At 74.7% G+C, this 57271-nt stretch carries 45 protein-coding genes, 1 pseudogene and 1 riboswitch (2 of these 47 running past the window's edge); of the genes and pseudogenes, 16 read left to right on the top strand and 30 right to left on the bottom strand.

From position 1 onward, the window contains the following. Positions 1–867 carry the 5' portion of a dihydrodipicolinate synthase family protein gene (locus ACIBST_RS28405; RefSeq protein WP_397176005.1) on the bottom strand. 39 nt of this gene lie to the left of the window's left edge, so 867 of the gene's 906 nt are visible here — the first part of the coding sequence; the start codon lies at positions 865–867; its stop codon lies beyond the left edge, outside the window. Between the two features lie 62 nt (positions 868–929). Further along, positions 930–2249 carry an aminopeptidase P family protein gene (locus ACIBST_RS28400; RefSeq protein WP_397176003.1) on the bottom strand — a complete coding sequence of 440 codons (1320 nt, stop codon included), beginning with the start codon at positions 2247–2249 and terminating at the stop codon, positions 930–932. A gap of 205 nt (positions 2250–2454) precedes the next feature. Between ACIBST_RS28400 and ACIBST_RS28395 the strand changes: the two genes are divergently transcribed. Next, on the top strand, positions 2455–2655 hold the full coding sequence (locus tag ACIBST_RS28395; RefSeq protein ID WP_357979852.1) for a hypothetical protein: 201 nt from the start codon (positions 2455–2457) through the stop codon (positions 2653–2655). 88 nt (positions 2656–2743) lie between these two features. Then, positions 2744–3871, top strand: coding sequence for an acyltransferase family protein (locus ACIBST_RS28390; protein ID WP_397176002.1), 1128 nt, complete (start codon positions 2744–2746; stop codon positions 3869–3871). An 89-nt stretch (positions 3872–3960) separates the two neighbouring features. Here the strand turns inward: ACIBST_RS28390 and ACIBST_RS28385 are convergent, their stop codons facing one another. The 16 genes and pseudogenes from ACIBST_RS28385 to ACIBST_RS28310 form a co-directional block, all read right to left on the bottom strand. Next, positions 3961–4920: a TauD/TfdA dioxygenase family protein gene (locus ACIBST_RS28385; protein ID WP_397176000.1), complete on the bottom strand. Its 960-nt coding sequence runs from the start codon at positions 4918–4920 to the stop codon at positions 3961–3963. Positions 4921–5000: 80 nt separating this feature from the next. Next, positions 5001–5123, bottom strand: coding sequence for a putative leader peptide (locus ACIBST_RS28380; RefSeq protein ID WP_397175998.1), 123 nt, complete (start codon positions 5121–5123; stop codon positions 5001–5003). 10 nt (positions 5124–5133) lie between these two features. Further along, on the bottom strand, positions 5134–6597 hold the full coding sequence (locus ACIBST_RS28375) for a hypothetical protein (protein WP_397175996.1): 1464 nt from the start codon (positions 6595–6597) through the stop codon (positions 5134–5136). Then, on the bottom strand, positions 6581–8419 hold the full coding sequence (locus tag ACIBST_RS28370) for a hypothetical protein (RefSeq protein WP_397175994.1): 1839 nt from the start codon (positions 8417–8419) through the stop codon (positions 6581–6583). The genes ACIBST_RS28375 and ACIBST_RS28370 overlap by 17 nt, the downstream gene beginning before the upstream one ends. A gap of 223 nt (positions 8420–8642) precedes the next feature. Next, positions 8643–9899 carry a phenylacetate--CoA ligase family protein gene (locus tag ACIBST_RS28365; protein ID WP_397175992.1) on the bottom strand — a complete coding sequence of 419 codons (1257 nt, stop codon included), beginning with the start codon at positions 9897–9899 and terminating at the stop codon, positions 8643–8645. A gap of 24 nt (positions 9900–9923) precedes the next feature. Further along, the gene (locus tag ACIBST_RS28360) at positions 9924–11246 is read right to left on the bottom strand and encodes an MFS transporter (protein WP_397175991.1); all 1323 of its coding nucleotides are present in this window, start codon (positions 11244–11246) and stop codon (positions 9924–9926) included. Next, complete coding sequence (gene paaI, locus ACIBST_RS28355) at positions 11243–11713, bottom strand: hydroxyphenylacetyl-CoA thioesterase PaaI (protein ID WP_397175989.1); 471 nt, start codon at positions 11711–11713, stop codon at positions 11243–11245. The genes ACIBST_RS28360 and paaI overlap by 4 nt, the downstream gene beginning before the upstream one ends. Further along, positions 11710–12561: an SDR family NAD(P)-dependent oxidoreductase gene (locus ACIBST_RS28350; RefSeq protein WP_397175987.1), complete on the bottom strand. Its 852-nt coding sequence runs from the start codon at positions 12559–12561 to the stop codon at positions 11710–11712. The genes paaI and ACIBST_RS28350 overlap by 4 nt, the downstream gene beginning before the upstream one ends. Further along, positions 12558–13814, bottom strand: coding sequence for an MFS transporter (locus tag ACIBST_RS28345; protein WP_397175985.1), 1257 nt, complete (start codon positions 13812–13814; stop codon positions 12558–12560). Before ACIBST_RS28345 ends, ACIBST_RS28350 begins: the two co-directional genes overlap by 4 nt. Before the next feature lie 2 nt (positions 13815–13816). After that, positions 13817–15046: a phenylacetate--CoA ligase family protein gene (locus tag ACIBST_RS28340; protein WP_397175984.1), complete on the bottom strand. Its 1230-nt coding sequence runs from the start codon at positions 15044–15046 to the stop codon at positions 13817–13819. Between the two features lie 5 nt (positions 15047–15051). Further along, the gene (locus ACIBST_RS28335) at positions 15052–16095 is read right to left on the bottom strand and encodes a RimK family alpha-L-glutamate ligase (RefSeq protein WP_397175982.1); all 1044 of its coding nucleotides are present in this window, start codon (positions 16093–16095) and stop codon (positions 15052–15054) included. Beyond that, positions 16092–17600, bottom strand: a complete 1509-nt coding sequence (locus ACIBST_RS28330) for a KamA family radical SAM protein (protein ID WP_397175980.1) — start codon at positions 17598–17600, stop codon at positions 16092–16094. The genes ACIBST_RS28335 and ACIBST_RS28330 overlap by 4 nt, the downstream gene beginning before the upstream one ends. Further along, positions 17597–19294, bottom strand: a complete 1698-nt coding sequence (locus ACIBST_RS28325; protein WP_397175978.1) for a class I adenylate-forming enzyme family protein — start codon at positions 19292–19294, stop codon at positions 17597–17599. The genes ACIBST_RS28330 and ACIBST_RS28325 overlap by 4 nt, the downstream gene beginning before the upstream one ends. Further along, positions 19287–20614 (bottom strand): annotated as a pseudogene (locus ACIBST_RS28320) (flavin monoamine oxidase family protein). Before ACIBST_RS28320 ends, ACIBST_RS28325 begins: the two are co-directional and overlap by 8 nt. Further along, positions 20611–20829 (bottom strand): phosphopantetheine-binding protein, encoded by a 219-nt coding sequence (locus tag ACIBST_RS28315; protein ID WP_352324385.1) that lies wholly within the window; start codon positions 20827–20829, stop codon positions 20611–20613. Before ACIBST_RS28315 ends, ACIBST_RS28320 begins: the two are co-directional and overlap by 4 nt. A gap of 14 nt (positions 20830–20843) precedes the next feature. Further along, a complete protein-coding gene (locus ACIBST_RS28310) occupies positions 20844–22508 on the bottom strand; it encodes an AMP-binding protein (RefSeq protein WP_397175977.1) in 1665 nt (554 codons plus the stop codon). 214 nt (positions 22509–22722) lie between these two features. On the opposite strand from ACIBST_RS28310, the gene ACIBST_RS28305 reads away from it, so the two are divergent. Further along, positions 22723–26067 (top strand): AfsR/SARP family transcriptional regulator, encoded by a 3345-nt coding sequence (locus tag ACIBST_RS28305; protein WP_397175975.1) that lies wholly within the window; start codon positions 22723–22725, stop codon positions 26065–26067. Between the two features lie 56 nt (positions 26068–26123). On the opposite strand, the gene ACIBST_RS28300 is transcribed toward ACIBST_RS28305, so the two are convergent. After that, a complete protein-coding gene (locus ACIBST_RS28300; protein ID WP_397175973.1) occupies positions 26124–28565 on the bottom strand; it encodes an ATP-binding protein in 2442 nt (813 codons plus the stop codon). A 69-nt stretch (positions 28566–28634) separates the two neighbouring features. Beyond that, positions 28635–29294 (bottom strand): AMP-binding protein, encoded by a 660-nt coding sequence (locus ACIBST_RS28295; protein WP_397175971.1) that lies wholly within the window; start codon positions 29292–29294, stop codon positions 28635–28637. Between the two features lie 167 nt (positions 29295–29461). Here ACIBST_RS28295 and ACIBST_RS28290 point away from each other — a divergent pair, with 167 nt between their 5' ends. The 6 genes from ACIBST_RS28290 (at position 29462) to ACIBST_RS28265 (ending at position 36036) form a co-directional block, all read left to right on the top strand. Then, entirely contained in the window at positions 29462–30514 is a 1053-nt protein-coding gene (locus ACIBST_RS28290; protein WP_397175969.1) for a trypsin-like serine peptidase, read from the top strand. A 125-nt stretch (positions 30515–30639) separates the two neighbouring features. Beyond that, positions 30640–31887: a hypothetical protein gene (locus ACIBST_RS28285; RefSeq protein WP_397175968.1), complete on the top strand. Its 1248-nt coding sequence runs from the start codon at positions 30640–30642 to the stop codon at positions 31885–31887. A 4-nt stretch (positions 31888–31891) separates the two neighbouring features. Then, positions 31892–33502 (top strand): carbamoyltransferase, encoded by a 1611-nt coding sequence (locus ACIBST_RS28280; RefSeq protein ID WP_397175967.1) that lies wholly within the window; start codon positions 31892–31894, stop codon positions 33500–33502. Continuing rightward, positions 33499–34296, top strand: a complete 798-nt coding sequence (locus tag ACIBST_RS28275; RefSeq protein WP_397175966.1) for a hypothetical protein — start codon at positions 33499–33501, stop codon at positions 34294–34296. Before ACIBST_RS28280 ends, ACIBST_RS28275 begins: the two co-directional genes overlap by 4 nt. A 29-nt stretch (positions 34297–34325) precedes the next feature. Further along, positions 34326–35381, top strand: a complete 1056-nt coding sequence (locus tag ACIBST_RS28270) for a GNAT family N-acetyltransferase (protein WP_397175965.1) — start codon at positions 34326–34328, stop codon at positions 35379–35381. 52 nt (positions 35382–35433) lie between these two features. After that, the gene (locus tag ACIBST_RS28265) at positions 35434–36036 is read left to right on the top strand and encodes a class I SAM-dependent methyltransferase (RefSeq protein WP_397175964.1); all 603 of its coding nucleotides are present in this window, start codon (positions 35434–35436) and stop codon (positions 36034–36036) included. A 101-nt stretch (positions 36037–36137) separates the two neighbouring features. Here the strand turns inward: ACIBST_RS28265 and ACIBST_RS28260 are convergent, their stop codons facing one another. Beyond that, entirely contained in the window at positions 36138–36710 is a 573-nt protein-coding gene (locus ACIBST_RS28260) for a carboxymuconolactone decarboxylase family protein (protein ID WP_397175962.1), read from the bottom strand. Between the two features lie 217 nt (positions 36711–36927). Between ACIBST_RS28260 and ACIBST_RS28255 the strand changes: the two genes are divergently transcribed. After that, complete coding sequence (locus ACIBST_RS28255) at positions 36928–38145, top strand: multidrug effflux MFS transporter (protein WP_397175961.1); 1218 nt, start codon at positions 36928–36930, stop codon at positions 38143–38145. Positions 38146–38176: 31 nt separating this feature from the next. Here ACIBST_RS28255 and ACIBST_RS28250 read toward each other — a convergent pair whose 3' ends face one another. Further along, on the bottom strand, positions 38177–39109 hold the full coding sequence (locus tag ACIBST_RS28250; protein ID WP_397175960.1) for a MerR family transcriptional regulator: 933 nt from the start codon (positions 39107–39109) through the stop codon (positions 38177–38179). 82 nt (positions 39110–39191) lie between these two features. Continuing rightward, positions 39192–39278, top strand: a riboswitch (ZMP/ZTP riboswitch). Positions 39279–39300: 22 nt separating this feature from the next. Between ACIBST_RS28250 and ACIBST_RS28245 the strand changes: the two genes are divergently transcribed. After that, positions 39301–40755: a glycine hydroxymethyltransferase gene (locus ACIBST_RS28245; RefSeq protein WP_397175958.1), complete on the top strand. Its 1455-nt coding sequence runs from the start codon at positions 39301–39303 to the stop codon at positions 40753–40755. Between the two features lie 18 nt (positions 40756–40773). On the opposite strand, the gene ACIBST_RS28240 is transcribed toward ACIBST_RS28245, so the two are convergent. Together ACIBST_RS28240 and ACIBST_RS28235 are read right to left on the bottom strand one after the other, a co-directional pair. Further along, on the bottom strand, positions 40774–41277 hold the full coding sequence (locus ACIBST_RS28240) for an NUDIX domain-containing protein (protein ID WP_397175956.1): 504 nt from the start codon (positions 41275–41277) through the stop codon (positions 40774–40776). A gap of 83 nt (positions 41278–41360) precedes the next feature. Further along, a complete protein-coding gene (locus tag ACIBST_RS28235) occupies positions 41361–42692 on the bottom strand; it encodes a hypothetical protein (protein WP_397175954.1) in 1332 nt (443 codons plus the stop codon). Positions 42693–42817: 125 nt separating this feature from the next. Between ACIBST_RS28235 and ACIBST_RS28230 the strand changes: the two genes are divergently transcribed. Then, the gene (locus ACIBST_RS28230) at positions 42818–44296 is read left to right on the top strand and encodes a hypothetical protein (protein ID WP_397175953.1); all 1479 of its coding nucleotides are present in this window, start codon (positions 42818–42820) and stop codon (positions 44294–44296) included. Between the two features lie 97 nt (positions 44297–44393). Further along, complete coding sequence (locus tag ACIBST_RS28225) at positions 44394–45200, top strand: alpha/beta fold hydrolase (RefSeq protein WP_397175951.1); 807 nt, start codon at positions 44394–44396, stop codon at positions 45198–45200. 34 nt (positions 45201–45234) lie between these two features. Here the strand turns inward: ACIBST_RS28225 and ACIBST_RS28220 are convergent, their stop codons facing one another. Further along, positions 45235–45705, bottom strand: a complete 471-nt coding sequence (locus ACIBST_RS28220; RefSeq protein ID WP_397175949.1) for a PPOX class F420-dependent oxidoreductase — start codon at positions 45703–45705, stop codon at positions 45235–45237. A 136-nt stretch (positions 45706–45841) separates the two neighbouring features. Between ACIBST_RS28220 and ACIBST_RS28215 the strand changes: the two genes are divergently transcribed. Both ACIBST_RS28215 and ACIBST_RS28210 read left to right on the top strand, forming a co-directional pair. Next, the gene (locus tag ACIBST_RS28215) at positions 45842–48151 is read left to right on the top strand and encodes a protein kinase (protein WP_397175947.1); all 2310 of its coding nucleotides are present in this window, start codon (positions 45842–45844) and stop codon (positions 48149–48151) included. Positions 48152–48198: 47 nt separating this feature from the next. Continuing rightward, the gene (locus ACIBST_RS28210; protein WP_397176068.1) at positions 48199–49179 is read left to right on the top strand and encodes an endonuclease/exonuclease/phosphatase family protein; all 981 of its coding nucleotides are present in this window, start codon (positions 48199–48201) and stop codon (positions 49177–49179) included. A gap of 100 nt (positions 49180–49279) precedes the next feature. On the opposite strand, the gene ACIBST_RS28205 is transcribed toward ACIBST_RS28210, so the two are convergent. The 5 genes from ACIBST_RS28205 to ACIBST_RS28185 all read right to left on the bottom strand — a co-directional run bounded on the left by ACIBST_RS28205 (position 49280) and on the right by ACIBST_RS28185 (position 55293). Then, positions 49280–50797 carry a glycoside hydrolase family 13 protein gene (locus ACIBST_RS28205; RefSeq protein WP_397175945.1) on the bottom strand — a complete coding sequence of 506 codons (1518 nt, stop codon included), beginning with the start codon at positions 50795–50797 and terminating at the stop codon, positions 49280–49282. A gap of 34 nt (positions 50798–50831) precedes the next feature. Continuing rightward, complete coding sequence (locus ACIBST_RS28200) at positions 50832–51791, bottom strand: carbohydrate ABC transporter permease (protein ID WP_397175943.1); 960 nt, start codon at positions 51789–51791, stop codon at positions 50832–50834. Positions 51792–51793: 2 nt separating this feature from the next. Continuing rightward, positions 51794–52714 (bottom strand): sugar ABC transporter permease, encoded by a 921-nt coding sequence (locus ACIBST_RS28195; RefSeq protein ID WP_352325894.1) that lies wholly within the window; start codon positions 52712–52714, stop codon positions 51794–51796. A 71-nt stretch (positions 52715–52785) separates the two neighbouring features. After that, on the bottom strand, positions 52786–54159 hold the full coding sequence (locus tag ACIBST_RS28190; protein ID WP_397175941.1) for an ABC transporter substrate-binding protein: 1374 nt from the start codon (positions 54157–54159) through the stop codon (positions 52786–52788). 141 nt (positions 54160–54300) lie between these two features. Next, entirely contained in the window at positions 54301–55293 is a 993-nt protein-coding gene (locus tag ACIBST_RS28185) for a LacI family DNA-binding transcriptional regulator (protein ID WP_397175939.1), read from the bottom strand. 235 nt (positions 55294–55528) lie between these two features. On the opposite strand from ACIBST_RS28185, the gene ACIBST_RS28180 reads away from it, so the two are divergent. Further along, a protein-coding gene (locus ACIBST_RS28180; RefSeq protein ID WP_397175938.1) for a discoidin domain-containing protein crosses the window boundary here: on the top strand, positions 55529–57271 show its 5' portion. The gene runs 1827 nt beyond the window's last position; 1743 of the gene's 3570 nt are visible here — the first part of the coding sequence; it begins with the start codon at positions 55529–55531; its stop codon lies off the right edge, out of view.

Below are 57271 nucleotides of genomic sequence, written 5' to 3'. Positions count from 1 at the left end.
GGTGATGCGGGCGACCAGCTCGGGCGCGAGCGGCAGGCGCGGCGGACGGCAGGCGCCGCCCCTGCGCCCGGCCAGGTCCATGGACAGCTTGATCGACTGCACGAACTCGGGCTTGGAGTCCCAGCGCAGCAGCGGGTGCAGGTCGCGGTAGACGCGCAGCGCCTCGGGCAGGTCGGCGGGGTCGCCGGAGGTGGCCAGCCGGTACAGGCGGGTCGTGGACTGCGGGATCATGTTCGGGTACCCGGCGATCCAGCCGACGGCCCCGGCCAGGCCCAGCTCCAGCAGCACGTCGTCGGCCCCGATGAGCAGGTCCAGCTCCGGCGCCAGCTCGGCGATCTCGTAGGCCCTGCGCACGTCCCCGGTGAACTCCTTGACGCCGACGATCAGGCCCTCGTGGTACAGCTCGGCCAGCAGGTCGGGGGTCAGGTCGACCTTGGTGTCGAACGGGTTGTTGTAGGCCACGACCGGCAGCCCGGCCTTGGCGACCTCCCGGTAGTGGGCGACGACGGCCTCGCGCGGGGCCCGGTAGGCGTTCGGCGGCAGCAGCAGCACGGACGTGGCCCCCGCCTCGGCGGCCTGGTCGGCCCACCGGCGGGCCTCCATGGCGCCGTACGCGGCCACGCCCGGCATGACGCCGAACCCGGGCGGCGCGGCCTGGACGGCCGTCTCGACGACGCGGGCCCGCTCCTGCGGCGTGAGCGTCTGGTACTCGCCCAGCGAGCCGTTGGGCGTCACACCGTCACAGCCGCCTTCGGCCAGGAATCGCACGTGCTCGGCGAACCCGTCGTAGTCCACGGAGAGGTCGTCGGCGAAGGGCAGGGCCGTCGCGACGTGGATGCCGCGCCACGGCGTGGCGGAGGTGGTCATGCTGAGGTCTCCTCACATGGGGATATTCGAGAGATTATGCGGTGCAATGTCACAGCGACTACCTACCCGGCGGCCATCCACTTCTCCAGGCCGCCGGCGTCCAGGGGCAGCGCGGCCGACAGCACGTCGGCGCCCTGCTCGGTGACCACCAGGTCGTCCTCGATCCGGACGCCGACCCCGCGCAGCTCCGGCGGGACGGTGAGGTCGTGCGGGTGGAAGTACAGGCCGGGCTCCACGGTGAGCGCCATGCCGGGGGCCATGACGGCGTCCTGGTAGGACTCCTGGCTCGCCCGGCCGCAGTCGTGCACGTCCAGGCCGAGGTGGTGGCCGACGCCGCAGACCAGGTAGCGGCGGTGGTGCTGGCCGGCGTCGGACAGGGCCTCGTCCACCGAGACCGGCAGCAGGCCCCAGTCGGCCAGGCCGTGCGCGACGACCTCCATGGCGGCGTGGTGGAAGTCGCTGAAGCGGCGGCCGGGTGCGACCGCGGCGAGCGCGGCCCGGTGGGCGCGCTCGACCAGGTCGTGCACCTGCCGCTGGGCCGGGGTGAAGCGGCCGGAGACGGGGAAGGTGCGGGTGACGTCGGCGGTGTAGCAGCTCTCCGCCTCGACGCCGAGGTCGAGCAGGAGCAGCTCGCCGGGGGTCACCGGGCCGTCGCAGCGCACCCAGTGCAGGGTGGGCGCGTGCGGGCCGGAGCCGACGATGGAGGGGTAGCCGGGGCCGTTGCCGTAGGCGCGGGCGTACCGGTCGAAGGTGCCCTGGAGCCACCGCTCGCCGCGTCCGGCCACGGCCGCGGGGATCTCGCGGACGACGGCGGCGAAGCCCTCGACGGTGCGGTCCACCGCCTCGCGCAGCTGGCCGAGCTCCCAGTCGTCCTTGTGCATGCGCAGCTCGGCCAGGACCCGGGCGGCCTCCTGGTCCTCGGTCACGTCCGCGGTCAGCTCGGCCAGCGGCCGGACCCGCACCCCGAGCGCCTTCGCCCAGTCGTCCAGGCCGGGCGCGGCGCCCACCCACAGCTCGCCGTACCTGGAGTCGGTGAAGAACGCCGGGTCGCCGGGGCGGGCGGGCGGCGGCACGTAGAGGGTGGCCTCGGCCCCCGCCAGCACGACGACGGCGTTCTCGATCTGGCAGCCGGTCACCCAGACGAAGTCGCTGGCGGCGCGGAAGTCGTAGGCCATGTCGTTGCTGCGGATCGGGGCCTGCCCCGCGGCCAGCACGACGGTCCGGCCGGGCAGCGCCTCGGCCAGCCGCGCCCGGTGGGCGGCGGCGGCCTCGGCCGCGCCGGGCACGACCCGCGGCGTGCGGTCGGCGCTGCCCCAGCCGGTGTTCATGTACGCGGTGAAAGCGGGGATCTCGGACAGCTTCGGGGGCCTGCCGTCGCGCACCGGGGATCACTCCTTCCATAGGGCTCAGTAATGTGTGGCATTGCACTGAACATTAGGACGGCGGGAAGCCGCCGCCAAGAGGTGACCAGAAAAATCCGCATATCGTGACAAAGGCTCGGCTACTCTGCGGGAGCCACGCGATCAACACGCACACGGAGCCCCCCGCTGCGGAACGAGCACGGCGGGACGAGAGACGGGAAGAACGATGACCTCTTGGATCCTCATCGTCGTCGGCGTGCTGCTGGCCCTGGTCGGCGGGCTCTGGGCGCTCCAGGGACTGGGCGTGGTGGGCGGCAGCGTGATGACCGGCGACGCCACCTGGGCGGTCATCGGTCCGGTGGTGCTGCTGGTGGGCGTCGCCGTCGTGGTGATCGGCCTGCGCCTGCGCCGCTCGCCGTCCCGCTGATCGCGGCGCCCCGGCCCGGGGAGGCGCGAAGCCGGGCGGGTGTCTGGTTACGGGGGCGTTCTGTCGCAAATGGCCTAGAATTCGACAGATGTCCCCCGCCTCCGCCCGGCTGGCCTGGCTGGACGCCCTGCGGGGGCCCGCCGCGCTGGCCGTCACCGCGCACCACGCGGGCTGGTCCTTCGTCCCCGCCGCGTGGGCGGTCGTGGACCGCAGGATCGACCTCGGCACGTGGGGCGTCTTCGTGTTCTTCCTGGTCAGCGGCTACATCATCCCGGCGTCCCTGGAACGGCGCGGCGACCTGCGCGCCTTCTGGACCGGCCGGGCCTTCCGCCTGCTGCCGCTGCTGCTGGCCGCCCTCGGCCTGGCGTTCCTGCTCGCCCTCGCGGGCCTGTTCCCGCTGGATCCGCGCCTCGGCGAGCGTCCCGCGCCGCTGGTCGCGCTCGGCAACCTGACGATGCTCCAGGAACTGCTCAACCTGCCGCCCGTCATCGGCGTGACCTGGACGCTGTCGTACGAGATGGCGTTCTACCTGATCAGCGTGGCGCTGTTCGCGACCGGTCAGGCCCGCAGGTCGGCGGGCATCGCCGTCGCGCTGGCGGCGCTGGCCGTGCCGGCGGGGCTGCTGCTGCCGGGCGCGTCGATCAACGGCGGGGCCGACCTGACCGCCGCGCTGCTCGTCCTCGCGGTCGTGGCGGCGATCGCGGTCACCGTCCTCGGAGACGGCCGGGCCCGTACGGCGGCCGCCGCGGCGGGCGGGCTGCTCGGGCTGGCGCTGGTGGTCCTGGGCAGCCGGGCCGGCACCTGGCAGGGCGTGATCGTCCTGGCCGCCATGTTCGCCGGGACCGCGGTGTACCGCGCCGAGCGGGGCACGATTTCCTGGCGGGCCGCCGGGCTCGCCTGCCTGGCGGTGGTGGCCTGCGGCGTCCCCGCCAAGGACGACCCGGGATGGGCGCCCGCGCTCGTGCTCGCGTTCGCCGTGTTCGGGGTGGGGCTGGCGTTGCGCCACAGGGCGTTCCCGCGCGTCCTGACCCGGCTCGGGGTGATCAGCTTCTCCGTCTACCTGCTGCATCCGCTGCTGCTGCGCCTGCTGCCGAACCTGGTGCTGTACTACCTGGTCCTGATCCCGCTGTGCCTGGTGACGTACCACGTGATCGAGGCCCCGGCCCAGCGGCTCGGCCGCCGGCTGAGCGGGTCGCGGGCCCCCGTCCGGAAGTAGGGACCGACGCCGCGGGCGGGCACCCCCCAGCCCCCGCCCGCGCGTCCGGTGCCGCGAGCGGGTCCCGCTCGCGGAGGTGGCCGCCGCCGTCAGGCGACCACGAGTGACTGGGCCCTGAACTCCCTTCCCGCCACGATCTCCGAGACGAACCCGTCGGGTCCGACGGGCCGGTCGCCGATCAGCGTGACCCGGTGCAGCGTGCGCGGCACGTCGAGGTGGTCGAGGTCGGACGGGGCCAGATGGGCGGTGGCGCGGTTGTCCCAGAAGGCGACGCTGCCCGGCCGCCAGCGGAAGCGCACGGTGTACTCGGGCCGGGTGAGCTGCTCGTACAGCAGGTCGAGGAGGCGGCGGCTCTCCACGGCCGACAGGCCCACGATGTGGTCGGTGAACCCGGGGTTGACGAACAACGCCCGCTCACCGGTCTCCGGATGCACCCGCACCACCGGGTGCACGGAGATGAGCAGGTTGTCGTTGACGCGCTTGACCAGCTTGCCGTCCTCGTCGGCGGCCTGGTAGCCGGCCAGGAAGCGGTGTTCGGCGCGCAGGCCGTCCACCAGGTCGCGCAGCGGCGCGGACAGGCCCTCGTAGGCGGCCACCAGGTTCGTCCACTGGGTGTCGCCGCCGAACTCCGGCACGGTCTCGGCCCGCAGGATCGAGGCGGCGGGCGGGTTGACGGCGGCGGTGACGTCGGTGTGCCAGCCGGAGAAGTAGGAGTAGCGCCTCCTCTGGTAGAGCTCGCGGTAGTTGACGCCGTAACGCTTCTCGTACCGGCGGGGGTCGATGGTCAGGATCTGCGGGAACTCCTCGGGCGGCGCGTCCTCGTGCGGGTGGGCGTGGGTCAGCTCGCCGAACTGGCGGGCGAAGGCGATCTGCGCGGCGTGGTCGAGCTCCTGCCCGCGGAAGAACACGACTTTGTACGCGAGCAGCGCCTGGCGGATCTCCTCGACCACGGACGGATCGAGCGGGTGGGCCAGATCGACGCCGGTGATCTCGGCGCCGATGTGCCCGGCGACGCGCCGGACGGTGAGCACGCTGGTGGGGGTCGACATGGTTCGGCCACTCCTCTGAGCTTCGGGGAAGGTCTGGGGGAAGGACGCTCGGGCGTCCGAGGAGAGCGGGGACCCGGAGGTCACCGCACGGCACAGAGCGCGCTCGCCTGCCGCCGGAGATCGACGTGGAGGCGGGCCACCAGAAGGCTCTTCACACCCCTGATCCTGCGCGAAATTCCCCACAAAAGCAATAGGTAATGCATGAAAGACGGATCAGCTCCTGCCGGGGCCGCCGTCCGTCACCGTGACCCGGCCCGAGTACGCCGAGGTGCCGTCCGGGTTGAGCTGGAGGATCGGGATCTCCTTGGTCTGGCGGGCGCCGCCCTCGACGATCCTGATCGGGCCGCTGGCGCCCTCGACCGACACCGTGCCGCTGGTCAGCATGTTCGCCATGTCCTGCGGCGAGGGCACGTCCGGCTCGCGGGCGAACGCCTTGGCCGTCTCCAGGGCCACGAACATGGCGTCGTGGTGCATGATCGCCATGCCGTCGTCGAGACTCTCGTGCGGGAACATGCGCCGGAAGCTGTCGGGGTCGTCCCCCTCGAACCTGGCCCGGATCGCCGTGAGCACCCCGCCGCCGGGCAGCGCGAGGCTCGCCGGGTGGGCCAGGGCCGTGTAGAAGAGCCGGATCCGGGTGTCCCCCCACATGCCGAGGTCGACCTTGCGGTTCATCTCGCTGGCGTCGTCGCCGGTGACCACGGTGACGCCGGGCCGGACGCACCGCTCGCGCTGGCTGAGCGCCTGCATCAGCGCGGGCAGCTGCTCGCTGCGCCCGGCGTACAGGACGGTGTTCGCGCCGGAGTTGCAGACGCGCTCGGCGATGACGTCGAGCACGGTGCCGGAGAACCTGGTCGAGGAGTCGAAGGACAGCTCCATAACGCGTTCCCGGCCGGCCAGCGAGCCGGTGTAGAACCGGGCGAGGGTCTTGACGTAGCTGTCGGCCGGGTTGAGGTCCTTGATCACGACCGCCTTGAGCCCGGGGTTGACCTTCCTGGCGTGCACCACCCCGGCCTGGGCCTGCTCGCTGTTCAGGGCCGCGACGCGGGCCAGGCCGGGGAAGCCGGTGAGCTCGTCGGAGGTGATGACCGCCGAGACCATGGCGTACCGGCTCGCGCTCAGGCTCGCGACCGTCCCGCGGGTCGCGCCGGTGCTGGCGCCGAGCCCGGTCACGGCCACGATGTGCTCCTCCGCGGTCCGGTCCCGGACGGCCTCGACCGTCGGCTCCCAGTCCTGCGGCCCGTCGCTGGCCACCAGCACCCGCACGTACGGCGGCGAGGACGGCTGCCGGTTGCGCCACACCTGCGCCAGGTGGACGCCCTCCAGTCCGTGCCTGATGCTCTCCCGGTTCAGGGCGATGTCGGTGAGTGAGCCGGTCATCGGGAACATCGCGACGACGGTCACGTAGTCGTCCGGGTGCTCCTTCTCCACCGCGGCGTTCTCGGCGGCGATGCGGCTCATGACCGGGGCCAGGTCGGGCCCGAAGGCGTCGCTGTCGTCGGTGAGTCGCGCCGTCCTGACGTAGAGCCCGAGGACGACGACGGCCGCCACGACGAGCGCCCCCGCCAGCGCCCTGCGCAGCAGGACGCGGTTGCGGCGGCCCGCCGCCCACTTCGCGCCGACCTCCGCCGGCGCCGGATCGCCCGCCCCGGCCGTGCCGAGGTCACCGTCGTCGCTCATACCTGTCGGCCTCCCGTAGCAAGATCGCCGGACTGGTGGTGGACCGCCTGGCCAGGTCCCGCAGCCCGCGCGCGACCTGCTCGGCCCGGCTCCCTGACGGGTCGAGCAGCGGGTCGAGCCAGAACCAGCGGTCCACGACCAGGGCCCTGACCACGACGAGCCAGTCCCCGCGCTCATGCGGGGCGGCGGTCGCCACCAGGGAGTCGTACAGCTCGTCCAGGGGGGTGACCAGCGGCAGCCGGTTGGGGGCGGCGGTCACCTCGTTGAAGCCGGCCAGCCATTCCGGCAGCCGGCTGCGGCCGTCCTCGCGCACGTCGAGCCGGTCGAAGAGCCGGTGCAGGCGCCCGGCCACGTGGGCGAGATGGCCCTCGGGGTCGTCCGGGCCGACGCGGGCCAGGCGGTGGTGCAGGCTGCGCGGGTTCTCCTCGCCTCCGGGGCCGAGGTGGAAGCGTTCCAGGTCGTCGTGCACGTCGTCCCAGCGGCCGGTGACGGCGAGCCGGTGCAGCAGCAGCCGCCGCAGCCACGGATGGATCACGGTGACCTGGGGGCCGGGCGCCCCCTCGTAGCGGCCGTGCGGGTCCCGCTCCTCCGGACGGCGGTCGAGCCAGAGCAGGTCGGCCAGCTCGTTGCGCAGGTTCGGCGTCCGGCCGGCCCGCTTGAGCAGGGCGCTCTCGGCGTCGTCCACGTTCCTGGCCGCCGCCCAGTCGGTGAGCTCGTCGAGGTGGGCCAGGTGCAGCCGGTCGGGCCAGCGCAGCAGGTCCTCGCGGCACACGACGGCGCGGAAGGCGTCGTCGTCCTGGGCCGTGGCGGCGAGCCTGCCCAGGCGCCGGGTCACGGCCGGATGGCCGCCGGTCAGCTCCCGGACGGCCGAGGCGTAGGCGCGCGACCTGTCGGCCTCCAGCGGCGGCATCAGCACGGGGTACCACCACGGCTGCTCCCGGGCGTCGTAGCCGGCCCGCCAGTCGCGGTAGCTCGCCTCCGCCAGCGTGGGCGGGTGGGCCGCGCCGGGCACGACCGTGCCGGGACGCGCCCACGAGCCCCCCATCGGCAGCCACTCCCTCGACTCGGCCACCACCAGCAGCGGGTCGGCGCCCTTGGCCGGGCCGAGCGCCCTGAGCAGCGCGCGGCCCGCCGCGGTCTCGGCACCCTCCAGCAGCAGCAGGCAGCTCCTGGCGTGGCGGTGGCTCTTGGACCAGGAGTCGGCGAGGTCGGCGACCAGGGCCCGGCACAGGATCGCCCCGGCGGACCCGGACGGGTCGCCGCCGTGGCCGTCCCGCCGTCTGGCCAGGTCGATCACGTTGCCGTTGGCCATCTGGGCGGCCAGCCACGTCCTGCCCTTGTCGTTGAGCAGCCTGACCACGCGGCGGCGCTGGCCCCGCGCGGCGTACTGGAGCACCGAGGTGAGCGCGGCCAGCGGCTCGGCCCCCGGGATGCGGCCGAGCAGGTCGCGCAGCAGGGACAGGGCGTCGGACAGCCGCTCGGGGTCGCCGCCGTCCACGAGGTCGTCCAGTTCGCCGGCCAGCTCGTTGTCGGAGCGGTCCCGCGGGTCCAGGGCCAGCACGTGCAGCGCGAAGACCACCCGGGGCAGCCGGACGCTGGAGGTCTCCATCAGGTCGTGGGCGATGCGCTCGACGGTCTTGACCACCGGCGCGTCGCGCAGCCCCGGCAGCCGGAAATCCACCCGCACCCGGGGCGACTCGGGCCTGGTGACGCTCCTCCAGACGCGGGTGATGCACACCTCGCGGTCGGTGCCGTCGGGGCCGAGCAGCACGATGACCGGGAGCCGGTCGCCGCTCCCGAGCGGGAGGCACTCCTTCGTCACCAGGCGAAGGTGAGCGTCGTTGAACGAATCCGCCATCGCAGCAACCTGCCGGGTCGTCGTCGCCGGTGCGTGCCCGAATGAGCCCGGGTGGGCCTGGAACGATTTCGCAGTGAGCATCGCCCCGCGGACGCTCGTTTCCATCATAGAAACGAAGCAGCGGACGTCGCGGAAAAACCCGGATGAATCCGGAGCCTCCGGCCGGGGCCGGAGGCTCCGGCCGGGGTCAGGGGTGCGGGCGCTCGTCCACCACCTGCAACACCTTCCCGGTACGCGGGTGCGTCACCAGCTCCGACGGCCGCACCCATTCGACGGTCAGGGGGTGCACCAGCCCCTCGGCCACGGACTTCGGGTAGAGCGGCTTGGCCGCGTACACGGCGTCCACGAGCCGCCGGGTCAGGCCGGGCGGCGGCTCCTGCGTGCAGGCCAGCCGGAGCAGCAGGCCGTCCTTGCCGTCCCAGCGGCGCTGGACCATCTGCATCGCCGACATCGCCCGGTCCGGGTCGGCGGCGACCAGCACGGCCCGGACGGCCTCGCTGGACATCGCCACCGTCTCCACCCTGGCCCCCTCCGACGTCCTGCCGACCAGCCGGAAGGCCCGGCATTCCGCGTCGGTCCACTCCCCCAGGTCGCCGACCGGGTAGCGGATGACCGGCATCAGCGTCCTGAACAGGTTGGTGACGACCACCCGCCCGCGCACGCCAGGCGTGGTGACCGGGTCGCCGGTCACCTCGTCGATCAGCTCCACCAGGGTGCGGTCGGGGAACGCCTCGTGCACCCGCACGTCCGCGCCCGCCACGGGGCCGCCGATCAGCCCGGCGTCCACGGAGGCGTAGCCGAGCGAGGCGATCACCGCGCCGGGGAAGGCCTTGGCGAGCTGCGGACGCAGGTCGTCGAAGAGCAGGTCGCCGGCGAACAGCAGCAGCTCCACGGTGTCCGCGCCGCGCCCGCGCGCGATCACCGCCTCGGCCACCTTGCCGAGCTTCATCGGCGGCCCCGCCAGCACGTGCACGCCGAACAGCTCGATCAGGTCGGCGATGTAGCCGTCCTCGGCGTGGCAGGCGATGGGCAGGCGCACGTTCTCCACGGGGGCGTTGTGCAGGGCGTGCTCGATGTAGAGGAAGCCGCCGTACATCTCGCCGGCGGAGAACAGGTTCGCCACCCGGTGGCCGGGCCGCAGCCCGGCCCGCACCATGCCGGCGCCGAACGCGGTCACCGAGTCGGCGTGCTCGGAGCGCGTCCAGGGGGAGAACTTGGGCGCTCCGGTGGTGCCGCCGGAGGCGTAGACGCCGGCGTCGGTCAGGGGGCCGGTCAGCAGCCTGTTGTCCGGGTAGGTGTTGGCGGCCCAGAAGGCGTTCTGGTCGATGATCGGCAGCGCGGTGAGGTCGGCCACGCCGTCGGGCAGGTCGCGGTAGAGCTCGGCGTAGAACGGCGAGTGCCGGCGGGCGAAGCCGATCAGGTCACGCAGGGACTTGGCGGGCATGTGTCACTCCTTGGTCGTCGATGCTCAGATCCGGCTGCTTGCGAGGCTGGGGACCCGCGCCAGCACCCGGCGGCGGTAGAACCACCAGTTGGTGGCCAGGAAGACGGCGTAGGCGCCGATGAACACCTGGAGGGCGGGCGCGACGGAACCCGACCCGGCCAGCGAGACGGCGAAGCCCCTGGGGATGAGGAACCCGCCGAACGCGCCGACCGCGGAGGCGATGCCGATGGCCGCCGCGGCCTCGCGCCTGGCCCGCAGCCGCACGTCCGGCGACCCGTGCCCGGCCTGCGCGGTGAAGATGGCCGGGATCATCCGGTACGTGGACCCGTTCCCCGCCCCCGAGGCGACGAACAGCAGCAGGAACGCGCCCAGGAAGAGCGGGAAGCTGTGCCGTCCGAGCGCGGCCAGCGCGGCCACGGCCCCGGCGGCCATGGCGACGAACGACCACGAGGTGACCCTGGCCCCGCCGTGCCGGTCGGCCAGCCAGCCGCCGGCCGGCCGCGCCAGCGACCCGGCCAGCGGCCCGAGGAAGGCCAGGTACGGCGAGGCGGACTGGGCGAACGCCGACTGGGCGACCAGCGGGAACGCCGCCGAGTAGCCGATGAACGAGCCGAAGGTGCCGATGTACAGGAAGGACATCACCCAGGTGTGCGGACGCAGGAACGCCCTGCCCTGGGTGCCGAAGCCGGTCCTGGCGACGGCCAGGTTGTCCATGAACAGGTACGCGCACAGCGCGGCGGCCACGACGAGCGGCATCCACACCAGCCCGGCGTACGCCAGGCCGCCCGCCGCCACCAGCGGGATCAGCAGTTGCACGACCGCCACGCCCAGGTTCCCGCCGGCCGCGTTCACGCCCAGCGCGAACCCCTTGCGCCGCTCCGGGTAGAAGTAGGAGACGTTGGCCATGGAGGAGGCGAAGTTGCCGCCGCCGAGCCCGGCCGTGGCCGCGGCGGCCAGGAACATCCAGTAGGGTCTGGCCGGATCGGTGACCAGCCAGGCCAGCAGCCCCGTCGGCGCCAGGAGCAGCAGGGCGCTGGCCACGTTCCAGTTGCGCCCGCCGAAGGCCGAGACGGCGAAGGTGTAGGGCAGCCGCAGCGTGCTGCCGACCAGGTTCGGCACCGCGACCAGCCAGAAGAGCTGGTCCACGGTGAACGGGAAGCCCGCCTTCGGCAGCAGGACGACGACGGCGCTCCACAGCAGCCACACCGCGAAGCCGAGATGCTCGACGAAGATGGAGAAGATCAGGTTCCTGGTGGCGACGCGGCGTCCGACGGCCGCCCAGAACCCCGCGTCCTCGGGTTCCCAGTGCTCGATCCAGCGTCCGGTCCGCCGTTTCTGCCCGCTCATGAGGTCTTCCCTTCGCTGGTGGGACGGCCGGCGACCACGACGCCGTGGCCGCGGAACTCGGCGACGATCTCGCCCGCCGGGCGGCGCACGGTGACGTCGTAGACGCCGTGCCTGCCGTGCCTGGCCCGTTCCGTGGCCTCGGCCACCAGCACGTCGCCCGCCGCGGCCGGGCGCAGGAACGTCACCTGGGCGCTGTGGGCCAGCATGACCGGGCCGCGGCTGTTGCAGGCGTGGTCGAAGGCGGCGTCGGCGAGCAGGAACAGGTAGCCGCCGTGGGCGACGCCGTGCCCGTTCACCATGTCCTCGGTGACGCGCATGCGCAGCCGGGCCCGGCCGCCGGCGGCCTCCTCCAGCGCGATGCCGAGCGCCCGGCAGGCCGGGTCGGGGCCGGTCGCGGGGCCGGTCGCGGGGCCGGTCGCGGGGCCGGTCGCGGGGCCGGTCGCGGGGCCGGTCGCGGGGCCGGTCATGGGGTGGCTCCCAGCCAGGTCCTGGCCATGGACTGGACGGCCGAGCCGTCGGGGTCGGCGAGCTTGCCGGCCACGTACTGCGCCACCCAGGGCCCGGTCGGGATGCGGAAGGGCGGGTCGGCGGCGGTCAGCGCGTCCACGATCACGTCGGCCACCTGCCAGGAGGTCTGGCCGGCGCCCTCCCAGCCGGGGCCGCACACCCAGTCGAGGTAGGCGTCGAAGGCCGGGGCGTACGGGCCGGAGGCGGCCCGGATGGTCTTCCGGTTGATGTCCGGAAAAATCCCGAACCGGGTGTCGGAGACGAAGCCGGGCACCACCACGCTCACCCGTACGCCGTGCGCCGCCGCGACCGGCGCCAGGCTCTCCATGAACCCCTCGACCGCCGCCTTGGCCGCCGCGTACGCCTCGTTGAACGGCTGGCCCACGACGCCGTGCACGCTGCCGACCGTCACCAGCCGGCCTCCGGCGGCCCGCAGCAGCGGCATCGCCACCCGGCTGACCTCGATCACGCCGAAGAAGTTGACCTCGAAGTTGGCGCGCAGCGCCTCCGGCGTGGACATCTCCATCGTGGGGTCGAAGTTCGACACGCCCGCGTTGTTGACCAGCGCGTCCAGCCCTCCGTACGTCTCGCGCACGCCCTTCACGCACGCCCGCGCCGAGGCGGGGTCGGTGACGTCGAGCGGGCGGACGTCCAGGGTGACGCCGGCCCGGTCGGCCGCCGCGCGCAGGTCGCCGTCCCGGGCGAGGTCGCGCATGGTGGCCACCACCGTCATGCCGGCCCGCGCGGCGGTCACCGCCGTGGCCAGCCCGATGCCCGACGACGTCCCGGTGATCAGCACGGTCGTCATGACGCGCTCCCCGCCAGGTGCGCCCGCCGCTCGGCCCGGTCCATGCGGGCCTGGATCCCCGAGGCGGGCAGGAACGAGAAGGCGGCCAGCAGCGTGCCGCCGGCCATGACCGCCTGCGCCGCGCCGAGCACGCCCAGCGCGGGCGTCAGCAGCGTGACCGCCGACCCGCCCGCGAGCGCGGCCAGCGGGATCACCCCCCAGGTCGCCGTGCGGAACGCGGCGTGCATGACGCCCTGGTTCTCGGCGGCCATCCGCGACTGCCGGATCGGCGCGCTGCACACGTTGATGCACGACATGAAGAAGCCGTAGCAGCCGAACGTCACGCCGATCACCGGCGCGGCGGGCAGCGCGGGCGCGGCCAGCACGCCGAGGCCGACCAGGCAGTGCAGCAGCAGCGCCCAGGCCATGGTCCGGCCGAGCCCGAGCCGGTCGCTGATCTTCGGGGCGGCCAGCGCGCCGAGCACCGCGCCGACGGCCGCCGCCGACATCGCCGCGCCGAACACCCCCACCGAGACGCCGAGCCCCTGGTAGGCCAGCACCGGCAGGACCGTGACGAAGACCGGCCCGCCCGAGTTGAGCACCACCGCGGCCAGCACCACCCGGCGCAGCACCGGGTCGGCCCAGTTCAGCCGGAAGCCGAGCATCAGCCGCGAGCGCACCGGCACCCGCTCCCCGGTCGTGACGCCCCACGGCTTCATGGCCCGCAGGCACGCCGCCGAGACCAGGTAGCTGGCCGCGTCCACGAGCAGCGAGGCGACGCCGAGCAGGTGGTACAGGCCCGCCGCGATCGACGGCCCGGCCACCTCCGACACCGTGCTGCTGCCCTCCAGCCGCGAGTACGCCCGCACCAGCCGGTCCTGCGGCACGGTCGTGGGCACGGCGACGAGGTAGCCGATGTTGAAGAAGATGGTCGCGCCGCTGATCAGCGCCACGCACACGAACAGCACCGGCGTCGAGAGCACCCCGCACCAGTACGCGACCGGGATGACCCCCACCGCCACCAGCCGGACGAGGTCGCACACGACCATGGTCAGCCGCTTGTCCCACCGGTCCACGAGCACCCCGGCGATCGGCCCGAGCAGCGGGATGCCCAGGTACTGGGCCATGGCCACGATGCCGACCTCCAGCGCGGAGGCGTGCAACACGAAGATCATCAGCGTCGGCACGACGAACACGGTGATCCGGTCGCCGAGCAGGCTCACCGTCTGGCCGCTCCAGTAGAGGCCGAACTCCCTGCCGAGCGACCCCGGCATCCTCACTGTTCCTCCCGCACGACGAAGGAGGAGGTCTTGCCGGTGCGGTCGTTGCCGATCAGCGCGTCCACCGCGCGGACGCGGAAGGAGCCGGGGTCGTGCTGGAAGGCCGTGCTGAGGGTGAAGGTGGCGGCCAGGAGGTCGTGGCGCAGCCGTTCGGCCAGGTCGGGCGGGGTGTCGGGGCCGGTCAGCAGCAGCACGTCCACGCCGGAGACCCGGCCCTGCCTCTCGGTGATCAGGACCTGGGCGCGCAGCACGCCGGGCTCGCGCTCGGCCTGGGCGACGACGTCGTCCACGTGCAGGCCGAGGCCGCGCACCTGGACGACCGAGTCCCGGCGGCCCAGGATGCGCAGCGCCCTGCCGTCCCGGCCGCAGGGGCAGGAGACCAGGCGGCCGGCGTCGCCGGTGCGGTAACGCAGCACCGGGTTGAGCATGTCGGGGTTGAGCGTGGTGAAGTCCAGCAGCTCGTCGGCGTCGATGTGCACGAGCTGGTCGGGCAGCGGGTGGAAGACGTCGGCCGGGCAGTCCGGGGTGTTGGTGGCGGCGACCCAGGTCTCGGTGCTGCCGAACATGCCCCAGCGGCGGGCGTCCGGGGCGACCTCGGCCAGGTCCTCGTCGAGCTGGGGATGCCAGGCCTCGCCCAGCCAGAGCACCTTGCGCAGCGCGGGCAGGCGCAGGCCGGCCGCCCTGGCGTGGGCGAACCACAGCCGCAGCACGCTGGGCGTGCCGCCGAACGCGGTCACCTTGCGGTCGGCGAAGAAGCCGAGCCAGTCGCCGTACTCCTCCTTGCCGACCGAGCCCAGGGCGATGACCCGGCAGCCGGACAGGTCGGCGAAGGCGGCGGCCAGGAAGTGGGCGCCCCACATGCGGCCGGCGCCCCAGGCGTTGACGAAGACGTCGTCCGGTTCCAGCGGCTGCCAATGGCGGTGCACGCCCTCCATGTAGAAGCCGGTGGGGGCGTAGCCGACCTTGGGCGCGCCGGTGCTGCCGCCGCTCTGGAACAGCCAGGTCGCGCCGTGCCCGGCCTTGGGCTCCAGGTGTGCGAGCGCGACGTTGAGGTCGTCCTTGACCAGCGGCGGCAGGGCGGCCAGGTCCTCCAGCGTGAGCACCTTCTCGTGGCCCTCGTAGCGCGGCGCGAGCGCGGGCACGCTCCTCAGCCGCTCCAGCGAGCGCCTCGGGACGTGCAGCAGCGGCTCGGCCGCCGCGGACGTCAGCGAGAACGATTCGGTCATGGGGGTCACCAGCTCTCGGGTTCGTGCGAAGGGTGGTTCTGCGGGAGGCCGGCTTGCGCAAGGCCGGCTTGCGGGAGGCGGTCTTTGAGGAAGCGGGCGTGGCCGTCGCGGTAGGCCGTCCAGCGGGCGCGGGTGACGTCGCGCTGGAGGGTGCGGGCGGGGTCGCCGAGGTCGGGCGCGATCACGCCGTCGGGCTCCAGCTCGGAGAACCAGTAGCGCTCGCCGTCGTGCAGGAAGTCGACGCAGAAGAACGGGATGGGCAGCCGCTCGTAGAAGTACGCCGTGGCCGCCGCCAGCTCGGGCGGGACGGGCGGGAACTCCATCGTGCCGCCCCTGCTGGCGTTGGCGACCGGCGAGCCCGGCTCCGGGATGCGCTTCATGACCGCGATCGGCTCGCCGTCCACGACGTAGACGCGGTAGTCCACCGTGCCGTCGCCCAGGTAGGGCTGGACGACGAGCGTGGTGTCGCCGCCCTGGGCGAGGCTGGCCAGGCCGCGCAGCTCCTCGGAGTCGCGGGCCAGGTTCACCCCGCCGCCGCCGCACCAGCCGGACGGCTTGACCAGGGCCGGGTAGGTGAGACCGGCGATGGCGGCCTCGTACAGGTGCTTGCTGGTGTCCCGGCCGGTGCCGATGCGCAGGGTCGGGATCGGCGGCACGGGCGAGTCGCGCAGCCGCAGGACGGTGGCCAGCTTGTCGTTGGCCACCGGCGACAGGGACGGCGGGAACGGCAGGTAGAAGCCGGCCTCCTCCAGCACGGCGTAGAGGGCGTACTGGTTGAAGACGTCCATGGACTGGTAGGGCAGGGAGTACAGGGCGGTGATGAAGAGCGTGTCCTCGGGGGTGACGGGCTCGTCGTCCACGAAGACGCGGGGGCGGCCGGGCTCCAGGGCGTCCACGGTGACCGAGTCCGGGGAGTTCCTGGTCCAGCGCAGGCCGAGCTCGGCGGCGACCTCCTCGTACAGGTCCCAGAAGAACGGGTGCCACATCGCGGTGGCCCGGGTGGACTCCCGATCGGGGAAGATCCAGCACATACGGCGCAACGAGCTCATGACTCTCCCTTCTGGCTCGCCCACCAGCGGCGGCCGGGCTCGGGCAGGGTGTCGATCGGGTCGTAGAAGGGGAAGCGGCGTTCCGGGCCGGGCGGCTCCAGCCCGATCCCGTGGCTCCTGGTCCAGTACGAGACGCCGCGTTCCCGGTCGTAGGCGGCGGCCTGGTGCACCCAGCGCTTGCCGACGTAGGGCACGTCGCACACGATCCGGGGCGTGGCGTAGCCGGGCAGGTGGCCCATGATGGCCTCCTGGAGGTGCCGTGCCTGGTGCAGCGGGGTGCGCCAGTGCTCGGCGTTGGGGATCAGGTCGCAGACGTAGAAGTAGTAGGGCAGGATCCCGGCCTCGCCGTGCAGGGCGAAGCACAGGTCGAGCAGGTCGTGCGAGGTGGCGTTCACGCCGCGCATGAGCACGCCCTGGTTGCGCACGTCCCGCACGCCGGCCGCGAGCAGGGCCCCGGCCGCCTCGGCGACCAGCGGCGTCACCGAGCGGGCGTGGTTGGCGTGGGTGTGCACGGCCAGGTTCACCCCGCGGGCCCGCGCGACGGCGGCCACCCGGCCCACGCCCTCGACGACGGCCGGCTGGAGCCAGTGCTGCGGCAGCCCGACCAGCGCCTTGGTGGCCAGCCGGATGTCGCGTACGGACTCCAGCTCCAGCAGCCGCAGCAGGAACGCCTCCAGCCGCGGCCACGGCATGTTCGCCAGGTCGCCGCCGGAGACCACCACGTCGCGGACGGCGGGCGTGCGCTTGAGGTAGTCCAGCATCAGCTCCTGCCGGTCCACCGGCCGCAGCGTGAGCCTGGCCTTGACGACCTGCGGGGTGGAGGTGCCGACCAGGTCCATCCGGGTGCAGTGGCCGCAGTACTGCGGGCACGTGGCCAGCAGCTCGGCCAGCACCTTCGTCGGGTAGCGGTGGGTCAGGCCCTCCACCGCCCACATCTCGGCCTCGTGCAGCGAGTCCCGCTCGGCCCGCGGATGGCTCGGCCAGACCGGGTGCCGGTCGGAGGCGACCGGCACCAGGTAGCGGCGGACGGGATTGGCCAGGAACGCCACCGTGAACGCGGCCGGATCGCCGGCCTCGTCCGGCGCCATGACGTTGAGGAGCTGGGGCGTGACCAGCATGGACATGGTGGCGAAGCGGGCCGCGTCGGCGGCCAGGTCGGCGAGGAAGGCGTCCTGGAGCAGGTCGCCGGTGACGGCGCGGAGCTGCGCCGGGTTGCGCACGCAGTGGGCGCGCTGCCATTGGGCGTCGCGCCACTGCGCCTCGGTGACCCCGCGCCACCCCGGCAGCCGCCGCCAGTCGGGCTCGGCGAGCGCCCGCCGCGCGTACACGTAGGGCCGCTCGGCGGCGGTCCCGGACCCGGCGGTGACGGGCTGGGCGGTCCCGGGCCCGGCGACGGCGGGCCGGGCGGTCCCGGTGCCGTCGGCGGGCCGGCGGGACGTGCCGTCGGTGGGCCGGCGGGACGTGCCGTCGGCGGGGTGGCGGGGCGTGTCGTCGTTCGGGCTCATCCGGCGAACAGCGCCGCGTGCCGGGTGCGGAGCTCGCGCTTGAGCACCTTGCCTGTGGGGCCGAGCGGGTAGTCCTGCTCGGTACGCGCCAGGATCACCGCGGCCAGCGTGGCCAGGCCCGCGTCGGCCAGCGCCTTGTTGGCCTTCTCCCTGATCTCCTCGGCGGTGACCGCGGCGGCCTCGGCCTGCGTCCGTACGACGGCGATCGGCACCTGCCCCTCGGGCCCCGGCACGCCGACGACCGAGCAGTCCTGGACGAGGTCCGCGCAGTCGGCGATGAGGACCTCCTCGACGGGCAGGCTGTAGACCGGCCCGGTCGCGGTGTCGATCACGTCCACGGTGCGGTCGAGGTGGTAGAAGTTGCCCTCGGCGTCCCGGCGGGCGACGTCGCCGGTGAGCCAGAAGCCGTTGAGCTCGAAGCTGCCGGTCAGCCTGGCGTCGTTCCAGTAGCCGGGGGTGCGCGACGGGGTGATCACGCCCAGCAGGCCGACCTCGCCGTCGGGCAGCTCCCGGCCGTTCTCGTCGAGCACGGCGGCCTTGATCACCGCGTCCTGGGGCTTGCCCACGCAGCGGTCGGCGCGCGGCGTCTCGGGCGAGGTGACCTGGCCGAACAGCGCCATGCCCATCTCCGAGGAGCCGAGCCCGTCCACGAACTGGGAGCCGGGCAGCGGCTCGCCGGCGGCCTTGCCTTGCGGCAGCAGCCATGACCTGATCAGCCCCGCGGGCCGCTCGCCGAGCTGGACGAGCCGCCGGATGTGGCCGTAGTGGGCGCTGTCGCCGGTGTTGAACCAGGAGTGCACCCGGGCCGCGCCCCTGACCGGCAGCTCGCCGGTGGCCAGCTCGACGAACGTGCGCGGGAACGAGGCCACCATGGTCGGCTGGAACGCCTCCATGACCGGCTCCACCCCGGCCCGCCGCCAGTCCGACATGATCACGGTCGGCAGCCCGAGCAGCACCGCGGTGAGGAAGTAGCTGAGCCCGCCCGCGTGCGTGTGTGGCATGAGCGACATCAGCCGGTCGTACGGCTCCGCCGGGAAACGCACCATCCGGAGCTGTTTGCCGTCCCAGAAGCTGCGATGTCCGAGGATGGTGGACTTGGGGGTGCCGGTGGTGCCGGAGGAGTGGATGAGCGCCACCACGTCGTCCGGCTCGTGCCGGTACGGGTACTGCTCCGGCAGCCCGGCCGACGCCGCGTCGTGGGCCCGCACCTCGGCCGCCAGGGCGACGAACCGGGGCCGCGCCCGCGGCGTGTTGCGGTAGGCGAGCTGCAGCCGGGTCGTGTCGTCGGCGACCACGCCCACCACGCCGACGTGCTCCAGATAACCGGCCATGACGTCGGCCCGCATGGCGTCGTTGACCATCGCCGGGATCGCGCCGAGCGCGGTGAGCGCCAGGAAGTGCAGCAGCGGCTCCAGTCCCTCGGCGACGACGACGCCCACGGGCTCGCCGGGCCGCACGCCGTTGGCGTGGTACCAGGTGGCGTACCGGTCGCGCAGGGCCGCGAGGTCGGTCAGGCTGTGGCCGCGTAACACGACCTGGCCGCGGTGGTCGGCGTGGTGGCTGAAGACGAAGGGCACCGACCGGTTGGGGTTGGCCGCGAGCGCGTGGTCGAGGAAGTTGCCCGCGCCGAGGCCGGGCTCGGTCATGAAGCCCTGCCGTACGGCCAGGGGGGCGATCGGGGTCGGGTCAGTCATGGATGTGCCTCCACGTCGCGTCGATCTCCGCGGCCACCCGGTGTCCTGAGCGGATGGCGCCTTCCATCAGGCCGAAGAACTCGGTGCTCGTCTCGGTGCCGGCCCAGTGCACCCGCTGGTGGGGGGTCGTCAGCCGCGGGCCGAGCCGCAGCCAGTCGCCCGGCCCGAACAGCGCCGCGTAGCAGCCCCGGCTGTGCTCCTCGCTCAGCCAGTCGGTCACGTGGCAGGCGTCCGGGGCGGGCAGCCCGGGGAACAGCCGCGCGACCTGGGCCCGCGCCCGCTCGGCCTGCTCTCGCGCGGGCAGCGCGGCGAACGCCTTGGCCTGCGCGCCGGTCACGAACCCGGTCAGCACGCCCGCCGAGCCGCCCGCGGGCGAGTCGTCCACGGTGGACAGCAGGGGGCCGTCCGCGCTGACCGACCAGCCCGAAAGGCCCTGCTCGCGCCAGAGCGGCGCGGGGTAGACCAGGTGCACCTTCACCGCGCAGCCGGGCGCCGTACGGGGGCCCGAGCGCGGCGCGGGCAGGCCCGGCCGGAACTCCACGGCGTCGGCCCGCACCGGCGGCACGGCGACCACCACCGCGTCCGCCCTGGTGGCGCCGGTCGCGGTGACGACGTCCACGCCGGAGGCGTCCTGGTGGACCGCGCGCACCGGCTCGCCGAGGCGCACCCGGCCGCCGAGCCGGGCGGCCAGGCGCAGGCACACCTGGTGGGCGCCGCCGTCGATCCGGTCCTCCTGCGCGCCGCCCGCGAAGGCGTTCAGGTAGCGCAGGCCGCCGCCCGAGCGCAGGTAGAAGGCCAGGTGCAGGACGGACACGTCCGCCGGGTCGGCGGCCATCATCTCGCCGGCGAACAGCGGGAAGAACAGCCGCGCGTCGGGGTGCGTCAGGTGCTCGGCGGCCCAGTCCGCCGCGGTGGTGGCGTCCAGGCGGGCGGCGTCCGGCGTCAGCCAGGGGGCGTCGGGACGGACGGCGGCGGCCAGCTCCTCCAGCACGTCGAACAGGCCGCCCAGCGCGACCGCCGACAGGGGCGGGAACTGCCGGGTGACGGGCTCGCCGCCGAGCGCGAACCTGGCCGCCCCGGCGACGGGGGCCGGGGTGGTCTTCAGGTCCAGGTCGGCCAGCAGGGCCGTCAGCGCGGTGTGCCGCCCCCCAGGTACGCCGCGCCCGCGTCGGCCCAGCCGCCGGGGGCGACCTCGATGCCGTGCGTACGCCCGCCGACCCGGTCCCTGGCCTCGATCACGGTGACCTCGGCGCCGGACGCGGCCAGGTCGGCGGCGGCGGTGAGCCCCGCGAGACCCGCTCCCACGACGACGACCCTCATGCCAGGCTCGCGATCTTCTTGGCCAGCGCGGCCGGGGTGGGGGCGTCGAGGAAGTCGTCGAAGTCCAGCTCGGCGCCGCAGTCGCGGGCGATCGCGCTGAGGACGCGGGTGGCGAGCAGCGAATCCCCACCCAAGACGAAGAAATCGGAATCATCCGTTATTTCGGGGTTTTCCAGTACCCGCCGGAAGATGTCTGAGACGGCGGTGACGTCCACGTGCATGATCTCCTTCAGTTGGTGGTGTAGCGCCGGTGCGAACCGGCGCGGTCGACCTTTCCGCTGGTGGTGTAGGCCAGTTCGGGCACGACGGTGATCCGGCCGGGCACCAGGTGACCCGGCACCCGCTCCCGCAGGTACTCCCGGACGTCGTCGGCCAGCCCGCCCTCGGCGCCCCGGCCGGGCTGCTGGTCCCCGGCGTCCCGACCGGGTTTCCGGTGCTCGGCGTCCTGGCCGGGGTTCGGGCGGGGGACGACGTATGCGGCGAGGGTGGTGTGTTCGGCGACCGTGACGCCCGCCACCGCCACCGCGCTCACTCCCGGATGGCCGGCGATGTGCGCCTCGACCTCGGCCGGGTCCACCCGGATGCCCCTGATCTTGAGCTCGTGGTCGAGCCGTCCCTCGTGGACGAGCGCCCCGCCGCCCACCACGGTGACCCGGTCCCCGGTGCGGAAGAAGCGCCCGCCGCCCGCCTCGGGGGTGACGAAGCGCGCGGCGGTCGCCTCCGGCAGGCCCAGGTAGCCCAGCGCCAGGGCCGGCCCGCCGACCAGCAACTCGCCCTCCGCACTCACCCGCTGCTCGACGTGCGCAAGCGCCCACCCGATCGGCACCCGCTCCCCCACCGTCGCCCCGGGCGGGTCCGTCGGCGGGTGCTCCGCCGCGAGCTCGTCGGCCAGCGGGCCGTGCAGGTCGATCGCGTGGGTGATGAGCGTGGTCTCCGTGCACCCGTAGGTGTTGAGCAGGCGGACGCCGCCGGTGTCCAGGGCCCGCCAGTCCGCCAGGCGCGACGGGCTGACGGCCTCGCCGCCGATGATCACCAACCGGACGCACGGGGGCAGAGCCGTCCCTTCGTCGGCCAGGTGCCGTACCAGCTCGTGCCAGAACGCCGTGGGCAGGTCCAGCACGCTGATCCGCTCGTCGGCGACCGCGCGCAACATCCGGCGGAACGAGCCCGAGTGCACGCCGTCGTGGAAGACCAGCGCCGCCCCGCCGGTCAGGGCGGGCAGGATCTCCTCCAGGCAGGTGTCCCAGTTCAGCGAGGCGAACTGGAGTACCCGGTCGGCCGGGGTGATGCCGAACAGCTCGCGCAGCGCCCCGGTCACGACGGAGATCGCCCGCCTGGGCGTCACCACGGGCTTGGGCGCGCCGGTCGAACCGGAGGTGAACAGGACGTACGCGGGCGCATCCCCCGCGACGACCGACAGCTCCCCCACCGGGCCGCCGTCGAGGAAACCGTCGGAGCCGCCGTCGAAGAGGCCGTGGGGACCGCCGTCGAAGGAGCCGTCGGAGCTGCTGTCAGGGGCGCTGTGATCGGGCGGCTCGATCACTCGCACGCCGTCCGGGGCCCATGCGTCCGGGCCGGAGGCGACCAGCGTGCGGCAGCCGGCCGCCGCCAGCATCGCCTGCCGGCGGGCCCGCGGGTGCGCCGGGTCGACGGGCACGTACGCGCCTCCGGCCGCCAGCGTGCCGAGCAGCGCGGCCACCGTCCCCGGCGTGCGGGATGCCGGCACGCCCACCGCCCCGGGATCGGGCCCGAGCCGCCGGGCGACGGCGCGGACCCAGGCGGCCAGCTCGGCGTAGGTGACGGTGCGACCGTCGTGGACCAGGGCCGGACGGCCCGGATGGAGCCCGGCCGTGCGGGCGAACTCATGGAGAACGTCGTGGTGCGGTTCGGACAACGCTGCCTCTTCCCCGGGGCGACGCGACGGGGCCGGCCGCGCGTCGGCGCGTCTGTCAGCCCGTGTCAAGCGAATGTGGAGCGAACCCAAGCGAGATCGCGTTCAGAGTGCAGCAGGGCGCTGCACGGGGGCTTGATGGCGTCAGGATTTCGGCTGTACTGCCTGTCATGTCTCCTGTATGGCGGCCTGCGACGTGGCAAAGGGGAAATGCGATATGTCAGACGAAACAGCACGGGCGGGTCTGGCGGACGTACTGAAGATCGGGCTCCTGGGGGCGGTGCGCGCATGGCGGGGGCGCCAGGAGATCCCGCTCGGGCCGCCCCGGCAGCGAGCGGCGCTGGCCCTGCTCGCGCTGGACGCGGGCCGGCTCGTCTCGGTGAACCGGCTGATCGAGGGCCTGTGGGGCGAACGGCCTCCGGCCGGAGCGCGCAACCTGGTGCAGGGGTACGTCTCCCGGCTGCGCCCCCTGCTGGCCGCGGCCGGCGTCACCATCGCCTACCGCCCGCGCGGCTACCAGCTCGGGCTGGACCCCGGGCAGGTGGACGTGCACGAGTTCCGCGCGGCGGTCACCCGGGCGCGCGCCGGGGAGACGGCCGAGCGGCAGGCCACCGGGCTGCGCCGCGCCCTGACCCTGTGGCGCGGCGAGCCGCTGACCGGCGTCTCCGGCGGCGAGCTGCTGGACCGGCTGCGCGACGCGCTCGCCGAGGAACGCCTCGGAGCCGTCGAGGAGTGCCTGGACGCCGAGGTCCGGGCGGGCCGCGCGGCCGTGCTGGTCCCGGAGCTGATCGCGCTGGTCGCCGAGCACCCGTTCCGCGAGGGGCTGGTCGGCCTGCTCATGCTCGCGCTGTGCCGGGCCGGGCGTCGGGTGGACGCGCTGGAGCGGTACGAGCGCACCCGCCGTCGCCTCACCGAGGAGCTGGGCCTCGATCCCGGCCCCGAACTGCGACAACTGCATCAGCGCATCCTGCGCGGGAACGTTCCGCCGATCAGGCGGGCCGATTCCCGGGAAACGGTGCCGCCCGCGCAACTGCCGCCCGGCCCAGGCCAGTTCACCGGCCGTACGGCCCAGCTCCGGCTCCTCGACCTCCTCGCGACGCCCGGCGACCCGCCCACGACCGACGGCGCGCCGGCCGCCGCAGGCCCGGCTGCCGGCGACCCGGACGCCGGCGGGACGGACGCCGGTGGGACGGACGCCGGTGGGACGGCGATCTCGGTGCTGACCGGCGCGGGCGGGTCCGGCAAGACGGCCCTGGCCCTGCACTGGGCCCACCGCAACCGCCACCGCTTCCCCGACGGCCAGCTCTACGTGGACCTGCGCGGGCACTCGGCCGAGCGTCCGCTGCTGCCGATCGAGGCGCTCGGCCGGTTCCTGCGCGCGCTGGGCCTGCCCGCCGAGCGCGTGCCCGGCACGGTGGAGGAGGCCAGCGCGGCCTACCGCAGCCTGCTGGCCGACCGGCGGGTGCTGGTGGTGCTGGACAACGCGGGCAGCGAGGAGCAGGTCCGCCCGCTGCTGCCGGGCGGACGGCGCTGCGCCACCGTGATCACCAGCAGGGACCGCCTGGACGGCCTGGTCGCCCGGGACGGCGCGATCCCCGTCCCGCTCGGCGTGTTGTCCACCGGCGAGGCGGTCACGCTGTTCGGCGGGATCCTCGGCGGCGAACGGCTGGCCGCCGAGCGGGACGCGGCGCTCGACCTGGCCAGGGCGTGCGGCCGGCTGCCGCTGGCGCTGCGCATCGCCGCCGCGGGCATCCTCGGCCGGGCGGGCGGTGACGCCGTCGGCGACATCGCCGGTCAGGTGCGCCGGCTCACCGGCACCCGATTATCGGCCCTGGCGGTCACCGGAGATCCGCACGCGGGCGTGCGCGGCGCGTTCGACCTGTCCTATCACCGCCTGGATCCGGCGGCGCGGCGGCTGTTCCGGCTGCTCGCGCTCGTCCCCGGGCCCACGTTCACCGCGGGGGCGGCCGGCGCGCTGGCCGGGACCGTGCCCGCCGAGGCCGACCGGCTGCTGTCCGGGCTCGCCGCCGCGCACCTGGTCGAGGAGCCGGAGCCGGGCCGGTACACCTTCCACGACCTGATGCGGGAGTACGCCCGCGAACGCGTGCTGGCCGAGGAGAGCGCGCCCGGACGGGCCCGCGCCCTGGACGCGCTGATGGCCTGGTACCTGCGGATGGTCCGGGCGGCCGGCGACGTCGCCTACCCCCACCTGCTGCGCGCCCCCGCCGACGGCCCCGGCCGCCCGTCCGCCTTTCCCGGCGCCGCCGCCGCGTTGACCTGGCTGGACGCCGAGCGCGCCAACCTCGTCGCCGCCGTACGGAACGCCCCCGGCCACCCGTACGCCTGGCGGCTCATCGACGCCATGAACGGCTACCTCGACCTGACCGGCGGCCAGCCCGGCTGGACGGACCTGCTGCGGGACGCGCGGCGGGCCGCCCGCGCGGCCGGGGACCACCTGGGTCAGGCGGCCGTCGGGCACTGCCTGGCCGCCACCCGGTGGCGGGCCGCCGAGCTGACCGAGGCGGTCGCGGAGCTGCGCGGGGCGTTCACGGCCGCCGAGCTGGCGGGCTGGCCCGAAGGGAAGCTGGCGGCGCTGGCCGCGCTCGGCGTGGTCCACCTCCAGCAGGGCAGGCTCGGCGCGGCCCGGCGGCTGCTGACCCTGGCCGTGGACGGCTCGCGGCGCTCCTCGCGGGTGGGGGCCGGGCCGCTCGTCGACCTCGGGCTGGCGCTGACCCAGATGGGCCGGCTCGACGACGCCGAGGAACGCCTGAGCGAGGCGGTGTCGCTCTGCCGCGACCGCGGGCTGCCGGCGACCGAGGCCGCCGCGCTGGCCAGCCTCGGCAACGTGCTGCGGCTGACCGGCCGGCTGGGCGAGGCCGTCCGGTGCCTGACGGCGGCGCGCGGGCTCGGCGCCGCGATCGGCGAACGCTACCAGGCCGACCTGTGCAGGGAGCTGGCCGACGTGCACCTGGACGCGGGCCGGCGGGCCGACGCGCTCGCCTGCGCCGAGGAGGCGCTGCGGCGGGCGCTGGCGGTCGGCGATCCCAAGCTGGAGCTGGACGCCCTGCTCGGGCTCGGCCGGATCCGCTGCCAGACCGACCCGGGGGCCGCCGTCGGGCAGCTGAGCGCCGCGCTGGAGCGGGCCCGCGGCATCGGCGCCGCCGTGGGCCAGGCGGACGCGCTCGTGGGGCTGGCGGTGGCGCGTACCCGCCTGGACGAGCACGTGGCCGCCATGCGCGACACGCTGGCGGGGCTGGCGCTGGCCAGGAAGGCGGGCGCGGTGCTGGTGCAGGGCGCGGCGCTGGCGGCGGGCGCGGAGGCGGCGCTGGCGGCCGGCGACCCGGGCCTGGCCATCTCCTACGCCGCCCGCGCGGCCCGCGTCCACGCCGGCAGCGGCTACAAGCTGGGCGAGGCGCGGGCCCTGGTGACGCTGGGCCGCGCCCACCGCCGCACCGGCGACGAGCCGGCCGCCGAACGGTTCAGGGAACGGGCCGGCGAACTGTTCACGGCGGTCCTGGACCCGCCGCCGGCCCGGCCCGCCGAGGTGGCCGCGGGCCGATGACCGCCCCCGCCGCAGCCTCGCCGAGATCAGCCTCGGCGGGATCAGCCTCGGCGGGATCAGTGGAGGACGCCGTGCTCCGCGGCCCAGGCGGCGACCTGCGTGCGCGAGCCGAAGTTGAGCTTGAGCAGGATGTTGGCGACGTGCCGGGCGGCGGTGGCGGGGCTGATGAACAGCTCCTCGCCGATGGCCCGGTTGGACAGCCCCCGGCTGATCAGCACGACGATCTCCCGCTCGCGCGGCGTGAGCACCGACGCCGGGCCCGCCGCGGGGCCCGCCGCGGGCCGCGGCGCGCCCGGGGCCGGCCGCTCGCCCCGGAGGCCGTAACGCAGGGCCTCCTCCTCCGTCATGCCGCCGCCCATCGTCCACCAGAGCTGGACCTGACCCTCGCCGGCCTCCGCGCGGGCGCGGGCGAGCAGCGGCTCGGGCGTGGCGGAGGTCCAGACGGGCAGCCCGAGCCGCTCCTCCATGGCCTTGGCCGCGGCCCAGAGGCGCACGGCGGTCTCCAGGTCGTGCTGCTTCTCGGCCAGGACGGCGAGCGCGACCAGCGCGGAGATGATCGGCAGGTGCTGCCCCATGGACCGGCTCAGCGTCACGCACCGGGCCAGCCGCGCCCTGGCCCGCTCCGCCTCGCCCTGACGGGCCAGGACCGCGCCGAGCAGGCCGAGACTGGTCGCGAGGACGGGCTTGGCCGCCATCTCCTCGGCCAGCTCGGCGCACTCCTCCAGGTGGCGGCGGGCGCTGTCGAGGTCGCCGAGGAAGTCGGCGAAGCGGCCCAGCTCCAGGTGGGCCCGGGTGACCCCCCACAGGTGGCCGAACCGGGAGTAGATCTCGATGGCCTCCTCGCCCCTGGTCAGCGACTCGCGCCGGAGGCCCTGGAAGGCGGCCGCCCCGGACAGCAGCAGCCGCGCCGACGCCTCGATCAGGCCGTTGCCGACACGCAGGGCCAGCTCAAGGGCCTCCTCGCCGCGCTCGGCTGCCAGCGCGACGTCGCCTTTGGTGCCTTCGTACATGCCGGCGATCACCAGGGTGAAGGCCAGCATGAAGTCGTCGCCGCCGGTCGCGCGGCGCAGCGCCAGGGCGCGGGCGGCCGACTCGCCGCAGGCGGCGGCGTCCTGCTGCTCGTAGGCCAGGTTGGCGTGGTGGAGCAGGGCCTCGGCGGACAGGTCGCCGAGCGGGCGGGCGGCGGGCAGCGCGAGCAGGCTCTCGTACCAGCGGCGGCCCTCGGTCAGCTCGCCGAACCCGACCCACAGCGGCATGTAGCCGCACGCGAGCCGCAGACCGGGCTCGGCCAGGCCGGACTCGACGGCCCAGGACAGGGCCTCGCGGGCGTTGCCCAGCAGGTCCTGGAGCGCGAGCAGCCGGGCGTAGCGCTCGGGCCAGGTCAGGCCGGGCGTGGCCCACACGTCGCGGCCGTGGTGGTGGGCGAGGTCGGCCAGGCCGTGCAGCAGCCGGTCGCGCTGCCGCCGGGTCTCGCCGGCCGACTCCAGCTTCCCGGCGGCGAACTGGCGGGCCGACTCCAGCAGCCGGTAGCACGAGCTGCCCTGGTCGAACAGCACGAGCGACTTGTCGACCAGGCCGCTGAGCACGTCGAGGACCTGGGCGGCGGCCAGGCTCGGCCCCGCGCAGACGGACTCGGCCAGGTCGAGGGTGAACGGCCCGCTGAACACCGCGAGCCGCCGGAACAGCACCTGCTCCTGCGGGGAGAGCAGGTCGTGGCTCCATTCGAGGGTGGCCAGCAGGGTGCGCTGCCGGGCCGGCGCGGTACGGCCGCTGGCCGTCAGCAGCCGGAACCGGTCGTTGACCCGGGCCGAGATCTGGCCGGGCGACATCGCGGCGGTCCTGGCCGCGGCCAGCTCCAGGGCCAGCGGCAGTCCGTCGAGGGCGTGGCAGAGCCGGGCGATGTCGCCGGCGTTGGCGCCGGTGACCGCGAGCCCCGACCCGGCCGACCGCGCCCGGTCGAGGAAGAGCTGCACGGACTCGACCCGCTCGACCTCCTCGGCCGCCTCGGCCGGGCCGGGCAGCGCCAGCGGCGGCACCCGCCACACCAGCTCGCCGGGGATCTTCAGCGGCTCCCGGCTGGTCACCAGCAGCCGCAGGTCCTCGCAGGAGGTCAGCAGCCGTTCGGCCAGCTCGGCGCACGCCTCGACCAGGTGCTCGCAGTTGTCCAGGACGAGCAGCGGCTTCTTGCCGCGCAGGAAGTCGACCAGCGTGTCCAGCAGCGGCCGCACGCCCTCCTCGTGCACGCCCAGCACTTTGGTGATCTCGTGGACCAGCAGGTCGGCCCGGGTCAGCCGGGACAGCTCGGCCAGCCAGACCCCGTCGGGGAAGGACGGGACCAGCCGGGAGGCGATCTGCAGCGCGCACCGGGTCTTGCCGGTGCCTCCGACGCCGCTGAGCGTCAGCAGCCTGACCTCACCGACCAGCCCGCACAGCTCCTCCAGGTCCCGTTCCCGGCCGATGAACCTGTCGGGCTCGGCGGGAAGGTTGTGTCTGAGCAACGTCACCATGATCCTCATGTGTCTGGACCCCAGGATTGGCACCCAGTGTGACACCGCCCTCACGACCTGTCAGAGGTTTGCCCCAAGCGCGGCGCCGGGGGCGCGGACCGGGACGACCCGCAGCCGCGCGTCGATCAGCAGGGTGACGTCGTGCTCGGCGATGATCCGCCGGCACTCGGCGGGGTCGGGCTCGTGCGCCGCGACCAGCCGCGCGCCCGCCCCGAGCACCATGTCGTAGGCCCGCAGGTCGGCCCCGGCGACCAGGACGACGTCGGCGGCGCCCACCTTGCGGGCGGTGGTGAGCCGGGAGGTGGGCTCGATCGGGCCGTCGGCGCCGAGCAGGCTGTCGAAGCCGGCCGTGCCGGGGATGCCGGTGAAGGAGTAGACCTGCCGGATGTCGGCCTCCTGGGCGATGGCGTCGGCGTCGTCCCGGTCGGTGATCATGATGCGGGCGCCGGCGGCGGCCGGTCCGCCGGGGATGGACACGACCACGCCGCCCGCGGCGAGCACGGCGTACCCGGCGACGGGCAGGTGGCAGCCGCCGCGCAGCAGCACGACCACCGGGTCGCCGGGGCGCAGGCCCCGCCGCCGCAGGCCCTGTGCGGCCTGGCGGGCGCGGACGGCGAGCGTGCCGTAGGTGAGCGTGGCGCCGCTCGCGGCCTCGGCGACCGCCACCCGCGGGCCGAGAGCGGCCGCCCGCAGCAGGACCGTCTCCGTCCAACCAGTCATGGCCACCAGGCTAGGAAGGGAGGCGGCCGGGCGGCATGGTCCAGAGTGTGTAACCGGGTGTGTAATCCGGCCGCGGCCATACCCGATTCCGCATGGCTTGAGCCCGCGCGGGGGCGGCGCGCGTACCTCCTGACGGCAGATCCCGGTTCCGGTTTCGGAGGTACGTCATGCACCGCAGAGTCGCCCTGCTCGCCGTCGTCGCGCTCGCCGTGGCGGGCGCGCCGGTCCCCGCGCAGGCCGGGACCGCCCTGGACCGCGGGCCCGTGGGCTGGTCGGGGGCCGGTTCGACGGCGCAGCGCAGGACCGTCATGGACTACTGGACGCCGGAGCGCATGCGGGCGGCCAGGCCGCTCTCCGCGCCCGTGCCGCGCCGCGGGACGTCCTCCGGCGGGCCGACGCAGGGCACGCCCTGGGCGACGCGCGGCGTCACGGGCGGCCGCCGGATCACGACCTCGTCCTGGTCCGGATCGGGGGACTCCTCTCTCGCCGGAGGCACGGCGGCGGCGGCCCGCCGGGCGGCGCCCGCGCGGAACAGTCCGGGCCAGGCGTGGGCCGACGGCGGCGGCGTGGCCCGCACGGTCGGCCGGGTCTTCTTCACCACCGCCGAGGGCCGCACGGCCTCCTGCTCGGGCACCGCGGTGACCAGCGCCAACGAGAGCGTCGTGATGACCGCCGGCCACTGCGTCAAGATGAACGGCGCCGCCCACCGCAACTGGGTGTTCGTCCCGGGCTTCGACGACGGCCGCCGCCCGTTCGGCACGTGGGTGGCCACCCGGCTGCTGACCACCCAGCAGTGGAACGCCAACGAGGACATCAACTTCGACGTCGCCGCCGCCGTGGTCGCCCCCTTGCAGGGACGCACGCTCACCGACGTCGTCGGCGGCCAGGGCGTGGCCTTCAACCAGCCCACCGGACGGCGGATGTTCTCCTTCGGCTACCCGGCCGCCGCCCCCTTCGACGGCTCGGACCTGGTGTTCTGCAGCGGGGAGGCGTTCAAGGACCCGGTCAGGACCCGCGACCAGGGGCTGCGCTGCGCGATGACCGGCGGGTCGAGCGGCGGGCCGTGGTTCGAGGGGTTCGACACCTCCAGCGGCCTCGGCTGGCTGAACTCCGTCAACAGCTTCAAGTACGACTTCGCCCCCGACTTCATGTTCGGCCCCTTCTTCGGGAACGAGGCCATGGCCGTCTACCAGGCCGCACAACGCTCCGGCGCCGCCTGACCACCGCCGGCGTCCGCTGACTGAGCTGTTTTGGGCCCCCCGGCCGGTATTCCGGCCGCACGGCGGACGCTCTGACCCGGCGCACGAACGCCACCACGCCGTCAGGCGACCGACGGGGGACCACGTTGACCCAGACCAGTGCCGACGCCCATGCCGCGGCCCGCCTCCGGCCGGCGGCGGTGCTGCGGCTGCTGGCGGGGCGGGGCGCGTTCCGGGCCGGTACGCAGGTCGCCGCGGCGGCGCCGGCGGCCGTGTGGGACGGCGCGGCGTTCGGCCGTTACGCCACCGCGCTCGGGCTGTGCGGATGGCTGCTCCTGGTCGCGGACGCGCCGGAGAAGGCCGCGCTGAAGACGCTGGCCCGGGTCAGGCGGACCGGCCCGGCGGTGGCCCGGCTGACGGTGGCCATGTCCGCCGCGCCGGTCGCGGGGCTGCTGGCGGTGCTCGTTCCCGTGGCGGTGACCGCGCCGTCGTCGACGGCGGCCCTCTGTCTGGCGGCCGGGGCGTGGTCGGCCTGCACGGGCCTGCTGATGACGGTCTCCGGGCTGCACCGCGTACGCGGCCGGCCCGTGCTGGACACCCTGGCGTTCGCGGCGAGCGGCGGCGTGGTGCTCGCCGTCACCGCCGCCACCCTGTGGATCGGCTGGCCGCCGCAGACGCATCTGCTGCTCGTCCTGGCCGGGACGGTCGTGGTGACCTGCGGGGCCCTCGCGGCGCTCCCCCGCGACTGGCTGCGCCCGCCTCCCGGCCATGGGCGGCGGTCGCTGCTGCGTCCCCTGTCGCGGGCCGCCTGGTTGCTGGGGGCGGCCGACCTGTGTGACGCGCTCTGCTTCGCGGTCGTGTACCTGGTGCTCGGCGCCTCGGGACGGCCGGGGCAGAGCGGCGTGCTGTATCTCGCGCTGCTGCCGGCGGTCGCGGTCTGCCAGCTCGTGATCTACCTGCTCCGGGTCGCGCAGCCGGCGACCTCTCGGCGGCTGCGCGGGCTCGCCGGACGGGCCGGGCGGGCGCGGGCGGCCCGTCTCCTGGGCCGGGCCGGGTGGGCGGGGGCCGCCGTCGCCGTGGCCTGCGCGGCCCTCCTCCGGTGGGCGCCGGACGGGCTCGCGGCGTCGCCGGTGGCCCTGGGCGGGCTGGTCGTCGTCGTGCTCGCCCTGTTCCTGACCGTGATGTACGCGGCCTACCTGGTGGAGAACACCAACAACGACGTGCTCGCCGTGACGTCGGCGGGGGCGCTGGCCGGGCTGGTGGCCACCGCCTCGCTGGCGGTCGTCGTCGTGCCGTGGGCGGGGGCGGCCGGGGGCCTGGTGGCGCTCGCCCTCGGGGTGCCCGTGAAGGCCCATGTCATGCGCCGGATGCTGATCTCGCGGAACTCGGAGTGACGACATGTACGTAATGGGCATCTCCCGGGCGCACGACTCCGCGGCGGCGCTCGTGCGCGACGGCGAGATCGTGGCGTTCGCCGAGGAGGAGCGGCTCACCCGCGTCCGGCACGACGGCCGCTTCCCCCGCCGGGCGGTCGCGTACTGCCTGGAACAGGCGGGGATCGGGCTGGACGAGGTGGACCACGTGGCCTTCCACGGGCACCGGACGGGCTCCCCGCCCGGCTGGGAGGTCAGGGAGGCCACCGGGCACACCGGGCCGGCCGGGTTCGGGGTGCACCTGGTGGAGCACCACCGGGCGTACGCGGCCGGCGCCTTCCACGTGAGCCCGTTCGACTCGGCCGCCGTGCTCACGATGGACGGGACCGGCACCTGCCTGGCCGTCGGCGACGGGGACCGGATCAGGCACCTGCGGCACGTCGGCCACCCCCACTCGTTGGGCGCCCTGTACGCGGCGGTCACCGGCTACCTCGGCTTCCGTCCCGGCCTGGACGAGGACAAGGTGATGGCGCTGGCGGCGTACGGCGGCGACACCTACCTCCAGCCCTTCGCCGACCTGCTGCGCCTGACCCCGTACGGCGGCCACGAGCTGGACCTGAGCTGGTTCGAGCCGCACGCGGACGGCGGGCGGCACACGGTCTCGGCGCGGTTCCTCGACGCCTTCGGCCCGCCGCCACCGCCCGCCGGTGAGACCCTCACCCAGCACGCCATGGACGTCGCCTTCGCCCTCCAGGCCACCCTTGAGCGGGCCGGGCTGCACCTGGCCCGCTGGCTGCGCGAGACGACCGGGGCGACCCGGCTCGCGGTGGCCGGCGAGACGGCGATGAACCCGATGCTGAACGGCCGCCTGCTGGCCGAGTCCGGCTTCGAGGAGCTGTTCGCCCAGCCCGCCGCCGCCTCGCTCGGCGCGGCGCTGGAGGTGAGCGTCGGCCTGTACGGCCGGCCCCGCCCGGCGGGCGGTCACGTCTTCGCCGGGCCCGGCTTCACCGAGGAACGCATGGAGAAGGCGCTGCGCGACGCGGGCGTGGACTACCGGCGGCCGGCCGACATCGCCGGGCACGCCGCCGCCCGCATCGCCGACGGCCTGATCGTGGGCTGGTTCCAGGGCCGGACGGAGTGCGGGCCGCGCGGCCTGGGCAACCGCTCGCTGCTGGCCGACCCGCGCGACCCCACGTCCGCCGCGCGCATGAACGAGCGGGTCAGGCGGCGGGAGCCGTTCCTGCCGCTGGCGCCGTCGTGCCTGGCCGAGCGGTCGGCGGACTACTTCGCCGGCGGACATCCCTCGCCGGTCATGCTGCTCGGGTTCGACGTGCTGGACCACCGCCGCGGCGAGGTGCCCGCGATCACCCACGTGGACGGCAGCGCCCGCGTGCAGACGGTGAGCCGGGCCGCCAACCCGCTCTTCCACTCCCTGATCGCCCGCTTCGAGGCGCTGACCGGCGTGCCGATGCTGGCCGGCGCCTCCTTCCGGGACGACGACGAGCCGATCGTGTGCACGCCCGAGGACGCCGTCGCCTGCTACCTCAGAACCGGCGCGGACGCGCTGGCCCTCGGCCCGTTCTGGGCCCGCAAGCGGCGGGCGGACGACCGGGGCGGCCGGGAGGAGGACCGATGAGCGGCGCGAGGTCCCTGGTGGTGCTCGGGGCCGCCGACGGCTCGCTGTCCACCTACCGGGCGGCGGCCGCCATGGGCCTGCGGACGATCGCGGTCGACCGCTCGGCCGCGCTCGCCGGGCGGGCCGACCTGGCGGTCCGGGCGCGCGGGCTGCGCTTCCCCGTGGTGGTCAAGCCCGCCGACACCCAGCGCGGGCGCGGGGTGAGCAGGTGCGCCTTCCCCGGCGACGTGCGCGCCGCCGCCGAGGAGGCCCGGCGCAGCTCGTACGGGGGGCTGGTGATGGTCGAGGAGGAGATCCGCGGGATCCTGTGCAACTGCGAGTGCGTCGTGGACGACGGGCGCGTGGCGTTCGTGGCGACCAGCCTGCAGACGGTGAGCCCGCCGCCGCTGGTGCTGACGATGAGCCGCCGGATGCCGGCCGGGCTGCCCGGCGGCGTCCTGGACACCACGCGTTCGATCATGGATCCGGTCAGGGCCGCCGTGCAGGCCGCGGTCGGCCTGCCGATCGAGCTGCGCCCGCACCCGCCCAGGCCGGTCCTGTGGCAGGTGCTGACCGCCGGGCGGGCGGGCGAGCTGGTGTCGGTGTCCGGCGCGGCGGCGGCCAGGGCGCTGCCCGGGGTGGCCGAGCTGGTCCTGCTGGCCCGCCCAGGGCAGCGGGTGCGGCCCTACCGCGACGTCTCCGACCGGCTCGGCCGGTTCGTCGTGCACGCGTCCGGCCCGGCGGAGCTGGACGCGGCCGCCGCCGCCGTGACCCGGGCGCTGCGCTTCGAGGTGCGCGCCGATGGGCGGCTCTGACGTGGCCCGCCCGGCCGGCGAGGCGCGCGATGTACCGCGTTGAGGTGGCGGCCTCCATCGGCGAGGTCGGGGCCGGGGAGTGGGACGCGCTCGCCGACGGCGTGCCCTTCGTGCGGCATCACTGGCTGGCCCTGGCCGAACGCGTCCTGTCCGGGCACCGGCCGCGCTACCTGCTGGTCCGCAAGGACGGCGGGCTCGTGGCCGCGGCGGTGTGCGCGCTGGAGCACCGGCTGCACAACCCGGTGCTGGAGTCCCGGTTCGGGCCTCTGACCAGGAGGTGGCCCTTCCTCCAGGTCCAGGCGCCGATGACGGCGACGTCCGGGCTGCTGGGCGGTGAGGGGCCGCAGCGGCGGGTCCTGCTGCGGGCGGTGCGGTCGCTGGTCAGGCGCGAGCGGCTGCTGTTCTGCGTCGTCGACCACCTGCCGTACGCCGCCGGGCAGCCGGGCTACAGCCGCCTGGGCTGGTTGCCGGAGACGCTGCTGGACCTGACGTGGCCGTCGTACGAGGCGTACCTGGAGCATCTGCCGCGCAAGAGGCGGGCCGAGATCCGGCGCACGCAGCGCCGGGCCGCGCGCGAGGGCATCGAGGTCCGGCCCCTGACGCCCGGCGGGGAGCCGGACGGGCTGCTGGACCGGCTGGGGCCGATGGTGGCCGCGGTGGACCTGCGCCACGGGCCGCACGTCTTCTACCGGCCGGCCCTGTTCACCGAGGCGGCCGGCGCCCTGGGCGCGGACCTGACCGTCCTGGCCGCCCGCCGGCACGGCGCGCCGGCCGGCTGCGTCGCCCTGCTGCGCGACGGCGAGGAGCTGGTCGCCCGGTGGATCGGGCGCGACTACGCCCTCACCGAGGGCACCGCCGTCTACCACGCGCTGCTCACGGCGTGCGTACGGGCCGCCGTCGGCTCGGGCGCGCGCACGCTGCGGCTCGGCGGCGCGGCGTACGAGACGAAGAAGCAGTTCGGGGTGCGGCTGGAGCCGCGCAGCCGGTTGTTCGCCGCCCGCAGCCAAACGGTCACCCGGCTCGTCGGCGGGCTGGGCCACCGCCTCGACCCGCCGCAGCTCCCGTCCCCGCCATCGAGCACGTGACCCGGAAAGGACGAGGGCCGGTGCGCGGCCGGGCGCGGCGCGGGCGCTCGGCGTGCTGGCCGCGACCAGCAGCGAGTTCGACTCCGACCGCGACGGGCGGGGCGACTCCTACCGCCGGGCGCAGCAGGACGCGCTGGTGCGCTGGACCGGCATCCGGGCGCTGCTCGGGCTGCTCGCCCCCGATCCGGCGGCCGGGCCGCCGCTGCTGCTGGACGTCCTCGGCGGGGACGGGACGGTCGCGCGGGCGGCCGCCGGGCGGCTCGGCAGCCTGGACGTCAAACCGGCGATCATCACCGGCGACCTGTCCGGCCACATGGTCGACCGGGCCCTCGCGCAGGGGCTGCCCGCGGTGCGCCAGGCCGCCCAGCTCCTGTTCCTGCGGGAGGCGTCGGTCGGCGGGGTGCTGCTGGCGTACGGAACCCATCACATCCCTCCGGCGGACCGGCCGGGCGCGGTGGCCGAGGCGGCGCGGGTGACCCGGCCCGGCCTGGCCGCCCTGTTCGCCGACGCGGGCCTGCCCGTACGGGTGCTCGACTGGGCGCGTACTTCGCCGCCCTGGAGGACGTCGAGGCGGCCTGGCGGGTGCTGGAGCGGCACTTCGACCACGGGACGCGCCGGCCGCCGGAGCCCGCCGCACCGCCCCGTCCCGTCGTGAGCCGGCGCGACGGGCAGTACGCGGCGGAGGTCCCGCGAACGGCCCTGGTCGCCCTGTCCACCAGGCCCGCCGGACGCCTCACGACGTGAGACGCGTGCCCCTCACTTCGGGGGCAGCTCGCCGGCGAAGACGCGGAGCTGGAGGGCCAGCGTGGCGTAGTAGCCGACCAGGGTGGTCAGCTCGAACAGGCCCCGCTCGCCGAGCGCCGCCGTGACCGCCCGGTAGTCCTCCTCGCCCAGCGTCCCCGTCCGGGTCAGCTCGCGGGCGGCGCGGACGGCGGCGCGTTCGGCCGGGTCGGCCAGGCCGGGCGGACGTCCCTCGCGCACCGCGGTCAGCTCGGCCTCGGTCAGGCCGCAGGACCGGCCCACCGCCTCGTGCGCGTCGCGTTCGAAGTCGCTGCCCCAGTGGGCGGCGACCACGAGGATCGCCAGTTCCCTGGCCCGGTCCGGCAGCACCGAGCCGTAGCGCACCGCCGCGCCCAGCGCCTGGAGCGCGCCGCCGACCGGCGGGCTCAGCAGCATGGCGTTGAACGGGCCGCGCAGCCGTCCCCGCTCGTCGGCGAGGGGGAAGACCTGGGGGCCCGCCGCCCGGGGGCCGCCGGTGATGGCGCGGTAGACCTCGGTCTGGGCGTCGTCCAGGTCCTCCGGGGGGAGGGCGGGCAGCCGGGCGGTCATGCGGTGCTCCTGTCTGGCCGGCGACGCGGGCCGGCCGGGCTCCGCCGGCGGGCGGACCTGCGGTGACGTCGCGCCCTCCGGCGCCGGTGGCGCGGTTAGCCGAGGCCGGATCACGGAACATCCTAGGTCTCTAGCCGCACGGCCGTCTTGGAGACACCATGGAGTTCGCCGCTCCCCACCGCTGCCACCAGCGCCACCGCCCGCCGGGGCGTGTCTCGTGACCAGGACCGGGGTGTCCGGGCCGCTGCTGGTCGTGCTCGGCCTGCTGTCGGCGGTGGCGCCGCTGGCCACCGACATGTACCTGCCCGTGTTCACCGACCTGGCGGCCGACCTGGGGACGGGCCCGGCCGCCGTGCAGCTCACGCTGACCGCGTTCCTCACCGGGCTGGCGCTGGGGCAGCTCGTCATCGGGCCGCTGTCCGACCGGTTCGGCCGCCGCCGGCCGATCCTGCTGGCCACCGCCGCCGCCCTGGCCGCCTGCGTCCTGTGCGCGCTCGCGCCGGACGTCCGGACGCTCGTCGCCCTGCGTTTCGTGCACGGGTTCGCCGGGTCGGCGGGCATCGTGATCGGCCGCGCGGTGGCGGCCGACCTGACGTCCGGCCGGGCGGCGGCGCGCGTCTTCTCGCTGCTGGCCTCGGTGGTCGGCGTCGCGCCCGTCGTGGCCCCGCTGATCGGCGGCGCGCTGTCGCCCGCCGGGTGGCGCGCGGAGTTCTGGGTGATGGCCGCGATCTCGGCCGTGATGCTGCTCGGCTCGGCGCTCGTCGTGCCCGAGACGCTGCCGCCCGGACGCCGGCACGCGGGCGGCCTGGCCGCCACGGGGCGGACCGTGCGGCGGCTGTTCGCCGACCGGGGCTATCTCGGTTACGCCTTCTCCTTCGCGTTCGGTTTCGCCGGGCTGATGGCGTACATCTCGGCCTCGCCCTTCGTCGTGCAGAACGTCCTGGGCCTGTCCACCCCCGCCTACACCGTGACGTTCGCGGCCAACGCGCTGGGCATGACGCTGACCGGCCTGGCCGGGGCGCGGCTGGTGCGCCGGTTCAGCCCGGAGGGGCTGCTGCGGACCGGGCAGGGGATCGTGCTGGGGTTGTCGGCCGTCCTGCTGGTGCTGCTGGGGGCGGGGATGGCCGCGGTGGCGGTGCTGCCGGTGCTGTTCCTGCTGGTCAGCTCGTTCACGCTGATCATGGGGAACGCGGCGGCGCTGACGGTGGGGCGGGCGCCGTACGCGACCGGCACGGCGGCGGCCGTGATGGGCGCGTTGCAGTTCGCGCTCGGGGCGCTGGTCTCGCCGCTGGTCGGCCTGGGCGGCGCGGACACCGGGCTGCCGATGGGCGGCACGCTGGTCGTCACCGCGCTGCTCGGCATCGGCGCCCGCCTGCTGACCCGGGGCCTGCCCGAGACCGGCCCCGCCGCCGCCGAGGCCCCCGCCCGCGGCTGAGCCACATCCGGTGGGGTCTTGAGGCCCGGGTTCAGGGGGCCGGGTGGGTGCGCAGGGCGGTGATCAGCCAGTCGAGGGCCGGGGCCGACGGGTCCGGGGGCGGCCAGGCGTTGACCACGGCGAGCAGGCGGAGGTAGCGGTCCCTGCGGGGATCGTCCGCCGCCGTCAGCCTGGCCAGCAGGCGTCGCCGGAGTCCGGCGTCGTCGGGACTGCCCAGGAGGCTCGCGTACTCGCCGGCGACCGCCGCCACGACCGGCGCGGACTCCGGCGCGGCGGGATCCACGCCCGCCGCCAGCGCCTTCCTCGCCGCGCCCACGCCCCGCGACACGGCGTCCCGCAGCACCCCTTCCCCCTGGCCCGCGGCACGGTCGCGGGCGTGGCCGGCGGTCAGGTCGTGCAGCTTCGCGCGGAAGGACGGGTCCGCCATCAGCTCGGCCAGCTCCAGCCACGCCTCCACCTGCTCCGGCTCGGCGTCGTCCGGCAGTTCCGGGGTCAGCGAGGCCCGGATCCCCGCCAGCCCCGGCCCGGCGTCCGGGACGGCGGCGTCCAGGAAGTCGCCGACCAGGCGGCGGCGTTCGTCCTCCGACAGTCCTGCGAGTCTGTGCATGAGCTCCATCTCCTCGGGCCCCGAGCCGCGCCGGGCCACCGCCGTCAGCACCGCGCGCCGCACCCGCAGCGTGCGGATCCGCACCGCCAGGGCCTCGGCGTGCGCCGCCGCGACCTGCGCGAGCGTCAGCTCCCGGTCCACGACCTTGCGGACCGTGACCAGGTCCACCCCGAGGTCGCGCAGCGTGCGCACGAGGTCGAGGCGGGCCGCGGCGGCGGCGTCGTAGAGGCGGTAGCCGGCCGGGCTGCGTTCCACCGGCGGCACGATCCCGCGGTCGGAGTAGAACCTGATGGTCCTGACCGGCAGCCCGGTCCGCCGCGCCAGGTCGCCGATCGTGTAGAGGGTGCCGCCGTCCATGGCTCCACCTTGGCGTCTCCCCCTGGTGGAGACTCAAGCGCCTCCCTCGTTGCGCGGCCCCGGGCGACGACCGTGGTGTCAAGCCTCGGATCGTGACCGGCGTGATCGTAAGGTGGGACTGACCACCGGGGAGCGGTCCTGGACGTCGCCGCGCGCCTGGGTGCCCTCACTTCGACGGCTCGGGAGAAGTCATGGCTGAAGAGCACCCCCATTCCTACGGCGCCCACGACGCGGCCACCGTGTCGGCCGCCTACCGCAACGCGCTCGACGTGATCGCCGCCGTGGAGCCCGGCGTGGCCGGGGCGATCCGCGCCGAGCTGGCCGACCAGCGCGCCTCGCTGAAGCTCATCGCGAGCGAGAACTACGCCTCCCCGGCCGTCCTGCTGACGATGGGCACGTGGCTGTCCGACAAGTACGCCGAGGGCACGATCGGCCACCGCTTCTACGCCGGCTGCCAGAACATCGACACCGTCGAGCAGCTCGCGGCCGACCACGCCAAGGCCCTGTTCGGCGCCGAGCACGCCTACGTCCAGCCCCACTCGGGCATCGACGCCAACCTGGTGGCGTTCTGGGGCATCCTGGCCCACCGGGTGGAGGCCCCGGCCCTGGCCGCCGCCGGCGCGCGGCACGTCAACGACCTGTCCGAGGACGACTGGGAGACCCTGCGCAAGGCCCTGGGCGACCAGCGGGCCCTCGGCATGTCGCTCGACGCGGGCGGTCACCTGACCCACGGATTCCGTCCCAACATCTCGGGCAAGATGTTCCACCAGCGCTCCTACGGCACCGACCCGGACAGCGGCCTGCTCGACTACGACGCGCTGCGCGCCACCGCCCGCGAGTTCCGCCCGCTGGTGCTGATCGCCGGGTACTCGGCCTACCCGCGGCGCATCGACTTCGCCCGCATGCGGGAGATCGCCGACGAGGTGGGCGCCGTCCTGATGGTGGACATGGCGCACTTCGCCGGGCTGGTCGCGGGCAAGGTGTTCACCGGCGTGCACGACCCGGTGCCGTACGCGCACGTCACGACGACCACCACGCACAAGTCGCTGCGCGGGCCGCGCGGCGGCCTGGTGCTGTGCCGGCGGGAGTACGCCGACTCGATCGACCGGGGCTGCCCGATGGTGCTGGGCGGCCCGCTCGGCAACGTGATGGCGGCCAAGGCCGTCGCCCTGGCCGAGGCCCGGCAGTCGGCGTTCGCCGACTACGCGCGGGCGGTGGCCGCCAACGCGGTCGCCCTGGCCGAGGGCCTGGCGCGGCGCGGCGTGCGGCTGGTCACCGGCGGCACCGACAACCACCTGGTGCTGCTCGACGTGTCCACGTACGGGCTGACCGGCCGGCAGGCGGAGTCGGCGCTGCTCGACGCCGGGATCGTCACCAACCGCAACGCGATCCCGCGCGACCCCAACGGCGCCTGGTACACCTCGGGCATCCGGGTCGGCACCCCGGCGCTCACCTCGCGCGGGTTCGGGACGCAGGAGTTCGACCAGGTCGCCGAGCTGATCGTCGGCGTGCTGGCCGACACCACGCCGTCGGCCGGCTCCAAGGCGAAGTACGACCTGCCGCAGAGCACCGCCGAGAAGACCCGCGCCGCGGCGGCCGAGCTGCTGGCCGCCCACCCGCTCTACCCGGGCCTCGACCTGAGCTGACCCGCCGCCCCGGGCCGGTCACTCCGGCCCGCGACGGGCCCGTCCCGCGAAGTAGGCGGCCGCCATCCGCGTGTGGGCGGGGAAGGCCAGCTCGGCGGGCCCGTCGATGACCGACCACTCGCTCGTCTCGTCCGTGGCCTGCATCGGCGGCAGCGTGGACGCGGTGACGCGCGGGCCGAGCCCGAAGATCAGCACGGTCCCGTCCGGGGCGCTGACCACGTCGAACAGCGTGACGTCGGCGGCCTCGGCGACCACCCCCGTCTCCTCGCGCAGCTCGCGCACGGCCGCCTGCTGCCAGGACTCCCCCAGGTCGATGAACCCGCCGGGCAGGGCCAGCTCGCCGCGGCGCGGCTCGACGTCCCGGCGTACGACGAGCAGGCCGTCGTCGACGGGCAGCAGCGTCACGGCGACCGGCAGCGGGTTGAGGTAGCTGGTGTTCCCGCAGGCCGCGCAGGTGCGGGGCCAGGGCAGGCCGGGGTCGAAGGCGGCGCCGCAGAAGGAGCAGTACGCGTTCCTGATCACGCCGCGATCCTAGAGCCGGTCCCGGCGCGCCCACAGGTCCGCCCGGCCGGGCGACCGGCGGCCCGGAGGGCGCTGCGGCGGCGTCAGCCCGCGACCGCGCGGTCCGCGCGGCTGACCAGGGGGTTGCCGCGGTGCGGTTGCCAGGCGGCGCGCAGGCCGCGCAGCTCCTCCCGGACCCGGGCCGAGGAGATCAGCCGGATGTCGTCGCTGAGGTCGAGGACGGTGGCCGCCGCCTGGTCCACCTCGCCCGCGCGCAGGAGGGAGTGGGCGGCCCGCAGCCCGATCAGGGCGCGGGTGCGCAGCTCGACCGGCCGTCTGGCCCGCATGGACGCGGCGAAGTGGCGGGCGGCGGTGGCGTGGTCGCCGAGCTGGGTGAGGGTCAGGCCGATCTGGTGCTCCAGGGACTCGCGCCGGTAGTTGCCCGTCCACTCCGACTCGGGGACGGAGTCGGCGCGTTCGAGCTGGGTCTCGGTGCGGCTGAGCAGCCTGAGCGCGTCCCAGCGGGTGCCGGCGGCGGCGTGGGTCTCGGCGCGCATGCCGGTGATCCACGCCTGGGTGCGGGCGGGGCCGTGCCCGGCCAGCGCGGACGCGGCCGCCTCGGCCAGGGCCAGCGCCTCGCCGTCGTGGCCCAGCTCGGCCGCCTGGACGGCCATGCTGCGCAGGGCGGTGGCGCGCAGCAGCAGGTCGGCGGCCTCGTCGGCGAGCCGCACGCTGCTGATGTAGTAGCGCTGGGCCAGGGCGTGGGCGCCGGCGTCCATGGCCATGTAGGCGGCCAGGTAGCTCAGCTCGGCGGCGGCGGCGAACAGGTCGGGCCTGCGGCGGCCGGTCGTGCCGTGCAGCAGGGGCGTGACCTCGCGGGACAGGTAGGCGGCGACCGCGGCGCGGGCGTGGCCGCCGCCGTAGCGGTCGTCCAGGTCGGCGAAGGCGCGGGTGGTGGCGCGGATCCGCTCGACGTCGCCCGCGCCGGCCCGGCGGGCCGCCGCGCGGCCGCCCGCCCGCTGCGCGGACAGGACCGATAAGCCGGACAGTCCGGATAACGCGGCCAGGGTGAACGTGCGCCGGTTGAGCAGGTCGTCCTCGCCCAGCACGGCGAGCCGGGCGACCGGGTCGCCGCGCCAGGGATCGTCGGCGGACGGCGACCCGCCCGGCTCCGGCCAGCCCAGCTGCGCCGGGCGCAGGTCGGGCCTGCCCAGGCGGCGGCGGAACGCCTCGACCGCCGCGCGCACCGCCTCGGGGCGCGGGATCGTGCCGGTCAGCCAGTGGCCGACCGCCGAGCGGTCGTAGTGCACGCGCTCGCCACTCTCGGCGGCGACGGCGTTGACGTGCCGCGCGGTGGCCGCGTGGGTCCAGCCCGCCTGCTCGATCAACGCCGCCAGCGCCCGGTTGACGACTGGGTGGGTACGCCGGGGCGGCATCTCATCTTCACATCGCTTCACATCACTGTGGCCTCGACGGTGCGCCGGACGCGGGGCACCGTCAAGAGTGCGGGCCGTGCCCCTCGCGGGAGGGCCCCGTACGGAGGACGGCGAGGGAGGGGCTGATGGACGGGCTGCATGGTGCGGGCCGGCGCGATACGGGCCTGGAGGAGGCGGCGCAGGAGGAGCTGACGGCCGCGCTGGCGGGCCGCCCGCTGGTCTGCGTCGAACGGTTCAGCACCGCGCTGCGCACCGGCTACACCGGCCCGGCCCCGGTCGAGGCGCTGCGCCCGGCGCTGAGCATCGGCTGCTACTCGGCGTGGGACCCGGCGCTGCCCGGCATGGTCGTCGCCGCCGAGGAGCGCACCAGGACCCGGTCGGTCGCCGAGCGGCACGCCTGGCTGCCCCGCGTCCGGCACGAGGCCGCCCGGCACCTGCTCAAGCTGGACCGCCCGCCGGTCGTCTTCACCTGGTACGACAACGCCCGCCTGCGCGAGCTGGCCGGCCCCGGCGGCGTCGTCGCGGCCATCGACGCCGACGTGCGGGCCGCGATCGAGGCCAAGCACCTGCTGGACGACCTGCTGCGGGCGGCCGGCGTGCCGGCGGTGGCCCGCGTCCCCTGCGTGCACGTCGAGCGGCTGCCCGGACTGGCCGAGCTGCGGCGCGCGGTCGGCACCGAGCGGGTCGTGGTGCAGGCGGGCCGGCGGGCGGACCGGCACGGCACCGTGGTCGTCGCGGGCGAGCACGACATGCCGCGCGCGGCCCGGCTGCTCGGGCCGTACCGGGTGGCGGCGTACGTGCCGGGCTGGCCGTGCACGATCGCGGTGCTCAGCGTGCCCGACCGCGACGGCGGCGTCCGGGTGTACGCCGACCGCCCCGCCCACACCTCGGCCGGGATCGCCGAGCTGGGCGCCGGGCCGATGCGCAGCACCGGCGACGACTGGTCGCGCCCCTGGCCGACGCCGGCCGCCGCGCTGCTCATCGAGTGCGCCGAGCGCATCGCGTTCTGGGCCTGGCGCAGGTACGGCGCGGCCGGCCTGTTCAGCGTGGAGGCCATCCTCACGCCGGGCGAACGGGTCTACCTGACGGCGATCAAGTGGCGGCACCAGGAGGGCACCGAGGTGTCGTCGGTCAACCAGCAGGCCGCCGGGCTGCCCCCGTTCGTGCTGGCCCACCTGTCGGTGATGCTCGGCGGGCCGGTGAGCTGGCTGGGAGACGCCCAGGAGTTCAACCAGCGCACGCTGCTGCGCTCGGCCCGGCCGGGCGGGCCCTTCCACGTCCGGGTCCGCCTGGCCCGCGACGCCCCCGTACGCGTGTCGGCCGCCCAGGGCCCCGGCGTCTACCGCCTGGACCGGTCGGGGAGCCTGCGGTGGGTGCGGCGGGGGGCGCACCCGTCGCAGGCGCGGGCGAGCCAGGGCGAGTTCCTGCTGGCCAACCTGCCGGAGCCGGACGTCGTCTGCCATCCCGGGGCCGACCTCGCCACCGTCGAGGGCGTCGCCGAGGGCGTGGCGCACCCGTTCGACGGCCCCGACGCCGCCTCCCCGGCCACCCGGCGGATCGTCGCGGCCGTCGAGGACCTGTTCGACGAGGTCAAGGAGCTCTGATCGGCACATTGCCACCAGGAGCCCCCGGACCGATGAGTTCGCCCGCCCCCGGTGGTCCAACCTGGTGTCAGCCGACTCCGCGGAAGGACCCACACCGATGAGCACCACGCACATCCTCGACATCCCGGGCGGACGCCTGCGCTACCACGTCCGCGGCAGCGGCCCGCTGCTGCTGCTGGTGGGCGCGCCGATGGCCGCCGCGCCCTTCGCCCCGCTGGCCGAGGAGCTGGCCGGCGAGCACACCGTCGTCACCCACGACCCGCGCGGCGTGTCCGGCAGCACGCTCGACGACCCCGGCCAGGACTCCACCCCCGACCTGCGGGCCGACGACGCGGTCGCGATCATCGACGCGCTCGGCGCCGAGTCGGCCGACGTGCTCGGCAGCAGCGGCGGCGCGGTCACCGGCCTCGCCCTGGTCACCCGCCACCCCACCCGCGTGCGCACCCTGGTCGCGCACGAGCCGCCCGTGCTGGAACTGCTGCCCGACGCGGCCCGGCGCCGCGCCGAGGTGGACGACATCGTCGAGACGTTCCGCCGGGAGGGCCCGGGGGCGGCGTTCGGCAAGTTCATGGCCACCGCGGGCTTCCAGACCGGCGAGGACGCCCCGGCCCCGCCGCCGAGCGAGTCGCCCGAGCAGGACCTGGCCGACGCCACCCACTTCTTCCTGCACGAGATGCGCGGCACCACCCGGTACGTGCCCGACATCGCGGCGCTGACGGCCGGGCCGGCCCGCGTCGTCGTGGGCGTCGGGGCCGAGTCGGGCGGCCTGCTCACGTACCGCACCTCGCAGGCGCTGGCCGGCCTGCTCGGCGCGCCGCCGGTGGTGTTCCCCGGCGAGCACGGCGGGTTCGTCGAGCGCCCGAAGGAGTTCGCCGACGTGCTGCGCGAGGTGCTGGCCCGCTGACGCGCCGCGCCCGGCCGCCGGGTCAGCCGCCGGGTCAGCCGCCGGGGGTCAGGTCCGGCGGGAAGCCGCCGGTCGCGATCGGCCCCCAGCGGTCGATCGTGATCCGGATCAGCGACTTGTTCTGGCGGCGCATGGCCTGCCGGTACTCCTCCCAGTCGGGATGCTCGCCGGCGATGCACCGGTAGTAGTCCACCAGGGCGTCGAGGGCCTCGGGCATGTCCAGCACCTCGCCTCGCCCGTCCACCTGGACGTAGGGGCCGTCCCAGTCGTCGGACAGGACGCACATCGAGACGCGCTCGTCGCGCCGGGCGTTCGCGGCCTTGGCGCGCCCGGGGTAGGTGGAGACCACGATCCGGCCCTCGCCGTCGACCCCGCACGAGACCGGCGAGAGCTGGGGACGCCCGTCGGCGCGGGTCGTCGAGAGCAGGCCGTGGTGCCGGGGGCGGAGGAAGTCGAGAAGTTCGGGCAGGTCGACGCGGCGGGCGGTCGCGATCCTGGGAGCCATGCGGGACGCCTTTCCTGTGCGGGGCCGGCTTCGATCCTGCCATCCGGCGCGGGCCCCGGCTTCCGGGGCCCGCCTTTGCAGCCCTATGGTGTGGTTCGCCGGCATCCGCCGGTACGTGCCCGAGGGGAGGAGCGGAATGCCGGAAGTCCGTCCGCTCCGGCCCGGCGACCCCGACAGGATCGGCGACCACCGGCTGCTCGGCGTGCTCGGCTCGGGCGGGCAGGGGGTCGTCTACAAGGGCGTCGACGGCGCGGGCCGCGAGGTCGCGATCAAGCTGCTGCACAGCCACCTGACCCAGGACGACGACGTCACCCGGGGCCTGCTGCGCGAGGCCGAGGCGGCGCGCCGGGTGGCCGCGTTCTGCACGGCCGCCGTGCTGGACGTGGGGGTGGCCGACGGGCGGCCGTACATCGTCAGCGAGTACGTCGCTGGCGACACCCTGCAACGGCTCGTCCGGGAGTCGGGGCCGCGCACGGGGGGCGCGCTGGACCGACTGGCGATCTCCACGCTGACCGCGCTGGCCGCCATCCACGAGGCCGGGATCGTGCACCGCGACTTCAAGCCGGGCAACGTGCTCATGGGGCCCGAGGGTCCGATCGTCATCGACTTCGGCATCGCCAAGGCCCTGGGGGCGACGACGCAGGCCTCGGCGCCGATGGGGACGCCGGCGTACATGTCGCCCGAGCAGTTCGCGGGCGAGCGGGTCGGGCCGGCGTCCGACGTGTTCAGCTGGGCGGGGACGATGGTGTTCGCGGCCACCGGGCATCCGCCGTACGCGGGTGAGACGGTCGCCGCCATCCTGCACAAGGTCATGAGCGGGACGCCCGACCTCACGGACGTGCCGGCCCGCCTGGTGGACCCGATCCTGTCCTGCCTCGCCAAGGACCCTGCCGCCCGCCCCACCCCCGCCGCCCTCCTCCGCCACCTCATCAGCGCCCCCGGCTCGCCGACGCCGCACCCGCACGCCGCCGCGGGCTCGGCCGCGCCGCACCCGCCCGGCGTCCCAGGGTCGGCCCATCTCCGTTCCGAGGGGCCCGCGGCGCATCCGGGGGCCGGCGGCGGGCCGGACATGCGCGCGGAAAGCCCGGCGACGGCCCCTCCGCCCGGCGCGCCGATCCCCCCGCCCGGAGCCGGGGCGACGGTTCCGCCGCGCGGGCCTGGAGCGACGCTTCCGCCTGCCGGGGCCGGGGTGACGGGGCCGGGGTTTCATGGGAAGGCGACCAGGCCGGGTACGGAGCGGCGGGTGAGCCGGCGGGCCGTGGTGGTGGGCGGTGCGACGGCCGCGGTGGCTGCGGCGGCGTCCGCCGTCCTTCTGCTGCGCCCCGCGAACGGGCTCGCCGACGACCCGTCCCCCCGCCCCACCGGCGACCCGACCGGCCCGCCTGCGACGGGCACATCGACGGCGACGGGCACGCCCACGACGGCCGCGACGAGCCCGGCGCCCAGCACGTCCCCCACGGCGTCCACCACCCCGTCCCCAGAGCCGTTCGGCGCGCCCGTCAGGGAGCCCGTGGCGCTGCCGCCGGGCAGCGGGACGCCGGCCGTCCTGGCCGCCGCCGGCTCCACCGTCGTCTGCGGCACGTCCAAGGGCGCGGTGCTCGTCTGGGACCTCGGCCCGGCGTCCGCGCCCGTGCGCAGGCTCGGCGACGGCGGCACCGCCGCGACCGCCGTGGCCTGCGGCGACGGCAAGGCCGCTTCCGGCCACGACGACGGCGGGATGCGGCTGTGGAACCCGGCGGGCGGCGCCCTCGGCGGGAAGAAGGCGGCCGACCCGGTCATCGCCGTCACCACCGCCGGACGCGCGGTCGCCGTCACCCAGAAGTACGACAGCCTGAAGGACCTGCACAGCGTCGTCCGCCTGTGGGACCTCGCCACCGGCCGCCAGATCGGCCCCGCCGTCACCGACCACTTCCAGGGCGTCAACGGCCTGGCGTTCGGCCGCCTCGGCGACGACGAGGTGCTGGTCACCGGCGACGGCGCCAACCGCGTCCGGATCCGCCGCCTGTCGGACGGAAAGGTGACACACACCTACAAGACCGGCGAGATCGGCGGCATCGAGCTGCTCGCCTGCGGGGAGCTGGACGGCCGTCCGATCCTGGTCTCCACGCACCTCGACGCCACCCTGCGCGTCTACGACCTGGCGACCGGCAGGCGCAGGAAGAAGTGGAACTTCAGCCGCCGCAGCCCCGACGACCGGGGGGCGTCCGCGCTGGTCGTGGGCGCGCTCGGCGGCAGGCCCGTCGCGGTCGTCGCGCACGCGCCGGGCGGCGGCGAGACGGTCGTCCGCGTCTGGAGCCTGACCGACGGCAAGGTCGTCGGGGAGCTGGGCCCTGGGCCGGGCGCCGAGGTGCGGGCCCTGGCGCTGGCCGAGCTTGCGGGCCGTCCCGTGGTCGTGGGCGCCGGCGGCGACGCCCTGCTGAGCGCGTGGAGCCTCGGTTCCGCCTGACGCTCATCCAGGTTTAAGAATCGCGGCCTAGGGTTCGGGCTGTGCTCATGGACGAAGCGGTGCAGGAGCCCGTGCGGACGCGTCCGCGCCGGGTCTGGAGGCGGCGGCTGGCGACGGCGGTCGCGGTGCTGTTCGCGGCGGGGACGGCGGTGCGGCTCGGCGGCCTGGAGTCGGGCGTCCTGCTGGTCCCGCTGGTGTCCTTCACGCCGTACTTCGGGGTGGCGGCGCTGCTGATGCTGGGGGCGGCGGCGCTGGCCCGCAGCCGGGCGGCGGTCGCGGTCATGCTGGCGGTGTGCGTGTGCCTGGCCTGGCTGGTGCTCCCGCGCGCCCTGGCCGGCGGTACGGACGGCGCGACCGGCCGCCCGCTGCGCGTGCTGACCGCCAACCTCAACGGCGGCCGCGGCGACGCCCGCACGATCGTCGACCTGGTCCGCACGCTGGACGTGGACGTGCTCAGCCTCCAGGAGCTGACCTGGGCGGAACGCGACCGGCTGGCCGCGGCCGGGCTGGAGACGCTGCTGCCGTACCAGGTCACCAAGCCGGAGACGTGGGGGCCGGTCGGCAGCGGCGTGTACGCGCGCCACCCGCTGCGCGAGCGTACCGGCCTGTTCCAGCCGGTCGGGCACCACATGCCGGTCGTGGAGGCGGCGCTGCCCGGCGGCGCGGTGGAGGTGGTGGTCGTGCATCCGGTGGCGCCGGTGCCCTCGACGGTGCCGGAGTGGGAGGCGGGGGTCGGGACGCTGCCGCCCGCGCCGTCCACGGGCGCGCCGCGGATCCTGGCCGGGGACTTCAACGCCACGCTGGATCACGCCGTGTTCCGGCGGCTGCTGGGCACCGGCTACGCCGACGCGGCGGCGGCCACCGGCAAGGGGCTGGTCCCCACGTGGCCGATGCGCCGGATCCCGCCGCTGGTGGCGATCGACCACGTGCTGACGGACGGGCGGGCGCGGGCGGTGGACGTGCGCGTCATCGACCTGCCCGGCTCCGACCACCGCGCCCTCTTCGCCGACCTCCGCGTCCAGACCTGACCCGCCCGGAAGCCCCGCGCCCGGACCGAACCGGACGCGGGGCCCGGACGGGCGCGTGGCCCCGAACCGGCGCGAGGACCCGGACGGGCCGGGGGCGGGGTCAGGCCAGCCAGGCAGCCGTGTCGCTGGGCAGGCGGTCGCCGTCCAGGGTGCCGCTGGCCAGCAGGACCGTGCCGTGGGCGGGCAGCGGCACCGGGTCGGCGCCCAGGTTGACCACGCAGGTCAGGCCGGACTCCCGGGTGAAGGCGAGCACGCCGGGCCCGAAGTCGAGCCAGGTGAGCGTGCCGTCGCCGAGCCGCTCGGCACGGATGCGCAGCCCGTCCCGGTAGAGGTTGAGCATCGAGCCCAGGTCGGCGGTCTGGGCCTCGACGGTGAGCTTGTTCCAGGCGTCCGGCTGCGGCAGCCACGGCGTGGCCGTGCCGAAGCCGAACGGCGGCTCGTCGCCCGACCACGGCAGCGGCACCCGGCACCCGTCGCGGCCCTTCACCGTGTGGTTCGAGCGCCGCCACATCGGGTCCTGGCGCAGCTCGTCGGGGATGTCGTCCACCTCCGGCAGGCCCAGCTCCTCGCCCTGGTAGATGTAGATGCCGCCGGGCAGCGCCATGGCCAGCAGCGCCGCCGCGCGCGCCCGGCGGTAGCCGAGCTCCAGGTCGGAGGGGGCGCCGTCCCTGCGGTCGGCGTGGTCCCAGGAGGTGTCGGCGCGGCCGTACCGGGTGACGACGCGGGCGACGTCGTGGTTGGACAGCACCCAGGTGGGCGGGGCGCCGAGCGGGGCGTGGGTGGCGAGGGTCTGCTCGATCACCTGGCGCAGGCCCGCGGGCTCCCAGGGGCAGGCCAGGAACGGGAAGTTGAAGACGGTGTGCAGCTCGTCGGAGCGCAGGTAGCGAGCCAGGCGCTCCTGGTCGGGCAGCCAGACCTCGCCGACCAGGACGCGGCCGTCGTACTCGTCGTTGATCAGGCGCCAGCTCCGGTAGACGTCGTGGACCTCGTCCAGGTCCTCGTAGGAGCCGGTCAGGCCGGCGGGCTTGGCCAGCAGGGCGGCCGAGTCGATGCGGATGCCGTCCACGCCGCGGTCGTACCAGAAGCGCAGCACGTCGTGGAACTCGCGGTGGACGTCCGGGTTGGTCCAGTTGAGGTCTGGCTGGCCGGGGTCGAACAGGTGCAGGTACCACTGGCCGTCGGGCACCTGGGTCCAGGCGGGCCCGCCGAAGATCGACTGCCACTCGCCGGGCTCGTCGCGGAACCAGAACCGGTCGCGCACGGACGGGTCGCGCAGCGCCTCCCGGAACCACGCGCTCGCGGTCGAGCTGTGGTTCGGCACCACGTCGATGATGATCCTGATGTTCAGGCCGTGGGCCTCGGCGATGAGCTCCTCCGCCTCGGCCAGGGTGCCGAACACGGGATCGATGTCCCGGTAGTCGGCCACGTCGTACCCGCCGTCGGCCAGCGGCGACGGATACCAGGGGTTGAGCCAGATCGCGTTCACCCCGAGCGCCGACAGGTACGGCAAACGTGCCCGCAGCCCCGCCAGGTCGCCCACGCCGTCACCGTTGCCGTCGGCGAAGCTGCGCAGGTAGACCTGATAGATCGCGGCTCCCCGCCACCACGTTTCGGACATGCTGAAGACAACTCCTTGCCATAGGTGGAGGCACTCAGCCCTTGAGGCTGCCGGCGGTGAGTCCCGCCATGATGTGCCGCTGGAAGATGAAGAAGACGATGACGGTCGGGATGCTGGCGATCACCAGGCCGCCCATGACCTGGTCCTGCGACACGGCCCCGGCGGTCTGGGCCAGGCCCACGCTGAGCGTCATCTTCTCGCTGTCGCTCATGACGAGCAGCGGCCAGATGAAGTCCTTGAACGAGGTGACGATCGTGAAGATCGACGTCACGCCGAGGATCGGGCGGGAGACCGGCAGCACCACCGACCACAGGATGCGGAACGGGCCGCCGCCGTCGATCTGGGCGGCTTCGAGCAGCTCGCGGGGGATGGAGTCGAAGAACCTCTTGAGCAGGAAGATGTTGAAGCCGTTGGCCGCGGCGGGCAGCCACAGGCCCCACGGGTTGTTCAGCAGGTCCCAGCCGAGGATCGGCACGTCGTGGATGGCGAGATAGGTGGGGATGAGCACGACCATCGGCGGGATCATCAGGGTGGCCAGCATGGCGCCGAGGATGACGTTGCCGAACGCCGGGCGCAGCTTCGACAGCGCGTACGCGGCGGCGACGTCGACCGACATGGTGATCAGCCAGCCGCCGGCGGCGTACAGGACGGTGTTCTTCAGCAGCGTGCCGATGTCGAACAGCTCCCACGACTCCAGGAACTTCCCGAAGTTCAGCTCCTTCGGGAAGAGCGTGGGCGGCACCTGGGCGAACTCCTCGGCCGACTTCAGCGCGCCGGTGATCATCCAGTACATCGGCAGGAGGAACACGACCGTGAACGTGACGACCGTCGCGACCAGGACCGTCCAGTAGACCCGCCGTCCCCACCGGCTGTTGAGCTGGTGCGGGGAGATGATCGTGCGGAACTGCACCTCGATGCGTCTGGGCGGCCGTCTCCTGGACCGGCGTTCCGGCGAGGGCGGCGCGGCGGGGCGGCGCAGGGTGGCGTTCGACATGGTCAGCCCTTCTCCTCGCGGGTCAGCCGGAGCTGCACGGCGGCGAAGGCGAGCAGGACGACCATGAGCATCATCCCGAGCGCGCCGCCCGCGCCGTAGTCGCTGTAGGTGAACGCCTGCTGGAACATCAGGAAGACGACGGTGGCGGTGGCGTTCTCGGGGCCGCCGCCGGTGAGCAGGTACGGCTCGATGAACACCTGCATGGTCGCGACGATCTGCAACATCAGCATGAGCAGCAGGATCAGCCGGGTCTGCGGGATCGTGATGTGCCTGATCCGCTTCCACACGCCGGCGCCGTCGAGCTCGGCGGCCTCGTAGAGGTCGGGCGGGATGTTCTGCAGCGCGGCGAGGTAGATCAGGGTCGCCGAGCCCATGTTCATCCAGGTCGAGACGAGCACCAGGCAGAGCAGCGCGGTGTCGGTCGAGTAGATCCAGTTGAGTCCGGGCAGCGAGAAGAAGCCGAGGATCTGGTTGAACAGGCCGACGTCGGGGTCGTAGAACCAGCGGAAGAGCAGTACCGCGACGGCCGGGGGCAGCATGACCGGCAGGTACACCACGAACCGCAGGTAGGCCCGGCAGTGGCGGAGCTCGTTGAGCAGGATCGCCACCGCGAACGGCAGCCCGTAGCCCAGCACCAGCGCGAGGACGGTGAACATGAGCGTGTTCAGCCACGCGGGCCCGAAGGCGGGGTCGGCGAAGGCGGCCCTGAAGTTGTCCAGCCCGACCCACTCCGGCTCGTTGACCAGGTCGGTCTTCTGGAAGCTGAGGATGAACTCCTGGACGATGGGATACCAGGAGAACAGGACGAAGCAGAACAGCGCCCCGACCATGAACCCGTAGGCCGTCAGGTTCCTGCGCAACGCCCGGCGCAACGGCGAGGGCGGCCTCGGCCGTCGCGCGGCTCCGGCGGTCGCAATGCTCATGGGGTGTCTCCGATCACCGACTCGACGTACCGGGGCGCCGGCGGGTGCGGCGCCCCGGTCTCACGTTCCGCTCAGCCCTTGCCGAGCATGGCGTTCGCCTTGGTCTCGGCGTCCGCGAGGAGCTGGTCGACGTCGGCGTCCTCGCGGCTCAGCACGGCCGACATGGCGACGTCGAGGATGGCGTAGAGCTCCTGGGCGTGCGGCGGCTCCATCTTGGGCGGGATGGTGGCCGAGGCGTCCACGTACGGCTGGTAGTTCTCCACCGGCAGGGTGGCGTTGGCCTTGCGGGCGTCCTGGATGGCCTTGCCGGTGGGCGAGGCGCCGTAGACGTCGTTGTCGGGCACGCCGACCGGGTTGCCGAGCGACTTGCCGCGGGCGAAGTCGAAGCGGCCCTTGCCGACGGTGTTGAAGCGGAAGTTCACCCAGGCCAGACCAGCCTTGGCCTGCTCGGGCGTGGCCTTGGGGTTGACGAAGAACGCCTCGCCGCCGCTCAGCGACGCCTTGGCCTCGGGGAAGCCGGTGATGCCGTAGTCGGTGGCGGCGCCCTTGAACTTGTTGACCACGTCGGTGACGACGTCGGGGGCGCCGAGCATCATGCCGACCTTGCCCGAGCCCATGGCCTGCATGAGGGGCTCCCAGGCGTTGAACAGCTTGGCGCCGGTGCTCTTGTCCACCCAGCGCAGGTCCTTGAGGAACTGCAGCACGGCCTTGCCCTCGGGCGAGTTGAACGCGGCGGTCCTGCCGTCGGCCGAGACCATGTCGCCGCCGCGGCCGTACAGGGCCTGGTTGAAGTGCCAGCCGCCGGTGTTGCCGCCGGAGTACTCGCCGTAGCCGATGACGCCGCCGCCGAGCGCGGCGATCTTCTTGGCCGCCTCGCGGACCTCGGCCCAGGTCTTGGGCGGGCTGTTGGGGTCGAGCCCGGCCTTGGTGAACAGCGCCCGGTTGTAGACCAGGCCGACGCTGTAGTGGACGTTGGGGACGCCGTAGACCTTGCCGTCCTTGGTGACCAGGTCGCGGACGTCCTGGCGCAGGTCGTTCCAGTTCTTGATCTCACCGGTGTACGGCGTGATGTCCAGGCCCTGGCCCTTGGCGATCACGTCGCCGTAGTTGGTGACCGGCACCACGAACACGGTCTCCATCTGGCCGCCGGCCAGCTTCGGGCCGAAGGTCTTGGGGTCGAAGCAGGGCTGCTGGTCGGTGCTCTTGACCGTCACGCCGGGGTTGGCCTTCATGAACGCGGCCACGTCGTCGTCCCAGGCCTGCCGCTCCTTGGGGGCGGACTTCGCGGGCTGGCAGGCGACGGTGATGCTCACCTGCGCGGCGCCCGAGGCGCTGCCCTGCGCCCCGGGCTCGGTGTCGTCGCCACTGCCGCAGGCCACGGCGCTCATGCTCAGGCCTGCCGCCACGAGCAGCCCCACAGTCCTGCGATAGTCCGATCTCTTCATCGATCTGACCCTTCCGAAGCTTGACGAAGCCGGGGGACGGTGAGGCGCCCCGCTGTGCGCTCACAATGGCAGATCGCTCAGATGTCCGCAATGTTTCGACATGTGATTGCAAGATAACGACTAGGTCACCGGAAGACGCTCTCAGGACGAGCCGCGAACCCGTCCCGTCGAGGCCCTGACCACCAGCTCCGGGTCGAAGAGCAGCTCGTCGGCGGGCACCACGTGCTTGTCGATCTGCGCGATGAGCAGGTCGACGGCGGCCCGGCCCATGGCGTCGATCGGCTGGCGCACGGTGGTCAGCGGCGGGTCGGTGCAGTTCATCAGGGCCGAGTCGTCGAACCCGACGACCGAGACGTCTTCCGGCACCGACAGGCCGGCCCGGCGCACGGCCCGCACCGCGCCGAGCGCGAGCATGTCGCTGGCGCACACGATGCCGGTCACGCCCCTGGCGACCAGCCTGGCGGCCGCCGCGTGGCCGCCCTCCAGCGAGTACATGCTGTGCTCGACCAGCGCGGGATCGACCTGGCCCGCCACGGCGGCGAGCTTGCGCCGGGACGGCACGTGGTCGCGCGGCCCGAGCACCAGGCCGACCCGCTCGTGACCGAGGCTGCGCAGGTGGCCGAGCGCGATCTCGGCGGCCACCACGTCGTCGGCCGACACCTGCGGGAAGCCCAGGTGCTCGACGGCGGCGTTGACCAGGACGGTCGGCAGCTTGCGCTCGGAGAGCAGCTCGTAGTGCTCATGGGAGGCGTCGGCCTGGGCGTAGTGGCCGCCGGCGAAGACCACGCCGCTGACCTGCTGGGAGAGCAGGAGGCTGACGTAGTCGGCCTCGCTCACCCCGCCGACCGTGCGGGTGCAGAGCACGGAGGTGAAGCCCTGCTGGGCCAGGGCGCCGCCGACGACCTCGGCGAACGCCGGGAAGATCGGGTTCTGCAGCTCGGGCAGCACCAGGCCGACCAGCCGGGCGCGGTCGCCGCGGAGCCGGGTGGGGCGCTCGTACCCGAGCACGTCGAGGGCCGTGAGCACGGCCTCCCTGGTGGCCTCCGACACGCCGGGCTTGCCGTTGAGCACCCGGCTCACGGTCGCCTCGCTCATGCCGACCTTCTTGGCCACGTCTCCGAGTCGTCGGGTCATGCGCAAACTATACGACCATTCCCGCAAAGACTTGCAACAGCTTGCGCCCGTCCTTGCGGGCGATGTGTGTGGTTTCCGTCGCTGTCGCAGGGCTCACGACCTGCTTCGTTCACCAGGCCCGTGAAATCACGTGACAGTCGATTATTTGCGAAACGAAGTAGAAACATTGCGGATTTCTATGAGTCAACTTAAGGTGCGGGCAACCCTCCCAGCCCGACGAGAGGTGACACCCCCCATGAGACGCAAGCCCTCCCTCTTACGACCGCTCGCGGCGGCCGTGGCCGTCGCCCTGGCCCTGATCGGCTGGACGGCCCCACCGGCCGCGGCCGCGGGCCCGAACCTGGCGGCCGGCAAACCGGTCACGGTGAGCAGCACCACCGACGTCTACGGCGGCGGCAACGCCACCGACGGCGACCAGGCCACCTACTGGGAGAGCGCCAACAACGCCTTCCCCCAGTGGATCCAGGTGGACCTCGGCTCGGCCGTCAGCGTGAACGAGGTGACCCTGAAGCTGCCCGCCGCGTGGGAGTCCAGGACGCAGACGCTGACGGTGCAGGGCGGCACCGAAGGCTCGCCGCTCACGACGCTCTCGGCCTCGGCCGCGCGCACGTTCGCCCCGGCGGCGACGATCACCTTCACCGCGGCGACCGTCCGGTACGTCCGGGTGACCGTCACCGCCAACACCGGCTGGCCCGCCGCCCAGGTCTCCGAGTTCGAGGTGCGCGGCCCCGGCTCGGGCGACACCCAGGCCCCGTCCGCGCCCGGCGGGCTGGCCTACACCGAGCCGGTCGCCGGGCAGATCAAGCTGACCTGGACCGCCGCCACCGACAACGTGGGCGTGACCGGCTACGACGTCTACGCCAACAACGCGCTGCGCGGCAGCGTCGCCGGGAACGTGCTGACCTACACCGACGCCCAGCCCGGCACGCTGACGGTCTCCTACCAGGTCAAGGCCAGGGACGCGGCGGGCAACCAGTCCCCGGCGAGCAACACCGTCACCCGCGTCGGCAGCGGCGGCGGCGGCTCCAACCTGGCCGCCGGCAAGCCGATCACCGCCTCCTCCTCCGTGCACACCTACGTCGCCGCCAACGCCAACGACAACAGCGTGACGACGTACTGGGAGGGCGCGGGCGGCAGCTATCCGAACACGCTGACCGTGCAGCTCGGCGCGAACGCCGACGTCTCCTCGGTCGTGGTCAGGCTGGACCCGGCCGCCGTGTGGAGCACCCGCACCCAGACGTTCCAGGTGCTCGGCAGGGAGCAGGGCGCCTCGGGGTTCACGAACCTGGTGCCCTCGGCGGCGTACACGTTCGACCCGGGCTCGGGCAACACGGTGACGGTGCCGGTCGGCGCGCGGGTGGCCGACGTGCGGCTGTCGTTCACGGCCAACACCGGGGCCCCGGCGGGGCAGGTGGCCGAGTTCCAGGTCATGGGCGTGCCCGCGCCGAACCCCGACCTGACCGTGACCTCGCTGTCCTGGTCGCCGCAGGCGCCGGTGGAGACCGACGCGGTCACGCTGTCGGCCGTGGTCAGGAACGCCGGCAACGCGGCGTCGGCCGCGACCGACGTCGCCTTCTCCCTCGGCGCCGGAAAGGTCGCCACCGCGAACGTGGGCGCGCTGGCCGCGGGCGCCTCGGCGACCGTGACCGCGAACATCGGCGCCCGGGACGCCGGCAGCTACCCGGTCACCGCCAAGGCCGACGACGCCGGGGCCGTCATCGAGCAGAACGAGTCCAACAACTCCCTCACCGGCCCGTCCCCGCTGGTCGTCAAGCCGGTGGACACCTCCGACCTGGTCGCCTCGCCGGTCTCCTGGACGCCGGGGAACCCGCCCGCCGGCAGCACGGTCGCCTTCTCGGTCGCGATCAGGAACCAGGGCACGGTGGCCTCCGCCGCCGGCGCGCACGGCGTCACGCTGACCGTCGCGAACGAGGCGGGCACGGTCGTCAGGACGCTGACCGGCGCCCACAGCGGCGCG

Origin of the sequence: Nonomuraea sp. NPDC049684, assembly GCF_044465345.1 — a bacterium.
Classification (GTDB): Bacteria; Actinomycetota; Actinomycetes; order Streptosporangiales; family Streptosporangiaceae; genus Nonomuraea.
Note: the sequence above shows the minus strand (reverse complement) of the source record. Positions and strands in the feature narration are given on the sequence as shown.

Bases quoted from the DNA above. Each gene is read 5' to 3' on its own strand.
- ACIBST_RS28395 (WP_357979852.1), top strand. From the start codon at position 2,455: ATGACCTCTTGGATCCTCATCGTCGTCGGCGTGCTGCTGGCCCTGGTC.
- ACIBST_RS28390 (WP_397176002.1), top strand. From the start codon at position 2,744: ATGTCCCCCGCCTCCGCCCGGCTGGCCTGGCTGGACGCCCTGCGGGGG.
- ACIBST_RS28385 (WP_397176000.1), bottom strand. From the start codon at position 4,920: ATGTCGACCCCCACCAGCGTGCTCACCGTCCGGCGCGTCGCCGGGCAC.
- ACIBST_RS28380 (WP_397175998.1), bottom strand. From the start codon at position 5,123: ATGCATTACCTATTGCTTTTGTGGGGAATTTCGCGCAGGATCAGGGGT.
- ACIBST_RS28375 (WP_397175996.1), bottom strand. From the start codon at position 6,597: ATGAGCGACGACGGTGACCTCGGCACGGCCGGGGCGGGCGATCCGGCG.
- ACIBST_RS28365 (WP_397175992.1), bottom strand. From the start codon at position 9,899: ATGCCCGCCAAGTCCCTGCGTGACCTGATCGGCTTCGCCCGCCGGCAC.
- ACIBST_RS28360 (WP_397175991.1), bottom strand. From the start codon at position 11,246: ATGAGCGGGCAGAAACGGCGGACCGGACGCTGGATCGAGCACTGGGAA.
- paaI (WP_397175989.1), bottom strand. From the start codon at position 11,713: ATGACCGGCCCCGCGACCGGCCCCGCGACCGGCCCCGCGACCGGCCCC.
- ACIBST_RS28350 (WP_397175987.1), bottom strand. From the start codon at position 12,561: ATGACGACCGTGCTGATCACCGGGACGTCGTCGGGCATCGGGCTGGCC.
- ACIBST_RS28345 (WP_397175985.1), bottom strand. From the start codon at position 13,814: ATGCCGGGGTCGCTCGGCAGGGAGTTCGGCCTCTACTGGAGCGGCCAG.
- ACIBST_RS28340 (WP_397175984.1), bottom strand. From the start codon at position 15,046: ATGACCGAATCGTTCTCGCTGACGTCCGCGGCGGCCGAGCCGCTGCTG.
- ACIBST_RS28335 (WP_397175982.1), bottom strand. From the start codon at position 16,095: ATGAGCTCGTTGCGCCGTATGTGCTGGATCTTCCCCGATCGGGAGTCC.
- ACIBST_RS28330 (WP_397175980.1), bottom strand. From the start codon at position 17,600: ATGAGCCCGAACGACGACACGCCCCGCCACCCCGCCGACGGCACGTCC.
- ACIBST_RS28325 (WP_397175978.1), bottom strand. From the start codon at position 19,294: ATGACTGACCCGACCCCGATCGCCCCCCTGGCCGTACGGCAGGGCTTC.
- ACIBST_RS28305 (WP_397175975.1), top strand. From the start codon at position 22,723: ATGTCAGACGAAACAGCACGGGCGGGTCTGGCGGACGTACTGAAGATC.
- ACIBST_RS28295 (WP_397175971.1), bottom strand. From the start codon at position 29,294: ATGACTGGTTGGACGGAGACGGTCCTGCTGCGGGCGGCCGCTCTCGGC.
- ACIBST_RS28290 (WP_397175969.1), top strand. From the start codon at position 29,462: ATGCACCGCAGAGTCGCCCTGCTCGCCGTCGTCGCGCTCGCCGTGGCG.
- ACIBST_RS28280 (WP_397175967.1), top strand. From the start codon at position 31,892: ATGTACGTAATGGGCATCTCCCGGGCGCACGACTCCGCGGCGGCGCTC.
- ACIBST_RS28275 (WP_397175966.1), top strand. From the start codon at position 33,499: ATGAGCGGCGCGAGGTCCCTGGTGGTGCTCGGGGCCGCCGACGGCTCG.
- ACIBST_RS28270 (WP_397175965.1), top strand. From the start codon at position 34,326: ATGTACCGCGTTGAGGTGGCGGCCTCCATCGGCGAGGTCGGGGCCGGG.
- ACIBST_RS28260 (WP_397175962.1), bottom strand. From the start codon at position 36,710: ATGACCGCCCGGCTGCCCGCCCTCCCCCCGGAGGACCTGGACGACGCC.
- ACIBST_RS28250 (WP_397175960.1), bottom strand. From the start codon at position 39,109: ATGGACGGCGGCACCCTCTACACGATCGGCGACCTGGCGCGGCGGACC.
- ACIBST_RS28245 (WP_397175958.1), top strand. From the start codon at position 39,301: ATGGCTGAAGAGCACCCCCATTCCTACGGCGCCCACGACGCGGCCACC.
- ACIBST_RS28235 (WP_397175954.1), bottom strand. From the start codon at position 42,692: ATGCCGCCCCGGCGTACCCACCCAGTCGTCAACCGGGCGCTGGCGGCG.
- ACIBST_RS28230 (WP_397175953.1), top strand. From the start codon at position 42,818: ATGGACGGGCTGCATGGTGCGGGCCGGCGCGATACGGGCCTGGAGGAG.
- ACIBST_RS28225 (WP_397175951.1), top strand. From the start codon at position 44,394: ATGAGCACCACGCACATCCTCGACATCCCGGGCGGACGCCTGCGCTAC.
- ACIBST_RS28220 (WP_397175949.1), bottom strand. From the start codon at position 45,705: ATGGCTCCCAGGATCGCGACCGCCCGCCGCGTCGACCTGCCCGAACTT.
- ACIBST_RS28215 (WP_397175947.1), top strand. From the start codon at position 45,842: ATGCCGGAAGTCCGTCCGCTCCGGCCCGGCGACCCCGACAGGATCGGC.
- ACIBST_RS28210 (WP_397176068.1), top strand. From the start codon at position 48,199: ATGGACGAAGCGGTGCAGGAGCCCGTGCGGACGCGTCCGCGCCGGGTC.
- ACIBST_RS28205 (WP_397175945.1), bottom strand. From the start codon at position 50,797: ATGTCCGAAACGTGGTGGCGGGGAGCCGCGATCTATCAGGTCTACCTG.
- ACIBST_RS28200 (WP_397175943.1), bottom strand. From the start codon at position 51,791: ATGTCGAACGCCACCCTGCGCCGCCCCGCCGCGCCGCCCTCGCCGGAA.
- ACIBST_RS28195 (WP_352325894.1), bottom strand. From the start codon at position 52,714: ATGAGCATTGCGACCGCCGGAGCCGCGCGACGGCCGAGGCCGCCCTCG.
- ACIBST_RS28190 (WP_397175941.1), bottom strand. From the start codon at position 54,159: ATGAAGAGATCGGACTATCGCAGGACTGTGGGGCTGCTCGTGGCGGCA.
- ACIBST_RS28185 (WP_397175939.1), bottom strand. From the start codon at position 55,293: ATGACCCGACGACTCGGAGACGTGGCCAAGAAGGTCGGCATGAGCGAG.